Annotated in this window: 34 protein-coding genes, 2 rRNA genes and 1 other RNA gene; 13 read left to right on the forward strand and 24 right to left on the reverse strand. The window is 39.1% G+C overall.

What is annotated here, in order from left to right:
* The 14 genes from K0B81_06115 to K0B81_06180 all read right to left on the reverse strand — a co-directional run.
* A 23S ribosomal RNA gene (locus K0B81_06115) occupies positions 1-2779 on the reverse strand; the annotation flags it as partial.
* Between the two features lie 103 nt (positions 2780-2882).
* Positions 2883-4445 (reverse strand): 16S ribosomal RNA (locus K0B81_06120).
* A 216-nt stretch (positions 4446-4661) separates the two neighbouring features.
* On the reverse strand, positions 4662-8705 hold the full coding sequence (locus tag K0B81_06125; protein ID MBW6516173.1) for a carboxypeptidase regulatory-like domain-containing protein: 4044 nt from the start codon (positions 8703-8705) through the stop codon (positions 4662-4664).
* A 324-nt stretch (positions 8706-9029) separates the two neighbouring features.
* Positions 9030-10103 (reverse strand): hypothetical protein, encoded by a 1074-nt coding sequence (locus K0B81_06130; protein MBW6516174.1) that lies wholly within the window; start codon positions 10101-10103, stop codon positions 9030-9032.
* A 61-nt stretch (positions 10104-10164) separates the two neighbouring features.
* Positions 10165-11595, reverse strand: coding sequence for an oligosaccharide flippase family protein (locus K0B81_06135; GenBank protein MBW6516175.1), 1431 nt, complete (start codon positions 11593-11595; stop codon positions 10165-10167).
* A 41-nt stretch (positions 11596-11636) separates the two neighbouring features.
* On the reverse strand, positions 11637-12587 hold the full coding sequence (locus tag K0B81_06140) for an NAD-dependent epimerase/dehydratase family protein (protein ID MBW6516176.1): 951 nt from the start codon (positions 12585-12587) through the stop codon (positions 11637-11639).
* 57 nt (positions 12588-12644) lie between these two features.
* On the reverse strand, positions 12645-13775 hold the full coding sequence (locus K0B81_06145; protein MBW6516177.1) for a DegT/DnrJ/EryC1/StrS family aminotransferase: 1131 nt from the start codon (positions 13773-13775) through the stop codon (positions 12645-12647).
* Positions 13776-13919: 144 nt separating this feature from the next.
* Positions 13920-14546, reverse strand: a complete 627-nt coding sequence (locus tag K0B81_06150) for an N-acetyltransferase (protein MBW6516178.1) — start codon at positions 14544-14546, stop codon at positions 13920-13922.
* A gap of 62 nt (positions 14547-14608) precedes the next feature.
* Positions 14609-15697 carry a glycosyltransferase gene (locus tag K0B81_06155; GenBank protein ID MBW6516179.1) on the reverse strand — a complete coding sequence of 363 codons (1089 nt, stop codon included), beginning with the start codon at positions 15695-15697 and terminating at the stop codon, positions 14609-14611.
* Between the two features lie 16 nt (positions 15698-15713).
* Positions 15714-16691 carry a GNAT family N-acetyltransferase gene (locus tag K0B81_06160; protein MBW6516180.1) on the reverse strand — a complete coding sequence of 326 codons (978 nt, stop codon included), beginning with the start codon at positions 16689-16691 and terminating at the stop codon, positions 15714-15716.
* A gap of 40 nt (positions 16692-16731) precedes the next feature.
* Positions 16732-17859, reverse strand: coding sequence for a DUF362 domain-containing protein (locus K0B81_06165; protein MBW6516181.1), 1128 nt, complete (start codon positions 17857-17859; stop codon positions 16732-16734).
* Entirely contained in the window at positions 17843-19240 is a 1398-nt protein-coding gene (locus K0B81_06170; GenBank protein ID MBW6516182.1) for a hypothetical protein, read from the reverse strand. Before K0B81_06170 ends, K0B81_06165 begins: the two co-directional genes overlap by 17 nt.
* Positions 19241-19267: 27 nt before the next feature.
* The gene (locus K0B81_06175; GenBank protein MBW6516183.1) at positions 19268-20083 is read right to left on the reverse strand and encodes a hypothetical protein; all 816 of its coding nucleotides are present in this window, start codon (positions 20081-20083) and stop codon (positions 19268-19270) included.
* 818 nt (positions 20084-20901) lie between these two features.
* A complete protein-coding gene (locus tag K0B81_06180; protein ID MBW6516184.1) occupies positions 20902-21471 on the reverse strand; it encodes a hypothetical protein in 570 nt (189 codons plus the stop codon).
* Between the two features lie 366 nt (positions 21472-21837).
* On the opposite strand from K0B81_06180, the gene K0B81_06185 reads away from it, so the two are divergent.
* Positions 21838-22041, forward strand: coding sequence for a hypothetical protein (locus K0B81_06185; protein MBW6516185.1), 204 nt, complete (start codon positions 21838-21840; stop codon positions 22039-22041).
* 22 nt (positions 22042-22063) lie between these two features.
* The gene (locus K0B81_06190) at positions 22064-22540 is read left to right on the forward strand and encodes a flavin reductase family protein (protein MBW6516186.1); all 477 of its coding nucleotides are present in this window, start codon (positions 22064-22066) and stop codon (positions 22538-22540) included.
* Positions 22541-22629: 89 nt separating this feature from the next.
* On the opposite strand, the gene K0B81_06195 is transcribed toward K0B81_06190, so the two are convergent.
* From K0B81_06195 to K0B81_06210, 4 genes are all read right to left on the reverse strand, one after another.
* A complete protein-coding gene (locus K0B81_06195) occupies positions 22630-26691 on the reverse strand; it encodes a T9SS type A sorting domain-containing protein (GenBank protein ID MBW6516187.1) in 4062 nt (1353 codons plus the stop codon).
* Positions 26692-26741: 50 nt separating this feature from the next.
* Positions 26742-30968, reverse strand: coding sequence for a T9SS type A sorting domain-containing protein (locus tag K0B81_06200; protein ID MBW6516188.1), 4227 nt, complete (start codon positions 30966-30968; stop codon positions 26742-26744).
* A gap of 183 nt (positions 30969-31151) precedes the next feature.
* Positions 31152-35441 carry a Gingipain R gene (locus K0B81_06205; GenBank protein ID MBW6516189.1) on the reverse strand — a complete coding sequence of 1430 codons (4290 nt, stop codon included), beginning with the start codon at positions 35439-35441 and terminating at the stop codon, positions 31152-31154.
* Between the two features lie 313 nt (positions 35442-35754).
* The gene (locus K0B81_06210) at positions 35755-38208 is read right to left on the reverse strand and encodes a heavy metal translocating P-type ATPase (GenBank protein ID MBW6516190.1); all 2454 of its coding nucleotides are present in this window, start codon (positions 38206-38208) and stop codon (positions 35755-35757) included.
* 607 nt (positions 38209-38815) lie between these two features.
* On the opposite strand from K0B81_06210, the gene infC reads away from it, so the two are divergent.
* The 11 genes from infC to K0B81_06265 all read left to right on the forward strand — a co-directional run bounded on the left by infC (position 38816) and on the right by K0B81_06265 (position 47853).
* Positions 38816-39424 (forward strand): translation initiation factor IF-3, encoded by a 609-nt coding sequence (gene infC, locus K0B81_06215; protein ID MBW6516191.1) that lies wholly within the window; start codon positions 38816-38818, stop codon positions 39422-39424.
* Positions 39425-39474: 50 nt separating this feature from the next.
* On the forward strand, positions 39475-39669 hold the full coding sequence (gene rpmI / locus K0B81_06220; GenBank protein ID MBW6516192.1) for a 50S ribosomal protein L35: 195 nt from the start codon (positions 39475-39477) through the stop codon (positions 39667-39669).
* 27 nt (positions 39670-39696) lie between these two features.
* On the forward strand, positions 39697-40053 hold the full coding sequence (gene rplT / locus K0B81_06225; GenBank protein ID MBW6516193.1) for a 50S ribosomal protein L20: 357 nt from the start codon (positions 39697-39699) through the stop codon (positions 40051-40053).
* A 14-nt stretch (positions 40054-40067) separates the two neighbouring features.
* The gene (gene pheS / locus K0B81_06230) at positions 40068-41114 is read left to right on the forward strand and encodes a phenylalanine--tRNA ligase subunit alpha (protein ID MBW6516194.1); all 1047 of its coding nucleotides are present in this window, start codon (positions 40068-40070) and stop codon (positions 41112-41114) included.
* Positions 41115-41200: 86 nt separating this feature from the next.
* Entirely contained in the window at positions 41201-43645 is a 2445-nt protein-coding gene (gene pheT, locus K0B81_06235) for a phenylalanine--tRNA ligase subunit beta (GenBank protein MBW6516195.1), read from the forward strand.
* A 3-nt stretch (positions 43646-43648) separates the two neighbouring features.
* On the forward strand, positions 43649-43972 hold the full coding sequence (locus tag K0B81_06240) for a hypothetical protein (protein ID MBW6516196.1): 324 nt from the start codon (positions 43649-43651) through the stop codon (positions 43970-43972).
* 17 nt (positions 43973-43989) lie between these two features.
* On the forward strand, positions 43990-44268 hold the full coding sequence (locus tag K0B81_06245; GenBank protein MBW6516197.1) for a cell division protein ZapA: 279 nt from the start codon (positions 43990-43992) through the stop codon (positions 44266-44268).
* Positions 44268-44445, forward strand: a non-coding RNA gene (gene ssrS / locus K0B81_06250) — 6S RNA. Before K0B81_06245 ends, ssrS begins: the two co-directional genes overlap by 1 nt.
* Positions 44446-44468: 23 nt before the next feature.
* Positions 44469-46040 (forward strand): ribonuclease Y, encoded by a 1572-nt coding sequence (gene rny / locus K0B81_06255; GenBank protein ID MBW6516198.1) that lies wholly within the window; start codon positions 44469-44471, stop codon positions 46038-46040.
* The gene (locus K0B81_06260; GenBank protein ID MBW6516199.1) at positions 46041-46826 is read left to right on the forward strand and encodes a TIGR00282 family metallophosphoesterase; all 786 of its coding nucleotides are present in this window, start codon (positions 46041-46043) and stop codon (positions 46824-46826) included. It begins immediately after the preceding gene.
* A gap of 169 nt (positions 46827-46995) precedes the next feature.
* On the forward strand, positions 46996-47853 hold the full coding sequence (locus tag K0B81_06265; GenBank protein MBW6516200.1) for a bifunctional 5,10-methylenetetrahydrofolate dehydrogenase/5,10-methenyltetrahydrofolate cyclohydrolase: 858 nt from the start codon (positions 46996-46998) through the stop codon (positions 47851-47853).
* Positions 47854-48574: 721 nt separating this feature from the next.
* Here the strand turns inward: K0B81_06265 and K0B81_06270 are convergent.
* The 6 genes from K0B81_06270 to K0B81_06295 form a co-directional block, all read right to left on the reverse strand.
* On the reverse strand, positions 48575-49672 hold the full coding sequence (locus K0B81_06270; GenBank protein ID MBW6516201.1) for a DUF362 domain-containing protein: 1098 nt from the start codon (positions 49670-49672) through the stop codon (positions 48575-48577).
* 71 nt (positions 49673-49743) lie between these two features.
* A complete protein-coding gene (locus K0B81_06275; protein ID MBW6516202.1) occupies positions 49744-49974 on the reverse strand; it encodes a hypothetical protein in 231 nt (76 codons plus the stop codon).
* Between the two features lie 62 nt (positions 49975-50036).
* On the reverse strand, positions 50037-50411 hold the full coding sequence (locus K0B81_06280; protein ID MBW6516203.1) for a hypothetical protein: 375 nt from the start codon (positions 50409-50411) through the stop codon (positions 50037-50039).
* Between the two features lie 36 nt (positions 50412-50447).
* A complete protein-coding gene (locus K0B81_06285; protein MBW6516204.1) occupies positions 50448-51083 on the reverse strand; it encodes a ribonuclease HII in 636 nt (211 codons plus the stop codon).
* A 21-nt stretch (positions 51084-51104) separates the two neighbouring features.
* The gene (gene pdxA / locus K0B81_06290; GenBank protein MBW6516205.1) at positions 51105-52097 is read right to left on the reverse strand and encodes a 4-hydroxythreonine-4-phosphate dehydrogenase PdxA; all 993 of its coding nucleotides are present in this window, start codon (positions 52095-52097) and stop codon (positions 51105-51107) included.
* Between the two features lie 333 nt (positions 52098-52430).
* Positions 52431-52607 carry a hypothetical protein gene (locus K0B81_06295; GenBank protein ID MBW6516206.1) on the reverse strand — a complete coding sequence of 59 codons (177 nt, stop codon included), beginning with the start codon at positions 52605-52607 and terminating at the stop codon, positions 52431-52433.
* Positions 52608-52926 lie beyond the last annotated feature (319 nt).

Consider the following 52926-nt stretch of genomic DNA (forward strand, 5'->3'; position numbering starts at 1 on the left):
AGGGACCGAACTGTCTCACGACGTTCTGAACCCAGCTCGCGTAACTCTTTAATCGGCGAACAGCCGAACCCTTGGGACCTTCTTCAGCCCCAGGATGAGTTGAGCCGACATCGAGGTGCCAAACACCATCGTCGATGTGAACTCTTGGATGGTATTAGCCTGTTATCCCCGGAGTACCTTTTATCCTTTGAGCAACGGCCCTTCCATTCAGAACCGCCGGATCACTAAGACCTGGTTTCCCACCTGCTCGACCCGTCAGTCTCGCAGTCAAGCTCCTTTATACCTTTACGCTCTAAGGTTGGTTACCATACAACCTGAAGGAACCTTTGTAAGCCTCCGTTACTTTTTTGGAGGCGACCGCCCCAGTCAAACTGCCCTCCTGACAATGTCCGAATACCTGTTTAAATACTCGTTAGAAATTCAATACAATAAGGGTGGTATTTCAACGTTGGCTCCCCTGATGCTGGCGCACCAAGTTCATAGCCTCCCACCTATCCTACACATACCGCACCAAATCACAATATCAAGATACAGTAAAGGTTCACGGGGTCTTTCCGTCCTTTCGCGGGTAGGCGGCATCTTCACCGCCACTGCAATTTCACCAAGTCCCTGGTCGAGACAGCGCCCAAGTCGTTACACCATTCGTGCAGGTCGGAACTTACCCGACAAGGAATTTCGCTACCTTAGGACCGTTATAGTTACGGCCGCCGTTTACCGGGGCTTCATCTCAGAGCTTCGCCTTACAGCTAACCCCTCCATTTAACCTTCCGGCACCGGGCAGGTGTCAGTCTATATACTGCGTCTTACGACTTCGCATAGACCTGTGTTTTTGATAAACAGTCGCTTGGGCCTCTTCACTGCGACCCCCTCTCGCTTAGTAAGTAAATTACCTCACGATAACGGGGCACCCCTTCTCCCGAAGTTACGGGGTCATTTTGCCTAGTTCCTTAACCAGAGTTCTCTTGAACACCTGAGGATACTCTCCTCGCCTACCTGAGTCGGTTTGCGGTACGGATTACAACAGATTAACGCTTAGAAGCTATTTCTCGGCAGCTCTCTAATTGGACTTTCGCCCTAAGGGGCTCGTCCCATGCCTCGGCCTTAATGACAACCGGATTTGCCTGATTGTCAGCCTACACACGTTCAACGGGATATCCAACACCCGTCTCCAACGCAAAACTGCGTCACTCCATCACTAGCTGTTGTAAGTACAGGAATATTAACCTGATACCCATCAGATACGCCTTCCGGCCTCTCCTTAGGATCCGACTAACCCTGAGAAGATTAACTTTACTCAGGAAACCTTAGGCTTACGGTGTCAAGGTTTCTCACCTTGATTATCGCTACTCATGCCGGCATGGTCTCTTCCAGCCGCTCCATAATACCTCACAGTACTACTTCTACGCAACTGCAATGCTCTCCTACCATAATGACCATATTAATACAATCACTATCCGCAGCTTCGGTAATATACTTGAGTCCCGCTCATCTTCGGTGCATTACCACTCGACCAGTGAGCTATTACGCACTCTTTAAATGATGGCTGCTTCTAAGCCAACATCCTGGCTGTCTCTGCAATGAAACATCCTTTAGCACTTAGTATATATTTAGGGACCTTAGCTGACGGTCCGGGTTCTTGCCCTCTCGGATACGAAGCTTATCCCTCGCACCCTTTCTCCCAACAAACAAATTAAGGCATTCGGAGTTTGACTGGGTTCGGTAGACGGGTTAGCCCCCTAGCCCAATCAGTGCTCTACCTCCTTAATTCTATGTTGAGGCTCTGCCTAAACAGTTTTCGGAGAGAACCAGCTATCTCCTGGTTTGATTGGCCTTTCACCCCTACCCACACCTCATCCACCGATTTTTCAACATCGGTTGGTGCGGACCTCCAGTACGTGTTACCGTACCTTCATCCTGGACATGGGTAGATCACCAGGTTTCGGGTCCGATCCAATCAACTAAACGCCCTGTTAAGACTCGCTTTCGCTACGGCTACATACCTGTAATACTTAACCTCGCTGATTAAATCGACTCGCCGGCTCATTATGCAAAAGGCACGCCGTCACCCTTCACCATATTGACCATTACTCTATAGTATGATAAATATGGTGAAGGGCTCCGACCGATGATAAGCATGCGGTTTCAGGTTCTATTTCACTCCCCTCCCGGGGTGCTTTTCACCTTTCCCTCACGGTACTAATTCACTATCGGTCACCAGAAGTATTTAGCCTTACGAGATGGTCCTCGCTGATTCACCCAGGATTTCTCGTGCCCCGGGCTACTCGGGTGCTCGCTACATCTTTAACTCTATTTCGGATACGGGACTATCACCCTCTACGGTCATACTTTCCAATATGTTCTCCTATAAAGATAAAGACGATGTCGCAAGTCCCACTACCCCCTTCACCTATCAGTATCTCTTGTAGTAATTATTACGCTAACTACCGAAAGACTGATAGGTGAAGGGTTTAGGCTATTTCCCGTTCGCTCGCCACTACTTAGGAAATCGTTGTTACTTTCTCTTCCTGCGGATACTAAGATGTTTCAGTTCTCCGCGTATGCCTCCCTGACCACTAAAATGCTCACTTAAGTATCTTAAATACTTAATAAACACTTTAGCGGTCAGGGATGTCATAGTTCTAGCTATGACGGGTTGCCCCATTCGGATACCCCCGGATCTAAGCTCGCTTACAGCTAGCCGAGGATTTTCGCAGTTAACCGCGTCCTTCTTCGCCTTCTAGTGCCAAGGCATCCACCACATGCTCTTTCCTCTTCGCACCTTTCTTCTCTTATCTCTTTGCATTTCACTTTTATGTACCTGGTAAAGATCTGTAAAATATTATATAAATCGTAGAGAGTGAAAACAAAGAGTGTTCTCCTTAAAAGGAGGTGATCCAGCCACACCTTCCGGTACGGCTACCTTGTTACGACTTAGTCCCCCTCGCTAAACACACCTTCGAAAGCTGCTCCCTTACGGTTAGCTCACCTCCTTCGGGTGCATTTAACTCGGCTGACTTGACGGGCGGTGTGTACAAGGCCCGGGAACGTATTCACCGCGCCGTTCTGATACGCGATTACTAGCGATTCCAACTTCATGAGGTCGAGTTGCAGACCTCAATCCGAACTGTGATCGGCTTTCGGAGATTAGCTCCACCTTACGATCTCGCTGCCCTCTGTACCGACCATTGTAGCACGTGTGTAGCCCTGGATATAAGGACCATGATGACTTGACGTCGTCCCCACCTTCCTCCGGTTTATTACACCGGCAGTCTGCTTAGAGTCCCCAACTGAATGATGGCAACTAAGCATAGGGGTTGCGCTCGTTGCGGGACTTAACCCAACATCTCACGACACGAGCTGACGACAGCCATGCAGCACCTGTCTCGCGGTTCCTCCGAAGAGGCACAAAAACATCTCTGTCTCTTTCCGCGGATGTCAAACCCAGGTAAGGTTCTTCGCGTTGCATCGAATTAAACCACATGCTCCACCGCTTGTGCGGGCCCCCGTCAATTCCTTTGAGTTTAAACCTTGCGATCGTACTCCCCAGGCGAAACACTTAACGCGTTAGCTACGGCACTGATGACTTTGTACATCTCCAACACCTAGTGTTTATCGTTTACTGTGTGGACTACCAGGGTATCTAATCCTGTTCGATACCCACACCTTCGCAAATCAGCGTCAGTAATGGTATGGAAAACTGCCTGCGCCTTTGGTGTTCTTCCTGATATCTACGCATTCCACCGCTACACCAGGAATTCCGTCTCCCTCCACCTTACTCCAGAAATACAGTATCAAATGCGTCACACCGGTTGAGCCGGTGCCTTTTACATCTGACTTACACTTCCGCCTTATTGCACTTTACGCCTAGTAATTCCGGACAACGCTCGCCACCCCCGTGTTACCGCGGCTGCTGGCACGGAGTTAGCCGTGGCTTATTCCTATGCTAATATCGAACTTAAAAAAATATTCTCCTTCTAAGTCTTGCTCACATAGAAAAGGACTTTACACACCGAAATGCTTCTTCGTCCACGCGGCGTCGCACTATCAGGGTATTACCCCATTGTAGACTATTCTCGACTGCTGCCTCCCGTAGGAGTCTGGGCCGTATCTCAATCCCAGTGTGGGCGACCACCCGTTAAGGCCGCCTACCTATCATCGCCTTGGTAAGCCTTTACCTTACCAACTAACTAATAGGACGCAGGCTCAGCTTCAAGCAGTAGCTTATGTCAGAGGCCACTTTTACCTAATAACTTATGCTATCAGACACATGCGGTATTAATCCCGGTTTCCCGGGGCTATCCCCCACTTAAAGATAGATCACCTACGCGTTACTCACCCGTTCGCCACTCTACTCAGAATACCGAAGTACTCCTTTCGCGTTCGACTTGCATGCCTAATCCACGCCGCCAGCGTTCGTCCTGAGCCAGGATCAAACTCTCCATTATTCTTTCAAAAATATTCTCCTTGCTCACTCTCCACGAATATGTACCTTATTAAGAACTACCTGATTTATCAGGTTCAGCAATATTTTTTAGCTCGGTTTTATTGTCAATAGTTTTTTAAAGATAGTAGATCTTTTATATAAAATATAGCTAAATATTGCTTCAAAGCAAGAAAAAAATACAAAAAAATTTGTTAGAAGACGAAGATATGTTCGGTAATTATTTCATTAGGATCATTTTTCTGATTGAAGAAAAGGAGTTAGTTTTCATCTTATAGAGATATATTCCACTCCCCACATCTCTTCCAAGTTCATCTTTACCGTTCCATGAAATTTGATGATGACCGGCAATTTGATAACTATCGAGCAATGTTATGATATGTTGACCACGGATATTGAACACTTCAATAATTACATCGTCATCTTTATCTATTGAATAGTGAATGACCGTTTCTGGATTAAAGGGGTTTGGATAGTTACTATATAGGGTTGTTATTAACGGATTATTTAGTGTCTCTTCGCCAGTATCTAAAGTCACCACAACTTCTATAGTCAACATGTTAGTAGTTCCGTTAGTATATTCACCGATTACAGAATAACTATATTCACCGGCGGCTAATCCCTCATCATTATAGAAAGTGTTAGTAATACCTTCTGCTATTAGCAAATCATTCCGTATGATCTTGAAACCCAAAAATGCCCGGTTGTTGTTGTTGAATCTATCCTCTTGAGAACTAGTTCTATATGTTTGAATTCTCTTGCTCTTAGAATTACTACCCCACTCCCATGAGAGATATACATCATTACCATCAACATTTGCCTGAAGATTAGTGATCGTAGGAATTGCTTCTTGGTATTCTATTGTATTAGAGAAAGATGCTTCTGACAGAAGATTATTAGAATAAACCGAGCGCACAGCATACAGATAAGAGCCATCAAAAAGATAGGGTAATTCAACATCAATATATGAATTGTATTCATAAGATACTGTACCGATCTCACTCCAGTTATCAATATTTTGTTCATTCCCTGGTTGTAAGCGGTATATAATAAAACCAACCAAAGCTCTGTTGTATTTTCCAGTTGAGGTGTTCTTGAAGTGTTCGTTCCTGATATAATTAATCAATTCTTTATCTGAGTTTCTATTAGATAAACCTGAAGGATGGTTTTGAATATTGTATTGTCCTGACATCTTAAAGAAATGATCTTCATCTTCAGAGTTATCTTGAGTTACTTTTTTTCTTGAATAGATTGATTCTGGAGATATCCACTCTATATGCACTTCTGTATTATCAGATAGTAGTACTGCTGTAACATCCGAAGGTGGAAAAGTTAACTCCAAAATCACTATATCTCCCAAGTCTAAGTCAATATCTTCAACTACTACTTCTTGGGTCAGTTCAGAGTAATCACTCCTTTGCACCGACATTGTATAGATGTAATTTGCATAAACATCAGAAATTGTAAAGATCCCATCATCACCACTGTATGCTTCATAATAGTTATAACCATCGAGTGTGATCAGTGCATTTGCTAAGCCGATATCCGGCTGATCACTACCTACTATCCTACCCGTAACAGTAACCATCAATAAAGGATCCAGAGTTATGTTCACCGTAGTAGTATCATATTCTTCAACTACTATGTTCTCTACAGTACTTTCATTGTAGCCATGATAAGTAGTTGTTAGTGAATATACCCCTTCGCTAATAAAAGGGAAAAGAAAATAACCATCGATATTTGTGAATGCTTCAACGAACAATTCGTTAACAATTACCTTAGCTCCTCTTAAAGATTGATTTTCCTCATTGAAGACATAACCGCCAATAGATCCGATGCCATCTGAAATTAGATAAATACCCGTATTAGGTACACGATTAGTTAGAGTTCCACCAGTAGGTTCAGCGGGATCAAAGTCAATGGTCTGAGATTGCAAATTTCTGGAACGTTGTGGATATTCAGGAGTTAAGGTATAAAAAAAATGATTGAAAGTCGAATAGTTCTCTTGATCCAATTCACGTTTCAGCATGATGACAAGGTTCTGGTTGCCTGAGTAGTAAAAGAGATCATCTAATGGAATGATTATCTCATTTTGTCCTGCCGGTAAATCAATAAATCCATCGAAAACGAGTTGCATTTCTGTTGAGGAAATCCAGCCAGTTGCCAAATTTGTACGGGTCGTTTCTCCAATCCAAATGCGAATATGCTTATCAAAGATGTCTTGTGTAAAATTATTATAGTATCGTAGTTCGGAAATTGTCCCTACCATATTGATCTCATCTGACATATAGATCGTCTGAGTCAAACTGCATCGATAGAAGAAGTTCAATGGTAGCGTATTGGCTGTTAATGTGTCTTCACCGATTTTTTTTAATTGATTAACTCCCGGAGTAACCGACACCGAATTCGAAGGCTCGGATTCCGTTAATGTATATATTGCAGTAACTTGATAAGTATAGGTACTGTCATTTTCCACGGTTAAATCATAAAAGAGTGTATCAATAAGTGGTTCGGAATTGATCATCAGATCATCCCGAAATACATTATAGCCCAATAATGCTCTATTACTACGTGGATTAGGAGTTTGCCAATAGAGAAACACAAGATCATTTCTCGCAATATAAGATAAATTTAGTGGTGGGAACGGAACCTCTTCCAATGTAACACTAATAATTTCAGGATCGTGAATAGCAAAGTTCGATATAGAATAGTCAGCAAATCCCTGTTTTCTGATCTCTAAAATATACGTACCTTTGAGAATATTAGCAAAGCTAACTATAGCAGGATCGTCACCAACAGCAGTTTGAGAATAGAGGGGACTATTACCATCAGGGTCTTGGTTCTGATATCGTAGAAGAGCATTAGCTCCTGTTGCACTGTCCCCTGTATCAGTGTTTATGAAAATAGTCAGATCGGTTATCATATCTTTACCGAGCCAGTTGGAGACAGCCGGTGGTGATAGCACACTACCTGTATAATCAGCTTTGACGGCATAATTATAAAAACCGTATTGTAAATTCCCCCAATCAAGTTCAATGTATGTCGTATCGTTTAGAACAGCTATTTCATCCCAGACAAATTGATTATCAATATCATCACTTTGAAATCTATAGATACGATAATTCTCTAAGATCCTCTGTTCTTGGAAATATGTTTCATCTTTCTCACTCAGTTGATCTAAATCCCCGGAATTATTCCTCACATTATCATATTTTTGTCTAAATGGTGGATAGCTTACTTCAGGACCGATAAAGACATCATCAATATACCATCCTGCATAGTTAATAGTCGTCGAGGCATAATGTTCAAAGATTATTTCTACTTGAGAGAATCCATCATATGCGGACAGATCAATGATCACCTCCTGCCATTCCGTATTCTGATGGTTCCAAGAGGGTCCCCATACTATTTCGCCATCTACCCTTACTTGCCCATAATCGAATGATCCGTATGAATTATTCCAACTTTGAAAACATAATATAGTATCGATAAAACCGCTCAAATCGACTGTCTTGCTCAAGTAACTAAAACCGCCAGAATTTGTATGATTAGTATTAATTTTCGTCCCCCATAATCCGGTGCCGGAATAGGCGTTCGGAGGGGGAGTAGCATTAAAAGACCCTGAATTATACCAGTTATCAACATCATATTCACTTGTCCATTCCCAGTCACCAACCGGGTCCCAATTTGCCGTAGGTAACCATCCCCCATCATTATGATCAAAATTAAAGAAGAGATAGTCAACTACTAAAGGTGAAGACCAGAACAACTCAACGTATTCTTCGTCAGCACTTGGTATAGCAGTTAAACTATGCGGTGGATATAAGATTTCAAAAAGGATAATTATACCCAAATCTATATCGTAATCTTCTGCCATCACCTGTTCATAATAAGGTGCAAACCCTGATACGAAGATAGATAGTTCATAAATTTGGTTAGCAGTAACTCCCTCCAAAGAAAAGTGACCTGCAACATCAGAAACTGTAGAATAACTATCGTCCCCAATCAGTTCTACTTCAGCCCCCTCTATACCAACAGAAGGCATATCATTTCTTACTACCTGACCTGAGATAACTAAATCCTCACGCAGAATTTTTTCTGGACTACCTGCTAAGGATTCTTGAAAAACTAAATATGAATTATCATCATCATTGACTATCTTGACATGACTATGGGTAAAACTCCAAGAATGGTCTTTTTCGCTAAATAGCAGCGTCATAGTCATCAGAAGAAGAATTACTCTGTGCAGGTGTTTTATACTCATAATCTCGTCCCTTATCTAAGAATCATTATATCTTTATTGTATGTCAAGTAAGATTTATGATCTATTTGATTACTCTTAGAATAACTTAAACAACTGAAAAGTAGTTTCACTTGATAATTATTATGAGTTAAGAAATTGATATTTAACCTGCTTAACATATCAATTGATCAACAAAAAAATACTCAGTTTTATCCTATGGGTTAACCTTAGGGACCCTACGAGTCGGCTAGAGCCGACTCGTAGGGTCCCTAAGGATTGACGCAAAGTATTACAATGATCTAAAAGATATCGCAGCATGTCAGATAGTGATTATTTGAGGAAAGATTAAAAGATAATCTGGCAGAGAGGGTGATGAGCGAGTTTAGTGATGATCTCTTCAGCTGAATAGCCGGCTTTTTTCTCACAGGTAAGGATCTCCCCTACTTTGAGACTGGCAGTATGCAATTCAATCAAGGGACGCATGCCTAAGTAATCGAGCGTTTGAGACATTCTTTGCCTATATCCTTTTTTTTCAGGGTAGCAGTAGATATGATTTTCTTGGAGATAGACGTTATCAACTTCACCGACTAAATGAATAATCATGGTGTCGGGAAAATACATATGTAATATCTCGGCACTAATAACTCCTGCTTCGGCAACAAGCGGGTTGTCATAATAAAAGTCTGCAATGATTATTGCTTGATAATTGTGTTCATGCGTTAGCAATTTATGAAAATCTGCAGGACTTTTCAAGTTTACAGAAGAACCGTGAGCTAATAAAGAATCATTGATGACCTTCCCGAACTTATCGGAACTAATAACAAGAAAGCTGTTGTTATAAATCTCTAAGCCGGCTTCCATGATCAATTTCATCGTCAGAAAACCGACATACTGGAATATATTCACATAAGAGGACTCTTCATTGACAGCACCAACCAAGATCCCTCTTCTCCGACATTCTTCAAGATCAATGTCCTCTGCCCTCACTTCCCAATCCTCACACATAGAAGTTATCACTGCCTGTGGGTTCATTCTCCCGATAAATGAGGCATCAAGAGGTCTCAGATGACCGAGATTAGTTACAATATCACTTTTAAATATTAACTCGTCATTTAGATCATAGATTATTTTTATCTCGTTATCTAAAGAAAATTCTTTGATCTTATGAGATACATAATCAGCAACATCATCTTTACTACCGAAGTTAGAATCTCTCGCCAGAGCTAAAACTCGTGCCCCTGATAGTGCTGCAATTACCGGAGTGATATAGTAGTTACCATTTGCTGCCTCGGTCAGGATAGTTAACCCCGATAGATCAAGGTTAAATAAGTGTATGGCTTGATCGATCAAACTCTTGACCTTAGCGTTGGAAACTAATTCTTTTTCATCTGATAACATAGTCTTTCTATTCTCATCCATATAATATTCTACCAACTACTATATCGGATTAGTCAAGATATTAAATATCTTTCAAGTTGCCTCATGGTAGTTTCCTATCTCTGGTCATTAACCGGAAAAAACTCTTTATCGACATCTTACTTAACCTCAGACAATAGATAATGAATAAAATAAGCAATAGTAATCTAACAAAGAATAAATCGCCAAGTGATGCCGCATAGAGAGAGATCAAACAACCGATGATGATCAAAAGGTTCTCTTTACCGAACAGGTTTTCTTTCATCTCCTTGGTAAAGACAAAGTACATATAGAGCGCTGCTGTATAAAAGCCAACCAGTGTAGCTAAAGCAGCACCCATTATTCCGTAGATAGGTATTATCAGGAGGTTTAGTACTATATTTACTGAAAACCCTATCGCGTCAGAGATAATAAAGTGATAGCTTTTCCCAGAAACGTATGGTCCGAGCGAGAAGAAAGCTGCAAAACCGTTGAATACATAAGCCAAGAGAATGAAAGGAACAATAGCTGCAGCTGAAATATAATCAGGATTGAGTAAGAAAAAACCGTTGAATTCGATATGGAAGAGATATCTCAAGAAGAGAGTAACGGCAAGAAAGAGAATTGACATTAACCCGACAAGTTTGATCAGAGTTTGTTTTAATTCCCGGTTATAATTTTCTGTTTTGTTCATGTTCAAAAAATAAGGGAGATATGCTGTTCGGAAAGCTATAACAAAGACATTCATTAAAAGACCTAATTTATAAGCGACCCCATAAACACCCAAATGACTCCGATCAAGAAAGAAGTTGATGATAAATCTATCGGCTACATCCATCATAATGCCAAAAGCTCCGGCAATGACTAAGGGAAGTGAGAACAACATCAGTCTTTTGAGCAAAATCCAGTCAATCAATGCCTGATATAATCCCTTGAAATGTCTGAGACAGAGAAATAGGAGTAAGAGATTAGCTATTCCCTGGGCGAGCAAAATACCCAAAATATTCAAATCCCAAAGAACAAGGAAAATCACATTCAAGAGGAGATTACAAACCGAAGTAATGAGAGAATATGTCACGGCAATCCTGGCAAATTGACGGGTTCTCAGAAAATGTAGTCCGAAGTAAGCCAGAGTATCAAAGAAGATCAGCCAGAAAAGGATCAGAATAAAGGAACTGAGCTCTTGATTTATCTGAAAAAGAGAGATCAAAGGTTTATTCAATAGTGAGAGCAAAACCGCTATAAAAAAACCAAAGAGAATTATTGTGTTTAGAGTTGTAGAAAAAACTCTCTTTGTATCGGCTTGCTCATCATAAAAGAATTTGGTAAACCCCTGAAAAATTCCGGCTTGATAGAGAACATTAAGAATGGCATAGATCGCCATGAGGAGTGTATAACTACCAAATTCGTCTGTTGAAAGAACGTTCGTATATAGCGGTAGGAGAAAGAACCCCACAAAGCGGGTCATGATATTCCCGACAAAATACACGAAGGTATTGCGGTATAATCTCTGCATGGTTAGCTACGCAGCTTAGATTTCATTCTGGTTGTTATCTGCTATTCGTATAAACTTGGATTGTTTATGATATCTTGAACAAGTTCTTCTATCCCCTCTTCCACAGGAATTAGTGGCTGCCAGCCGAGCATTCTTTCAGCTTTGGAATAATCCGCTCTTCTCTCTCTGACGATGCTCTTCTTACCTGTAAACTCTACAGCTATATTCTCTTTGCCACTTGACCTGAGAAGCAGAGAAGCTAATTTGGCTATCGTAGTAGCTCTGTTTGTCCCCAAATTGAATATCTCATTTTTAACTGGTTGCTCTAAAGCCAGAACATTGGCTCTGGCAATATCTTCAACATGGATAAAATCCATGGATTGTTTGCCTTCACCATCTATCAATGGTGACAGATCATTGATGATCCTCTTGAGAAAGAGGATGACTACATTGGTATAATAAGCATCAATATTCTGCCTTGGACCATATACGTTAAAATAGCGAAAACCGATGTAATCAATATCATGATAACGGGCATAATAACCGGCAATTTCTTCACCGGCAAGTTTCCCAATGCAATAAGGGGTTATCGGTTTTATGGGAGCCTCTTCGGTAATGGGAAGTTTATCGGGATCACCGTAAACTGAAGCCGAACTGGCAAAGATAACTTTTTTGATATTACTCAAACGGGCTGCTTCGAAGACATTCGTTGTGCCCATTACATTGATACTAAAAGATTCTGCAGGATTTTGCAGACTCTTATTGATACAATCTGCTGCCTGATGGAAGATTGCTTCCACATCATGACAGGCATCGAGAAGCCGGGACAAAAATCTGATGTCACCTTCTACAAACTCAACTTTCCCTTCTTTGATCCAATTTTCAAGCTTTTTTTTGTCTCCACGAATAAGATTATCAAACACTCTTACAATCCATCCCTTTTCCACTAACTGCTTTGTGATATGATAACCTATAAATCCCGCTCCACCGGTTACTAAAACTCTTTTTGCCATTTATTCCTCTATTTGATAAATTTGCTGATTTCCTTTCACTGGATATCTATATAATGTCTAAGACTTATTTTTAACTTGTTTTTCGATGTGATGGTTTAATCTATCAACCACATAGATTACTTCCTCTTCCTTGAGATCATAGTATAGCGGTAGTGCCAATGAATGATAATAGAGAAAGAGCGAATTCGGACAGGTATCCTCAACATCTTCATAAACCGGTTGAATATGAGAAGCATAGGTGCCGATATTCGTTTGGATATCATCCTCTCTGAGAGCTTTGATCAGAAGATCTCTATCGATCTTACCATCAAGAACTACGGCATAGGTTTGATAAACATGAAAACAATCTTTGCTCTCTATCGGAGTAGTGACATATTTATTAGCTTGTAATGAACTGTTGTAAAGCTCAACCAATTTTCTTTTTCGTTCTATTATCTCTGGATATTTTCGAATTTGTTCGATAATTACAGCAGCATTAAGATCGGCTAATTTATAATTATAGCCAAGATCATCAAATGAGGGGATTGAAAAATCTTCCTGACGAGAATAGGCAGATTGCATTCCAAAACAAGATAGTGATTCGATTTCAGATGCATATTTACCGTTATTAGTAACCACAGCACCACCCTCTCCACAAGTAACATTTTTCCGCCCATGAAAAGAGAAAACGGCAATATCACTCCAGAAACCGGGTTGTTTTTCTTTATATCTAGCTCCTAAAGCACAAGCAGCATCTTCAATGATCTTTAGTCCATGCTCACGGGCAATCTTCATTATCGGCTCCATTTCTGCTATTAATCCGAACTCATGTACTACTATGATCCCCTTTGTTTTACTGTTTATCTTGCCTAAAATAAGTTCAGGTTCCATGTTGTAGGTATTAATCTTTACATCTGTGAATCTCGGTTTTGCTCCACAAAAAAGGACTGCATGTCCGGCTGCTGGAAAAGTGTAATCGGATACTATCACTTCATCACCAGGTTTAATACCCAAAGCAAGTATTGCCAGATGCAAACCTGAAGTACAGTTGCTTACAGGTATAACATGTTTAATATCGAGATAATCTCGTAATAAACCCTTTAATTCTTCTCCTTTAGGTCCTTGTCCGGCAACCCATCCGGAAGCTAAAACCTGCTTGAGTGCCTCGAGTTCTTTTTCATCAAAATATGGTTTAGTAAGATATATCACATTCACTCCGTGATTTAGACTCAGATCAATATAGGGATGTCCAAATAGCGTTCCAGTCTATCCAGTTTTTTTGTGAGGAAAGAGTAATCTCGCATATGAGCATCTAGATCTTTTTGTCTCTTGAGCAGTTTAAACATTTTTTTATTAAGAGTTATTTTTCATTCCTTCATTGACCTGACGATAAAGCTGCAAATCAATTTTTTGCAGTTCACCATTCTTGCTGCAGCGTAACAAAGCATACTCGTCAGTTAGTTCCACCACTTCATCGAGTTTTTGACCTGACTTACAGACAAATCCGGTGATCTGAGCAGGATTACCGACAACCAGACAATAGGGGGGCACATCCTTTGCTACAAGACTACCGGCACCGATCATGGCAAATTCTCCGATAGTTACACCACAAACTATCGTTGAATTTGCTCCTATAGAAGCCCCTTTTCTCACATAAGTAGGATATACCTGAAATTCAAATATCCAAGCTCGGGGATTAAGGTCGTTGGTAAATGCGACATGAGGTCCGACAAAAACATCGTCTTCAATTACCACGCCATGATAAACGGAAACTCCGTTCTGTATTTTAACATTATTTCCGATTATCACATCGATATCTATGTAGACATCTTTGCCGAGATTGCAGTTTATTCCTATCTGTGCCATTTCTCTGATATGGCACTGATTCCAGATAGCTGTACCTTTTCCGATAGTAGCATCTTCAGATACTTCGGCAGTAGGATGAACAAAAACCCCTTTGATCTTACTTATATTTTCCATCAATTAACTCCGGGAACCAATAAATGACTTGTATTATATAACTTTGCATCTAGTTTTCTCTATCAAATAACACCATATTTTTCATAAAGTTCGTATAACCTTTTATTTACGTTGCTGAAACCGTGATACTTGTCAACCCAATATTTACTTTTCGCTCCCAGTTCTTGACGGTATTCATGATTATCGATCAGGGATAGGAGCTGATCATATAACTCATCCTCACTGTTAGCAACAACAAAAGGATTTTCCGGTAACCAGTTTCTATACTCATCCGGCATGGAAGTTACTACTGGTATCCCCATACCCATCATTTCTAAACCGGACTTACCGTATCCATAACCACCCATTTCACCACAGACACATTCAATCCCGATATCACACCCTCTTTTAATTTCCAGAACTTGCTGACGTGGAACATTTTCAAGTAGATAAAAGTCGAAATTTTTCTTTTCTTTCAACCTGTTGATAACTCTTATTATCAGATCAGTTCCTTTGAATTTCCTGTTAGTAGGTGAATGTACTATTCTAACTCTTCCGGAATCATTCTCAATTTTTTCCGGTAGTTCCGAAGTATCATAGGGATAAAACATAAATTCGAGATCGCTCTTTAAAGCTAAATGATCATATTCAGCCGTGATATTTAGATCGGATAACTCTTCCATCTCTTTAATGATCCCTCTGATCCTGAGATCACTGCCATAATAGCAACAAACTATTTTCTTCCCAGCATTTTTCCATTTTTTTGCCTGTGAGGAATTACGGTAGAAATCGAGTCCAAAATCATAATGTATTATTTCAAATTGATCAAGATCGTGTTCTTTTATTGTTTTATTGACTTGCGGTTCTCTGAGTTTATCATTGATAGCAAAGTAGAGCTTCTCGGCATAGTTATGAGGTCGAAAATAATGGGCTTTACGGTCTTTATCTGTACTGATAGTTCTTTCCTTCTTCTTACGCCATAAACTGACTAAACTGCCCTGAGGAACTAGCCAATCCATGCAGATATCTTCCGGGAAGCCAAAAGTATTTTTATAAAAGGTCACTAATCTCGTGAGATCACCATTTCTTCTATGCATTTCACAGAAATCGGAGGGGAAACCGGCATTTACTACTGCGATATGAAGGATCTTTAGTTGTTCTTTGATCGTCATTAAGCAAAAGTCCTGTTTATAACTTTAGATACATTGTGTCGCGAAATACTCCATAGGCAGTGTATTGTTCTTTGAATTTGATCAATCCACGGTTGACTTCCATATTGATCGAACTTGTTCCAAAATCGAGATATTTACTACCTTGCTGGTGAGAGTGATCAGTAAATTCGTAATAGAGACGATTGAGAATCCTATAAGAACTCAATTCCTGTTGATAACAACTATAAAACAATAGCCAGTATCCCGGTTTTACCTCCCAGTTGCAGATACCACCGATGTAATCTTTTCCCAGATATGCACTCCAAAGAGTTATCTGTTCCGGGAAAAGTTCTTTTAATTTCATTAACTCATCATAAGTATGAGTTGGGGTACTAGATTTGACCATAAGATTTGATGATAAGAGTTGATAGAATTTTTCCCAATCATTCGAATTTGGGATTACTTCTACACCTAACCGTTGTGATTTATTAACTGCCTTTCGCCGCAATAAATTATCCGCAGAGTAAGCAGAGAGAGAAGTACTATCATTGGTAAACTTAATAACACTGGTCAGATCCCTCTTCAGATAGGTAAAACCGTTCTTAAACAGATGAAAAGTAAAATAATCGTTAGGGGTTTGTTGATAAATTATTGGAGCTAATCTAATCTCTATACCATTACATTCTTCCTTTTCAGCATTTTTGATTATATTTTGGCATATCTCTTCCGCATCATCATTCATCAAAAGACGCTCCCACACTAAACCACCCCAAGAACTACCGGGATGAGACGAAAAGACCTTTTCTTTTCCTGACAAGATTATGGTTGCCGGTAATAGAGCAATGATCTGATCTTTCTTAAGAAATACTAAAGAATGGTCGGCAAACTTTCTCTGCTGGTGGTAATCTAAGAATTTTCTGCTATGAAATATCGTGCCGTTATTTGCTCTAATTACAAATTTATCCCACTCTTCATTGGTCAAACCGCTATCCTTAAAAGTCAGACAATCAATCACTGTTCTTCGATCTCCTTTTATCTTAAATGATAACTACTAATTACTTCAATAATATCTTTGCCAAGAGAGTTTTTTTAATATACACAGCATTATGCGGGCAGAATTCATGGCAGCACATACATTTGATACATGTTTGATAATCTATTTCTGGCGTCAGGTCTTCCTTTTCAAGTGTAATAGCTTTTACCGGACAACTATCTACACAGATCCGGCAAAGACGACAGTTTTTGTTAAAGGCAGGATAATAATTATACAAACGGTTAAAGAGTTTTTGAATGGATTCTGGTACTTTTTTCATAAAAGAGCTATATAAACTGACTCTGCCTAACCTAACTTTAGGAAACTGAAATTCTTGCCATTTTTCATCCAGCACTATGTCTTCAGGGGATAAATTGTCGGCTTCCATACTCATCCTTACAGTCGGGATTCTCTCACTTCTAAAACTCATCATTTTTGCCGCAGTAAAGTCAAGAGCAGATGCAGATCGAGAAGCCAACATAACTCCGAAATTACGGGGAATTCCTGCCGAAGGTCCTTCACCTTCCATACCCCAAATCCCATCAATTACATTAAGTACAACTTGCTCCTTTAGAACTTGATAAATGGCAACAAGTAGCTCAGCAAACTTTTCCGAATCGGGATAAAGTCGGTGATAATCCGATTTAATCAGACCGGGAACCGAACCAAAGAGATTCTTAACGGCACCGGTAAACATAGTTAAACTGTGTGTCTTATATTTGGCAATATTGATTATAGCCGGAAATTGAAGAACCTGTTTGTCTATCATGAGTTCGAAATCACCGGTTGTGATCTTTTCTATACCTTCTGTACCAAAATTGATTAATTTGATATCTAATTTGGTGGCTACTTCTTTCATTCCTGTTATCTGCCAGACATTTTCGGTTCGAAAAGTTCCTCCGGGACTATCACCCAGGAAGATATTGCTAATGCCATTAACTTTTAGAACACGTACCAAACTCTCAATGACAACTGGATGAGTTGTGACTGCTACTTCGGGAGTATGAGTACCGAGCAGATTAGGTTTGAGGAGTACAGAGTTTTTCGAAGCTAATATCTCCCCCAGTCTTTCTTCTTGAAAAACGTTAGAGAAGTATTGATATAGCTGCTCCGGAGAGTAATCTTCAATTTGTTCAATATAAACTTTCATTGCCACGCTTTCCGTAACTGATTTGCAGATAAAATTCCGGTTTTATGCCTATAAATGAATTCTTGGCTTCTAAAAATGAATAAGAAAATCCAGTCTCAAGTATTATACTCTTCCATTTAGTATATCTATAACAGATCTCTGTCAGCAGGTAGCTATCTGTAAACTCTTCTATTCCAAACTCCCGGCGCCTTTTTATTCTCTCCTGATAGTTGTAGTTAATACCAACAGTAAACTCATTGAAGACATCAAGGATCGCTTTTTGGGTAATACCAGCAACCAATAATGGTTCGAAATCAACTTCTGTTGTTGGTACTAAAGACAAATTGATGTTTGTGTGTTTATAGGATGCTGAATAAGCAAGTTGTAATACCTCATGTCGTTCATCAAATCTATAAATGCTAAATTCATCGTCTAAAAACCAATAGAAATCATATAACTCGTCTGACAAACGATACTCAAAAGCGAATTTATGGAGAATGCCTTTAGTGATAAAGTCAGTTCCTAAAGTTATTTTTTTAACAGGATAGGGCTCGAAGTGCTGCTCATCAACCGACAGCGAACTTTTCCATAAGAATGGTCTTGGAAGAAAGTAGGAATGAAATGGATATGATACAAAATCCTCTTCCAGTTTAAACCTGATTATCAAACGATTATCCAAATTAAATCTCGCAGTGAAAAATAGATATATATTAGTTGAGTTATTGTTGATAATGGATAATCCACTACCTAATAAGAATGATTCCCAGTGCCTATAATAAACTACTGCAGATCTGTTCTTCTCCCATTGATGCTGATAAGGAAAGTTATAAGTAGAGATCAGACCCCATTGAGAAGCAAAGAAGGCAATATCGCCGCTAAAAGAAAAATCTGTTAATTCAGGCATAGCTGAAGAAGAAGATGAATCATACTGATGAAATAGATAACGCAGATTGCTCTTCCAAAGAAGATACATGTCGTTTTCGCTATATAGTCTAAGATTATTAGTTAATACGATATCACCAAACTCTAAGTTAACTTTGTGATCCCAATCATAATAATGAATAGAGATCAGATGTTTTTTGTCATATTCAAGAAACAAGTTTCCTTGATGATATTTTTTCCAATAATAGTTCTGCAGGGAAAGAGAAAATGAAGAACTTTCCCAATCAAGAAAAGAATAGTGATAGTTGCTTAAATTATATCCTTGTTTCCAGGTTAATAAAAAATCTCTCTCTTCTGTCTGTTTCTCTGGAGCTAATAGATAATCATAGCGTAGATCCTTGATCAGAAATTCCTCGTAATCATAAACTGGCTCAGCTCCTTCAATACTGGCAAACATTAATCCATTATCGATAAAAGAAATGGGAAAAATAAGAAGCGTTAGTAGCAAGAATGTTTTCATAATAGAGCCAACACTTCAATCAAGTATTTACATAACTTCCGGTTGTTGTTCTCTATCTCTGTCTTGATCGAACAGACCATATTTATCCATTTGCAGATAATATCTTTCTAATACAGCAATACTGAAAGGTATCGTAATTATCAATCCAACACCCAGAGCAGCTAAACCGATTGCATTTATCATGAACAGATAAACATAAGTGAAAAACTGCTGCCAACGTGTTTCTTTACCTGCTCTATAAACAATCATTACAGCTTTAAAAGGATTTACTTTTTTTCTCAGTAATAAATGAGGTAAGGGGACAATAATTGCCAACCAGTACAAAACCATGATCAATCTTACTAAATTGAGTATCGGATCAACACTATCAGTTATCATCTTTAATAAAAAGAAATAGATGATATTAATGAGGATAAAGATCAATAATCTTGGATAGTACTTTAAGCTTTGCAAATAGTTCAATACTGAGAGTTTTGCTTTGTCAGCAACAATAGGTACGGCAAAAGGGATGAAAAGCAGAGGCAAAGTAAACAGATATATAAGGTTACTTACCAAAGACAATCCTGCTTTGTCTATTGTGATAAAATATCTAGGGAAAAAGTGAAAAAAAACAAGAGGTATAAAGATTGCGAAGATAAAAAAGATAGCAAAAGGATAGTTATCACTCTTTCTATTCTTATATTCAGCCCATGCTTCCCGTAAATTATTTTGCGCTGATAACTCTGCTTTTAATAATTTAGTTGGCTCTCCGCAACCATAGCAATAAAGTTGATCAGGTACTATATCTTTTAAGCACTTTGAACAAACTAATTCCTTTCTGAACTTCTTCTTACTTTTCTTCATTGTTTCATCAAACTCCTTCTGTTTTCTTCGTTAGGTTAATATTTTTTTCAGTTAGAGGTATAAATCTTGTAGGAAATTAATTTGTCAATACAAACTATTATTCTCAAATCCCCCCTTTTTTTACAGCAACTAAGTATTGTCATCTCGACTGAAGCGAAGCGGAACCGAGGAAAACACTTCCTTGTGGCTGCTTCCGATCCTTCGTCAAGCTCAGGACAGGGTTGACGAAGTCAACAAAGGATGGCTAAAACAGACTAGTTTTTGTATCTTCACACCCTTCGATACAATTCATGGTAGGGAAAGCAGGATGCTACTCCAAGAATCACTCAGGGTGACACCAGTCAGTATTATACAATTGTCTGCTAGACTGATCACCTTTCCATTGTCATTTTAACCGAGCACCTTTCTTTGTCATCTCGACTGAACACCCTTCCTTTGTCATCTCGACTGAAGCGAAGCGAAATGGAGAGATCTCAACACCGACTCAAATTAATAAAGCAAAATTATGTATGCTTAGCTAAAATCAGTGATGAGATGACTCAACTTCGCTCGGCATGACAAAGAGAGGAGGAAGTTTCTCTGGGTGAGAATGTACTATTGCTACTCAAAAAAGGAAACTAGTTTTCTGCATGGGTTGTCTTCTTAAGAATTTCACATCTATAAATCGTAATAAACAGTACAGGTAAAGCCATTCCTACATCTTGAATATGAATTTTGGGGGGGGATGTGTGAAACTATTATTCTTTAGATGAACTTTTGATCGAGAAGTTTAGATCATGAAAAGATGTTTGATGCAGTTAGTAAAATAATTCTTTGCTTTAGTTAAGCATATCTATTGTAACTTCTCCTGATTGAAGATTGAATGTGGTTTTATAACAGACTAAACCCTTACTGCCCCGTCTACCACTACCATCAGGGAATAAAAATGTACTGTTACCCCAACTGTGAACGTTTAGATAGCTCTTATCCTTACCACTTACTTGACCGGCAGCATAGATGACTATAAAAGAAGTAGGTTGGTACTCTTCCGAAGATTTTCTATATTCTGTCGTCACCGTAAATACACCATTTTTGGAGCTAAAAAAACTACCAGGATGAGCTGCATAAGTAAAATCATCATACCCCAACCAATCCCCCCAAGAAACATTTTGTGAATCATCATTAGTATCGTCGCATAACTGATTCCAGTAGTTAGAAGCATTATGTTCCATGGCAGTAGTTCGGATCCAATGGACATAAGTTCTTAAATGGATATAGTTCAATTCAGATATAAGAGCATCTCTTTGAGCCGCTTCATAGTGCATTCTAAACATAGAAACACCGTATAAAATGGCTATCAAAACCATTATTATGCTCAAAATTATCAATAATATCTGCTTATATCCCATTAATTACCTCATAACTAATGCTTGCAATAGGCATGCCATTCAGTAGTGAATTGCTCTGAAGCATATTAATTACAGTAAATTATCTTAATTATTATGATATTTATTTTGTCAAGAAATATGACACCATAATATGTCATCCTTAGTAATTGTCACTATTTTATGTCTTATCACTTCGCATGATGATTAAGTGCCTTCACTAATATAAAATACTGCACATATCTTTTTCTTGACACATTTATAGTTTTCTACTCTTTAAAAAGCATTAACGAATGGAGGAGATTTATGCAAGAAAATTACCAATCAGAGTCAAACTATCAACAAAGAGAGACCGGTTTTATTCATACTCCTGTGTCAGTAGGAGAATGGATGGTTACTTTACTTATAATGGCAATCCCCCTTATCAACATTATCATGTTATTTGTATGGGCTTTTTCCGGAAATATCAATATCAGTAAGGCAAATTGGGCAAAGGCATCGTTGATCTGGACTCTTATTATTATCATCTTCTATGCAATAATATTGATCATTTTTGGTAGTCTTATTGCTAGATGTATGAAGATAGGCTATTAGAGAAGCAGTAAAGAATAATATCATGATCAGAACTGAAATACAACAAGTCATAGAATACGTTAAGAATCCCGTAAAAATCGCCTTAGCTGTGGTTAGGGATCCTAATGGGAAAGATAATGCCATTACACTCGAATGGTATATGCGAACGTCTATCACTCCACCTATGTTTGCTATCTCTGTTGGGTTAACCCGTTTTTCTCATTACTGCTTACAGAATTTTCGTTATTTTAACCTCTGTTTTCCCTCACCGGAGCAGATTGAAGCAGTAAAAATCTGTGGTTCAAAATCAGGAAGCGATATAGATAAATTTGCTCTCTGTAATTTTGATATATTCCCCGGCAAATTGGCTAAATTGCCTGTTATTCGTAATGCTGCAGCTAATTTCGAATGTGAGATGATCTCTCAATTAAGGAGTGGAGACCATACAATTTTTACCGGTGAAATAAAATATGCTTGGTATGATAATACCAAAAGAGTCATTACTTATCAGGACTTCTAAACAAGCTGTTAGTTAACTAATCATATAAAAAGAACAGGCAGATAGATATATCTGCCTGTTCTTAATTTTATTACTTATGAAGATGATCGTTATTTCATAAAGATCATCTTTCTCGTTCGATTATAACTATCAGTCTGCATCCTATAGAAATAAACACCACTGGCGGCATAACCTCCAGTTTCATTTTTACCATCCCAAATAACACTGTGTATGCCAGCTTCTTTTTCTTGATTAACCAGAGTCTTTACCTTTTGACCAAGAATATTGTACACCTCTATACTGACATGGCTTCTCTCTTGTAATGAGAAGGATATATTGGTCGATGGATTAAACGGATTGGGATAGTTACTTCTTAATTCGGTAACATAAGGAACATATTCGATATCTTCATCTACCGAAGTAACATATACCTCTTCAATATTTGAGGGAGAAGACTCACCAAGATTATAAACCACCGTTACAAAGTAATGGTATGTTTCATATGTTTCGAAATCTGGATCATGATAAACTTCTTCAGTTACAAGCTCATCATTGATTTGAACATCATCTTTGTATATATTGTATCCCAATATTTCAACGTTTCTATGTCCTGTTGGAAATTCCTTGATATCCACTTTGCCATTATTCCTCTTACTCAGATCAAATTCCGGACTTTCCCAATACAAAATGATATATTCATTAGTCACTTCTCCAGTTAAATTAACAGGGGGAAGCAATATAAATCCATTTGCTACTACATTCATATAGTACTCTGAAATGTTTTCAGCGTCACTGGTTATGAGAATCTCTCCACTGTAATCAATCGCTTCTGTTGGCATGAAAAAGAGATTAAACTGGATATTGCTCAGCGGAGGTACTGCATAATTATACAAGGTTCTACCTGATTCAGAGGGTTCACTTCCTGTAATGATATCTGGCATAACGCTTTCTATTTCAAAACCCTCGTATGTCTCTATAGTTCCTGTCATTTCTTCATTACCGAAGTTTCTTATCCAGAATGGTTTAATAGCTATGTCGTCAACTACTACTACTTCAAAATCAATATGGGCTGGATTAGCTAAGAAAACAGGACCACCTTGAATCTGCCCTGCTGATGGAAATTCAATGAAATCAACCCAAGCACAATCTTGTCCGGCACTAACTATAAAGTCCTTAATATAAGTCCAAGTAAAGGTATTAGTACCTGCAGATACCGGATAAGAAACTTGTGACCAAGCAACTTCACCAGACCATTGTCCAACCATACTTCCATTAATGAAAAATCTGAGGAAGTCATAGTTATTTTCAGAAGAAACTCTGCGATAGAAGCTTATATTACCAGCAGCAGCAACATCTAATGTCAAACTCATAGTTGAAGATTGACTATGACCAATAGTCCCAGATTTAGCGGCATAAGTTCCTTCATAAACAGAATCTGTTACAATTTGCCAAGGCTGATTACCACTAAATTGCCAATTATGTGCTGTAAAATCTCCTGTCTCAAAATCTTCAAGTACTGGTCCAACATTTAAGGCATAAGAGTGTTGGAAGGAATATTCACCTCCGGTTATCAACAATCCCAATGTAAAGATCGAACCTAACTCAATATCTCCTGATGCTGTGACAGTAAATGTCGGATAGAGAGTATCGTCAGCATTGATAACACCAATATCTATTGTCGATTCTGTATCAATCGTGATATAAGGAGAACCGCTGACTAATGTTACTGTCGTTTGAGGACTAATAGCACTACCGATGTTCTGGACAGGAATAGTTAAGACTACTGTTTCCGATGGGTCTAAGTAACCATTATTATTCCCATAGGTAGAGTCATCTATGGTAAACGATCCGGCATCATATTCAGGTGCATTAATCAAAGTATTAAAACTACTATTCCAAGTATTGCCGTTATCATCTGTAATCTCTAAGTTAAAAAATGCTCTGTGTTGATCAGGTATTGCATCACTAATGAGCAAAGAGTAAGCATCTGTTCTCAAAACACTACCATCCGGTTGAATATGTCCAAATGTCTCATAATCATCAAGAATAGTTACATAAGGATCATCATTTGTAAGAGTTGCTGTAACCTCTTCTGCAATCTCAATACCGACATTTCTTAAAGTAACATTTATAGTAGCTTGATCACCGTAAAGCACGGCGTTATTTTCTCCACTTCCCATAATATTGACTTGTTGAATCACTACATAGGGTCCATCACTGGGAATAACGTTTATTGGAGCAATGTAAGTTACTTTGTTGTATCCAGTAACGGTGAGAGTTAACTCCATAGGTTCAACAGGTGGGTTCTCGAAATTCAGAATAACAGAACCGTCCGACTCTGTATAACCCGCAGCTAATATTTCACCTTCATATGTTATTGCTACAAGAAGATCAGGGCTATCTGTATCTACTTCAAAATAATCAAGCCCGATAAATGTTTCATTTAGATGGGTAATTTGCATCTCTTGTGGAGTGTCTGATCTCACTTGTAAGGAAGCATCTCCAAAAATATGCCAGTTTTTGAATTCATTGGGGCCTTGTGAAGGATAATCATCAATCATTTGAAACGAACCGTTAAAAAATAGTCCACCTATAGTATTCTTTTGATCATTTACCAGTAATTGAGCTATTTCTTGTTGTCCGGACATTGGCGGTGCCCAAGACTGGTTTACTGACGAAGCATACATGGCAATAGCACCGGTCGGATTATTTGTTGCATTGTTTGTTGCTCTTAACCAAGCTTCTGCAAAGCAGGTTGTACTGGTAAAATTACCATTAACACAAGCAACTGAAACAATAAAAGGCAACTTATAATCATTGGTTAGAGCATTGACATGAGTATTGGAAAAACCGGTCGTACTCCATGTAGTATTAGATCCATGGCCAGTATAATTAGCAAACCCTCGGCCAGCGTTTACTGCATTTGTAACCATAGCTGCGGTTGCTGTTGGAGCATAAATCTGATCTACGTGAGTATAGGTATATCCTAACAACCAACCTCTGATCAGGTTTAAATGTTGAATATCTGATAAACCGCCATGACCAATACCGGCACCTTCATTAGAAGCAACACCCATTGCTTGATTAAGCCAATTATCATCAGTAGTCATATCTCTTTCGTAGTGAATGGTTCTTTCAACCTGAGTTTGCACTTGAGCTATATTTTCTGCTGAAAATCTGCCGACAAAGATATCGCCGTAAGCATCATTCCCTTCTAACAGAGAATATGAAGGGTCAGAACCACCACCACCAACCATGAAGGTTGGAACTTGAGCAGCATCTCCAACAATCTGTAAAAAAGTGAGACCATCATCGAGATCATATTCTGCCTGAATAAAATTCTTGATGGCAGCAGCTGTCGTTCCAATTGTAGAAACTGGATAGATATCAGTTCTAATACCTTTCTGTATTTTCCAATCCACATACGGCTGCATTGCATCCATAAAAGCATCATAACAGATAACGATCATTCGTCCTTGTTCTTCTAATGGGGTATACCTATAGTGATGAAAATTGATAAATCTGTTTTGATATATTGAAGCATATTCTCTACTATATGTTGTTCTTGGATTCATTTTGACATTAACATGACTTGACCCAACAGTTCTTACCTCGACAATCAGTTTAGTATATACTCTTAAAGTATGGTTTACCGGATTGTATTGGAAGGGGAAAACTCTGACAGTTTGACCACGGAAATCCCTTAAAATATAGGGTTCTTCCAGCTCTGCTAAAGAACCTGGATAAAACTCGTTCTGTTCATATACAGCCGAAAAACTGTAGGGGATCGAATCCGGGTCCTGATTTCTAAAGAGTAATCCCTTAGAGGGTATAACCCTCATCTCTAAATCAACATATTCAGCATCTCTGATGAATACTTCCTTTTCTGCTTGATTTGGTATAACTATACTTCTAGCAAGCAAAGGCAATTCAGGTTCACCTTCTTGAAGTAAGATACCCTCTTTACCAAGATATGTTTTGTAATAATCTTCTCCGTTAATCTCAATAAGATCACGGTTAAAGCTTCCTATGCGATATTCAATTATCGTACTCATCTCATTACTGCTTAAAACATCAATACTGTAATCTCTTTCAGATGACACGAATATCGTTTCAGCTAACAAAAATGAAGCCACAAATAGAATCATCAGGGATAAGTATATTCTTTTCATAAATCCTCCATTGATTTTCCTTTTATCTATATTAACAATAAGTTATAAAATCATTTCAATAAAATCATCTTGCGAGTTTCTACATAATTATCAGTACTCATTCTGTAAAGATATATTCCGCTAGCAAGTGGCTTATTAGCATTACCCATTCCATTCCAAACTACTTGGTGTATGCCTGCATCTAATACTTCATCAACAACTACTCTGACCAGCTGTCCTGAGATGTTATAGATTGCTATCTTAACCGGTTGACGAACATTAAGTGTAAACTCAATTGTTGTATCTGGATTGAATGGATTGGGATAATTTTGATTCAGTTTAGTCACAAAGGGTAATATAGTATCCTCATCAGCAGATAATAGATCAACCTGAACGATATTTGAAGGTTCTGATTCACCTTCATCATAGACAGCTGTTACGTAATATAGATAACTACCCGGTGAAGACAGAGTATCTTCATAAGATGTATCTAAAATAAGTTCCTGATTGATGATCTGATCATCTCGATAGACATTAAACCCTAATAAATCAAGTCTTAGATCCTCTGCTCGCTCTCTACTGCCCGGTTGTATTAATGATTCCCAAGATAGCATTACCAAATTGCCTTGTATTGTTGCTTGTAAATTTATTGGTGAGAGCAAAGCTGAGGTTCCATAAGCCATAACGTCAATCAGCATCTCTTGATGAAGTGGATCATTACTGGTAATATTGATCTGACCACTATAATCAATTTCTTCTTCCGGGACGAAGAGCAGTTGTAGCGTCAGATAGCTCTCTGTTGGAACGCTATAATCGTATTCCATTCGTTGTTTTATAGCGCTTCTGTCATTATCTCTATTTAAATGGTTCTCTCTCTGATTATCAATTCTTAGATCGTTATCCTTCTCAAGTATCTTCCCGTCTATACTTCTCAGGGTATAGTCTTCAATAATAAAACCTTCATAGCTAATTATAGTGCCAGTCAATTGTTCATCACCAAAATTGCTGATTGTTATCTGTTTTGAATCAGATAGACCTACTGGAACTCCACCAAAATCTAATTCTAAGGGATAGGCAGCAAATATAGGACCAGAGGATGCTGTCCCTGCTGCAGGGAAAATAATATAATCAATCCAGGCACAATCAGAACCTGAAGAAACCGAATAGTCTTTTATGTAGGTCCAACGGAAAGTGTTATTCCCTGCTTGTACGGGGAACGAAACCTGTTGCCAAACTACATTTCCTGACCATTCGCCTTGTTGTTGATTATTTATAAAGAATCTCAGAAAATCGTAATTCGCTTCAGAAGACACTCTCAGATAGAAACTAATTTCTCCAGCTGCTGGACTGTTCATTGTTACACTTAAGGAAGTTGATTGATTATGAGTAATGGTACCTGACCTCGCTGAATAGCTTCCTGAATATGACTGTGAAGTATCAATAAACCAATTAGCATTACCTGAAAATTGCCATGGATAAGAAGAGAAATCACCAGTTTCGAAATCTTCTATCAATAAGCCAATCGGTAATACTATAGTTTCTTGTGCTGCATAAGCATCTGAGAATAGATTTACACCTGTTGTAATACTTGTGCCAATGGGTAAACTACTATCAACAGCGATATTGAATTCAGCTTGTAAGGTCATGCCAACACCAATAAAGCCAATATTAACAAATTCATCACTCAATAGTGTCAGATAGGGAGAGCCACTAGTAAATCTAATGATAGTATCCGGAGACATTGCATTTCCATTGTTAGAAATAGGAAATACTAAAGTGGCTGTTTCACCCGGGTCTAATAACCCGTTATTATTTCCACCCGGTGCCGGATCATTTATTGTAGGATACTCTATTACCAAGTCAGGAGCATTAACAACAATATTAAAGTTCGTGGTCCAAACCTCTTCGTTATCTGTAATACTAATAATGAAAAACACACGATGCTGATCAGGAATGTTATTCGCTATTTGTAGTTGGAATGCATCTTCAAAAACTAGTGCTGTTTCGGCATCTATGTCTCCAATAAGTTCGTAACCATCAACGATCGTTATATATGTATCTTCTGTTGACAACTGGGCTGCAACACCAGTAGCTGACTCAACTCCGACGTTTTCGAGAGTAATATGAAGATTGACTGTGTCTCCAAATTGAGGGGTATTGTTTGTACTCCCAACAACATCTATCTCAAAATCACTCATGATAACGTAAGGACCTTCATTGGGGATAACTTGTACTTCGGCAATAATTGGGGCATGGTTTTGCAGAGTGATTACTATATGAGCAATTCCCGGGGTAGTAAAGGGGGTAATCTCTAAAGTCATTTGACCTGATGCATTGATTAATCCTGCTCCATGTAACTCACTATCCATGGAAACACCTACATAAGAATAAGGTGTAGCAGATATCTGGATCTGACTCTGACCTAAAAAGATTTGCTGTGGGAAAATAGCAATATTCTCTAATGGCTCCCGCATATAAGGGGTTAAAGAGGGGTCTCCCATGAGAGAGTAAATTTCCCAGTAATAATTTTTCATTGTGCTGTTAGATTGCTCCACTGCCATGTTGCCGGCATAAATCATAGCTCCACCTGTAGTGTACCAGTTAACAAAATCTTCTCCGTGTGTATGAAACAGCCCGTCAAACATTCCGGGTCCGGTAGAAGCATATGGTAAAGCGTTCCCATGGTTAGGGATATTTGCTATATGTCCAACACCCCACCAGAAATCTTCATTCCAATAAGTGTTGTCCGTTCCACCTACATAACCAATAGCACCTTTATTTGGTGCTCTTAACCATGCTTCACCAAAACACTCATATACATCAAATTTATTGGTGATACAACAGTTACCAACAACAAAAGGATATTTGTTTTCATTCTGTAGACTGTATATATTATTAATCGTAAAGCTCGGATCTGACCAGGAAGTTGGTGAACCATGTGCTGTATAGTTAGCATATCCGACACCATTACTGACGTTGTTGATTATCGCTTGAGAACTGCTTCCTGAAGCAGGATAGAGATACGCATGAGCTAATATTCCGTTAGAAGCATTGAAGTAATGCTCTGTTCCATAATTGATATGCCCGTTACCGTGTGATGTTGCCCACCAAGAGTCAACTCCGGCAATAAGAACTGCTTCTCCTAAATAGGAGGGATCCGGTATGAGCAATTTTTCATAAACCAATGTTTTATCAATCTGTGGTTGTAGTTCATTTAGATTGTTAGCTGAAAACCTACCATAAAACATTTCAGGCAAGAAATCAGTACCCTCTAATCGAACATAATGCAAATCTGTTATGTGTGAACCGGTCTGTCCATTATACGCCGGGATTTGCGCTGTATCTCCTACAAAGAGCACAAAGGATGGTGCCGGATCTTCCGGGGTAGCAGCATCCCAGATACCCTGGATATAGTTTTTGATTGAAGTTGTTGTTGAACCTACTTCCGGACTACCTATAACTCCGACAATTGTTTCGAAACCCTTCATTAACTTCCATTCGATAAAAGGTTCTAAAGCATCTGTAAACATTGAATGAGTAATTATAATATACTTTACCGGATAGCGAGTCAGGTTTTGTCTCTCTGCTATCGGTTCAAAATTCATTATCTGTTCTTGGTATAAAAATTCAAAATACGGTGAATAAGTTCTCTGTCTCAGCTCCTCAGTAGCAGCAAAATCACTTCCGACATAATTTACTTTTACTTCAATATCATTATAAACCTTCAAAGTACCTGCTTGGGGAGCATAATCAACAGGATAGAGTTCAACAGCAAAGAGTCTAACCCCTCTCATTATACCGATCTCTTCTACTAATACTAAAGGATGATCAAAATAGGTTGCTCTGCTATAAGTTTCAGAATTGTATTCAAAAGGTATCGGTTCTGCATCCGGACACTTTGGTACAGGATGCTGGACAGGAATGATAGGGTATTCAATTCCATAATCGGATAACTGGTATTCAGACACCTGATAGTTAACAGTTCGCACTAATACTTCAGCTCCCAATGGAACTGCTATAAAACGACGACTCATAGGGAGTTTCGGTTCACCAATAACGTTGGTATGAGCAAGTTCATTGATAAAAATCTCCGTAAAATTCCCTTGGTCTGTTGCAACAGTAAAAAAATTTAAACGGTCAAATTGATAATACAAAGATACTCCACTTTGGTCACTGGAAAGTACCTCAGTAATTGATTCACGATTCTCAAACTCTATTGCCTGAAAGACTGCATAGTTACATGAAATAAAGACAAACAGCAATATCGTTAAGAATACTGGTTTACTCCTAATAAACATTAATTACCTCTCATTTATGTTTTTTAAATTACCTTCTATCTTTAATATACAATACTATACTTTAATATAGCAATTTGTATGCCATCCTTTTAATTAAATGAAAGCAATGACGTAATTTCCATAAAAATTGAGCGGAGAGTTAACTCACCGCTCAATTAACTTAATACTGATTGTGATGTTAGGTTATTCTCTGCTACCCCTAATTGTTTTGTTTAGATCAGGATATCTTGATACTGGGGGCGTTATAAGAGCTTTTACTCTGTAAAATCTCATCGGGTCTGTTATAGGACTTTCCCAAGTTACAATATTCCCCTCAACGCTGAATATCCCCTCTGGGGTATGAGGAAGAAACTCATCTTCTATCGAATCACTTGACTCGACTAGATAATCCGTAGCACCAATAACTTCTACCCACGATATATAAATATTACCGTTTTCAACATACACATCAATGATTTCCGGGACATCTAAATATGGCGGCTCTGATTCATCAACGAATTGCATTCTTATCTGAGGTTTATAATTCGCTGTGGTTGTTGTAGTAGAATTAGTTTGGTCGGAATTATCATTCCAAACATACCTGAACCCATTTGAAGAATTGAATATCCTCTGCTGACCTGAGGCATTATAGTTAGGTACTAAGCTGAAAGCTGTATCAACTAAAATGTTATCTACTCCATTCCATTCAAATGGTTCTGATAATTCCAGCATATCCCAACCACCGGCATTTGGAGTGTATGAGGCAGTAGTGTAAACTGCCTGATATGGTCCCGGATCATGAGCAGAAGCATTAGTTGCTGTTGTATGCTTCATTCTGATTAAGAAGTTTGGTAAACTATAGAGTGGTGTTTGGGTTACATAAAATCCGAGATGAGTAATTAGACCCGGTCCTTGAAATCCTGCTGAATTGATCTCTGCAGCCGTGTAAACCATCTGACCTCTTAAACTTCTATACCAGATATTTATTGGAGCTGCTGAACTAGTTCCATTAACACTGGTACCTGTACCAATATCTACTATCTGGATAGTATTCGGTATTGCCTGAACTGTATTGGAAGGTCCTGATTCATAGGTCGGATAAACAGCAGTTACATAGTATGTATAGGTAACTCCATTAATAACACTGTTATCTGTATAAGTCAAATTTCCTGTATTATTTACAAGTGAACCATTCTTATATATATTATAAGATGAAGGAACTCCATCAACTGGAGTAGACCAAGATAGGTCTACATATCCATTACCAGCGTGGGCTATTAGATTACGAGGTGAGTCTTGCGGTATAAGAGCCGGAAAGACAATATAATCTACCCAAGCACAATCTGAACCTGAACTTACAGATCCGTCTTTCATATAGGTCCAGCGGAAGGTTCGTTCTCCGGCATTGACAGGATATGATACTTGCGACCAGTCAACTTCTCCCGACCATTGGGCTTGCTGTACTCCATCGATGAAGAAGTAGAGGAAGTCATAATTCGCTTCTGAAGATACTTTGCGATAAAAACTGATCTCACTATTAGCTGCAACATTCAGTGTCACTTCCATTGCTGTGTTTTGATTGTGAGCAATAGTGCCCGATTTGGCTGAGTATAGACCTTCATAAACATTATCTGTGACAATAGTCCAGTCAGCATTTCCGGCAAATTCCCAGGGGAACGAACTGAAATCACCCGTTTCGAAATCTTCTAAGACCAAACCTACCGGTATATAGCGATAATACACAGTAGTATAAGCACCATAATCCATTGTTTTGGTAAACTCAACAACAGTACCCGGATTGATGCTTTCATCAACGGTTACTGTATAGATAGTTTGAATATTAGCACCCGGAGAAATTGCTGTAATATTATAGACAGGTGTTGATATGTCGACAAGAGGATTATTAACCTCTAAAGTTGCAGTACCGGCTTGAGATGCTGCTTGTCCAATATTTTCAACAGTGAACACCATGGAGACTGTTTCACCGGGATCTAATCTACCATTATTATTACCACCTGGTGGTGGATCTTGGATCATTAGATTGCTCACTTCAAGTACAGGAGAATTTACATAGAAGTTGAAATTGGAAGACCATTCATTATCATTATCTGTTATCTGGAGTGTAAAGAAGACCCTGTGCTGGTTAGTAATACTATCAGCAATCAGAATCTGATAAGCATTGTTAACTGTAGTTGTCGATCCTGCATTTATATTCCCAAAAAACTGATAATCGTCAACAATTGTAATATATGTATCTTCTGTTGACAGTTGAGCTGAAACATTAGTCGCTGTCTCGATTCCAAGGTTTTCTAAAGTAACATGGAAATTGACTGTTTCACCATACTGTGGTGTATATTCCATATTACCAACAATTTCATAATCGTTCAGAACGACAAAGGGACCTGCCAATGGTAAAATCTGTAACTCACTGATAATAGGAGCATGGTTTTGAAGCGTTATTACCAGAGTAGCTTCACCAAGAGAAGTAAATGGTGTAAACTCTAATGTTAATTGACCAGCTGCATCTACCAATCCGGCACCGTATAGTTCTCCATCCATAGAAAGTCCAACATAAGAATAGGGCTCAGCAGTGATCTGTATCTCACTTTGTCCCAAAAAGATCTGTTGCGGATAATTAGCAATATTTTCCAGTGGTTCTCGCATATATGGGGTTAATGATGGATCACCCATCAGAGCATAGATCTCCCAATAATAGTTTTTCAGTGAACTGGTCGATTGCTCAACGGCTAAATTACCAGCATAGATCATTGCCCCACCGGTAGTAAACCAATTTGTAAAACTCTCACCATGAGTATGAAAAAGCCGGTCGAACATACCAAGTTGTGCTGAGTTATAAGGTACAGCGTTACCGTGACTCGGAACCGAACCTATATAACCTACTCCCCACCAATAATCTTCATTCCAATAAGTGTTGTTTGTTCCTCCAATATAGCCAATAGCTCCTTTATTGGGTGCTCGAAGCCAAGCTTCACCGAAACACTCAGTTACCTCAAACTTATTTGTTACACAACAATTGCCAACTGCGAAGGTGTATTTACCATCATTTTGCAGATTATATACATTAGATATCGTGAAGCTCGGATCTGACCATGATGTTGATGAACCGTGAGCTGTATAGTTTACGTAACCAACCCCATTACTAACATCATTAATTATTGCTGCTGAGCTGCTACCCGATGCAGGATATAGATATGTATGTGAATAAATGCCGTTTGATGCATTAAAGTAATGTTCTGTGCCATAATTAATATGCCCATTCGCATGAGAAGGTGCCCAACTTGCATCAACACCAGCGATAAGTACCACTTCTCCTAAATAAGAGGGATCAGTTGTTTGTAATTTCTCATAAAATAGAGTTTTATCTATTTGTGGTTGTAATTCAGTAAGATTATTAGCGGAAAACCTGCCATAAAACATCTCTGGTAAATAATCGGTACCCTCTAACCTGACATAATGCAGATCAGATATGTGGTTCCCCACCGTATCACCGCCGCTATAAGCCGGTATTTGTGCTGTATCGCCTACAAACAAGACAAATGAGGGTGCAGGGTCTTGCGGACTGGCAGCATTCCAGATACCCTGAATATAATTCTTGATAGAGGTTGTCGTTGACCCTACTTCAGGACTGCCTATTACACCGACAATTGTTTCAAATCCTTTCATTGTCTTCCAATCAATGAAAGGATCTAAAGCATCAACGAACATTGAATGAGTAATGATGATATATTTCACCGGATAACGAGTCAGATTTTGTCTCTCTGCTACCGTTTCATAGTTCATGATCTGCTCTTCATATAAGAACTCGAAATACGGGGAGTGAGTTCTTTGTCGTAACTCTTCCGTTGCAGCAAAATCTCCACCAATAAAGGTCACTTCTACTTCGACATCGTTATAAACTCTAATTGTTCCTGCCTGAGGGTTATAATCAATCGGATAAAGTTCAACAGCAAATAGTCTAACACCCCGCATAATGCCGACCTCTTCTGCCTTCACTAAAGGTTGACCAGTATAAGAGATACGATTATATGCCTGTTCATTAAACTCAAACGGCGGTGGCTCAATATCTGGACACTTGGGTACTGAATGCTGAGCCGGCATGATCGGATAGGAAATTCCAAAATCAGCTAAAACAAATTCAGCTACCTCATAGTTTAAGGCACGTATAGCTACTTCTGCCCCAAGTGGAACAGCAATAAATCTACGGCTTATAGGTAGTTTCGGCTCTCCGATATCATTTGTCTGACCCATGGAATCGATCAGAATCTCAGTGAATTCTCCCTGTTCGGTTGAAACAGTAAAATGGTTCAAACGATCAAATTGATAAAACAGAGAAAGACCATAAAGATCACTGGAAGTCACTACAGTTCTAGTTTCACGATTTTCGAATTCGATTGACTGAAAAACTGCATAATTAAAGGATATGAAGACTAACAGCAATAACAAAAGGAATAATACTTTTTTGTTGTTTAACATGGCAAACCTCGCACTTTTATTTAGCTTCTTTTAAAAGTTCATAAAGAATCAAAAATCTATAAACAAATCAGCAAATCTTGTGCCAAGAAATACTAATTTTCTTATTTTTTGTAAGATATTTGTAGAAGTAAAATTTGGCAAGTTATTTCTAATATTTAGGTTCTATTGTGATCGTTTAATACTTATGAAATTGTTTGTCTTATAAAAAAAGGACGATCATTGGTCGCCCCTACAAGCTGTGTTTTCTCTTTTTTTTAGACCACTATTTTCAGGACTCCTCATTTGATCCTATCACCTAAAACCTAATTTACGATCATCCCTCTCTTAGCCGGAACTTTTTCAATCTCAGAGAATTGTAAACGACATTCAAGGAACTCATCGACATAGCAGCAGCCCCTATCATGGGATGAAGAAGTCCGAGCATTGCCACTGGAACGGCTATAAGATTATAGAACCATGCCCAGAAGAAATTTTCCTTTATTTTTCTAAATATAGCTTTGGATAGCTTGATAGCATAAACTACATTGACCAATTCACTGCGAATAAGAGTAACGTCAGCCGATTCGATCGCAATATCGGTCCCAGTGCCTAATGCTATCCCCACATTGGCTTGTTTAAGAGCTGGAGCGTCATTTATCCCATCACCAACCATGGCTACGATCCCGAATTCTTTTTGGAGTTTAATGATTTCATTGACTTTCCCTTCCGGTAAGATCTCAGCAGCAATTTTCTTGATTCCGGCTTTCTCAGCTATAGCTTGGGCGGTTTTATAGTTATCCCCGGTCAGCATGATAGTAGTAATACCCATTTCGTTTAATCTGCTAATAGCTGTTACCGAATCCTCTTTTATTTGATCGGCTACTGCTAAGAGCCCAGCCAATTTTTTATTAATAGCAACCAATAACAATGTTTTCGCTTCTGCTTCCAGCTTTTGAATATCGGATTCTGCAATTTGATAAGAAATTTGATGATCTTCCAGCATTCTTCTATTACCGGCAAGCACTTCTTTACCTTCAATCAATCCTTTAATACCTTTACCGGATATGGCACTGACCTCTTTTACAGGCAACAAATCTATCTCATACTCTTTGCTTTTATCTATTATTGCTTGTGCTAAAGGATGTTCAGAACTGTTCTCCAATGAAGCTGCATAGAGCAATAATTCTTGCTCTCCATAATTATTGTAGGTAATTACATCAGTCACTACCGGTTTACCGGAAGTGATCGTTCCTGTTTTATCAAAGGCAACCGCCTTTACCTCTCGAAGTGTCTGGACAGCTTCTCCGCTTCTGATCAAGATCCCGTTTTCTGCTCCCAGTCCGCTACCAACCATAAGAGCTGTCGGGGTTCCTAAGCCGAGAGCGCAGGGACAGGCAATGACCAAAACAGCTGTGGCTGTAATAAAGGCGAGTGTTAAGTTTGTCAGATCGGGATTGACCCAAGGAAGAAAAGTTGCACCCCATTCAATAATGATCCTGTGGAATGAGGGAAAGATATTAAAGGAAAGAAAGGTCAGAAAAGTTAAAACAAGGATTATGGGAACAAAATAACCAGTTACCCTATCTGCAAAATCTTGGATCGGAACTTTCGAACCCTGACATTGTTCGACAAGTTTGATTACCTGGGCGAGAAATGTTTCTTTACCTGTTTTGGTAACTTTTGCTTTTATATAACCCTGCTTATTGATCGTTGCGCCAATAATTTCATCACCCTCTTGCCTGAAGACCGGCATCGATTCCCCGGTTACCATCGACTCATCTATATTCGTATTTCCCTCTATTATTATGCCGTCGATGGGGATCTTTTCACCCGGTCTGATGATCATCAAATCACCTATCACCAACTCTTTAACGGAAACTTCTATCTCCTCATCTCCCCTCTGGATACGGGCTGTCTTAGCTCCCAGCTTGATCAGTTTCTTTATCGCCTCTGAAGTTTTCCCTTTGGCTTTTGTTTCCAAATATTTACCGATCAGATGAAAAGTCATGATCGTTGCCGCCATCTCTATAAAGGTCTGTACTTGCCAAAAGAATCCCGAAAGCCCTATAATAAAAGGGGGCAGAGACCCAAGACTGACCAATACATCCATATTAGCGACTTTGTTTTTGATAGAAAGCCAGCTGGAATGGTGAACTTTACTACCGAGAATGAAAACAACCGGGAAGCCGAGAAGAACAGTTAACAGGTGATATGCAGGGATCTTCACTCCGAACATTCTGATGATCATAAGTGTCATAATCGTACCGGCTAAGATCGCTGCATATAGCATCTTTTTATAAGCTATTTGAATGCTTTTATCTTTCTCTTCCACTACTGTATCATCTTGAACTTCGGCTTCATAACCGACAGAGGCAACGATTTTCTTAATGTCTGCCAATTTAATAACTGTGGGGTCGTAAGTGATAATCCCTTTTTCATTGGCAAAATTGATATCAACCTTCTTGATCCCTTCACTGTTACCGAGAATACTTTCTATATTGGAGACACAACTTGTGCAGGACATCCCCTTGATATTTAATGTTATAGTTTCTAATTCTTCGGCTTGATGTAATGCCGCTTTATAACCTATTTTGGCTACTTGCTTGGCTATCTCATCAGCTGATATCTTTGACTCATCTAGTGTTATATAAGCTTTGGCTGTAGCAAAGTTGACATGAGCTTCGGAAATACCCGGTAACTCATTAAGTCTTTTCTCTATCGTAGCGGCACATCCTGCGCAGGTCATCCCTTCGATATCAAATATCCATTTATCTAAATCCTTGTTCATAATATCTCCACTTAGAAACTTCATATTTAAAAAATATAACTGATTTAACCACTTGAGCAAAAGAGAATCCTTTTCTTGATCTATGATTTACCAATGATTGACCTCAGGGGAGCATACGAATAAGCTATAGCTAATTCGTATGCTCCTTATTGGTTGAAATATAACAGATTTGTTTTCAAAGCAAAGTATTCGTTCTCTGTAGGGGCAATTCACGAATTGCCCTTTTTTTATTTATAATCTCATCTGAATTATTGATGCCCAGTTCTTCTATAAATTAACAAAGAAACCCGCAAATTTCTTTTAGTTTAGTGTGGGCAATTCGTGAATTGCCCCTACACTCAATTTAAGGCGATTTTGTGTAAACATGCATCAGTAACTGCTGATAAATCATAGTTAGATGATTAAAAAAAATGGATTTTATTTAAAAAACTCTTGACTAACTATCCCCACTGAAAAAGCTGTTACTGAAAAATAAGTAGTAGAAATGAAGCTGCCTGCTTCTACCTAACGAGTAAAGATAGCTTGTTAAGGTTGTGGATAAGAAAAAGAAATAGCAAAAGACTATTTTTCTGAAAAGCGGGTGGACTTTGTTCACCCGCTTTTTTTTATGAAAAAGCGTATAAGGAGGTGTTATATAATACGCATAAGAAAAGGTAAGGCAAAATTAAAGATCGAGGTACCTAAGGAGAGGATAAATGAACAGATATCCGCTACTAAGGTACGACTCATTAGTGCCGATGGTAAACAAGTTGGAATTGTAGATCTTGACAGAGCTTTGCAAATGGCAGACGATGCCGAACTTGATTTAGTAGAAATTGCTCCCGGAGCTGATCCTCCGGTGTGCAAGATAATGCGATTCGACAAATATTATTACAACAAAGAGAAGGGTGTTAGAGAAGCTAAAAAACGACAACATGTAGTACAACTAAAAGAGATCAAAATGGGTCCTAATACCGAAGAACATGATTTCGAGTTTAAGAAACGTAATGCCATTAAGTTCTTGAAACAGCAGAACAAGGTAAAATTCACCATCCGTTTTAAAGGACGACAAATTGCTCATAAAGATTTGGGTTATCATCTTTTAGAACGTCTGATCGAAGATTTAAAGGATTATGCTGAGGTAGATACAAAACCGACTGAGGAAGCGAGAACAATATCCATGATCATGGTAGCTCGCAAAGATATTGCTAATGCCGAAGAAGAGTCAACAGCATAGATTGAACGTAATTTTAAATTAAGAATATAGATGATAAAAAGGAGGATTAAATGCCTAAGATGAAATCGAGAAAAGGTGCTGTTAAACGTTTTAAGATGTCAGCCACCGGTAAGATCAAGCGTGAACATGCATATTTAGGGCATATCTTAACAAAGAAAACCAGGAAGCGTAAACGACAATTACGACAAGCCGGTTATGTTGTAGCAGCAGATGTACCCCGTGTTAGAAAAATGATAAGTTCATAAATTTTTGAGAATTAAAAGGAGAAAAAAATGTCACGTGCAGTAAATAATGTAGCAGCTAAAAAACGTAGAAAGAAATATTTAAAAGCAGCCAAAGGATATTTTGGAGCTCGCAGCCGTCAATATCGAGTAGCTCGTCAAGCAGTAGAAAAGGGTTGGCTCTATGCATATCGCGATCGCAAAAATCGAAAACGGGAATTCCGTAAATTATGGATTCTTAGAATCAATGCCGCAGCTCGCTTAAACGGACTTACATATAGTGCCTTTATTAATGGCTTAAATAAAGCTAATGTAGATATTGATCGCAAAGCACTTGCTTTTTTAGCAATGAACGATCCGGATGCTTTTGTTAAATTATGTGATTTAGTGAAATCTAATGCTAATTAATATCAGGTGTAATAGTGGAAAGTGAACTGAGAGAATTACTGGAACAGCTCAAACACGAGATAGCAGCAGCTCAGAATGAATACGAACTAAATAATGCCAAATCGCACGCATTAGGCAAGAAAAGTTTATTAACCGAGTTAATGAAGAAACTCGGTACTCTTCCACCTGAAGAGAGACCACTTTTTGGTAAGGCAATAAATGATGTAAAGCGTGAGATCGAGAGTCTGATAGAGAATAGAGCTCAAGAGATTCTTAATCAGCAATACCAGCAAACTATCCAACAAGATAAGGTTGATCTGACACTCCCGGGGTTTATTCCGGAAAAAGGTAATTTGCATCCATTAACCTTGATCTGGCGTAAAATTGAGGATATTTTCATCAGTTTGGGATTTGATGTTGTAGAAGGTCCGGATATAGATGATGAATATCATAACTTCGACGCCTTAAATACCCCACCGGATCATCCCGCCAGAAATGAGATGGATACCTTTTATCTTAAACAATCTACTGAGAGTACCCCCAATAATAGACTATTGCTACGCAGCCAGACTTCAACGGTTCAAGTGCGCACTATGGATCAACACCGTCCACCATTAAAGGTTATCTCAATTGGCAGATGCTATAGAAATGATAAACCGGATGCTTCTCATTCACCATTTTTTCATCAATGTGAAGGATTGGCAGTAGCTAAAGGTATTACCTTTGGAGACTTACGAAGCATTCTTAATAGCTTTGCGGTTAAGATGTTCGGAAAAGAGATCAAATCACGCTTTCGTCCTCATTTTTTCCCATTTACGGAACCAAGCGCAGAATTTGATCTGATCTGTTTCAACTGTTATGGCAAGGGTTGTAATATCTGTAAGAACAGCGGCTGGTTGGAAATTGGTGGTGCCGGGATGGTAGATCCAAACGTCTTTTCGATGTTGAACATAGACCCTGAGATCTACAGCGGTTACGCCTTTGGCTTGGGTATTGACCGCATAACTATGCTCAAGTATCAACTACCCGACATCAGATTATTGTTTGAGAATGATCTTCGCTTCTTACAGCAATTTTCATAAATTTAGGCGTTAGGTTATAGGTTGTAGAGTATTTCATTAACGTAAGTTAGATATCAACGATCACATTCACAAATAAAGGATAATTTATGATTTTCAGTTATAACTGGCTAAGAGAGTTTGTTGAATTACCGCAAGATCCGTCTGAATTAGCCAAAATAATGACCTTCGGTGGGATCGAAGTAGAAGGTTATCACTCTCCAGCTGAGCAGTTAAAAGAGATTATTATCGTTAAAATAGTTAAAGTTGAGAAACATCCCGATGCAGATAAGCTTCATGTTTGCTTGATTGATACCGGTTCAACAACAAAACAGGTCATTTGTGGTGCCCCTAACTGTCAGCAGGACATGTTAACTGCCTATGCTCCTGTCGGGGTGAAGTTAGGTAACAGAACAATAGAAAGAGTCAACATCCGCAGTGTTGAATCAGAAGGAATGCTCTGTTCAGAGAGCGAGTTAGGTATTTCGGAAGATCATTCAGGGATCTTATCCCTACCCCAAGATGCCCCATTAGGAAAAGATCTGCGTAGTTATTTAGATATTTCTGATACCATTTTCGAAGTGGAGATAACACCTAATCGTCCAGATTTATTGGGTATCTTAGGTTTAGCCAGAGATGTAGCTGCTCTTACAAAAAAGGCACTTCACCTTCCTGATAGATTTCCTACTGATGGATATATATACCCTCCGGGATTTTTATCAACCATAACAGCCGATAATGTTCCCTTTAATCTGACAAATGAAGCGACAAACCTATGCCCACGCTATATCGCTCAAGTGATAACCGGAGTAAAAGTAAAAGAATCTCCTAATTGGCTGAAGAGAAAATTAATGGCAGTAGGGATAACTCCCATCAACAACATAGTTGATATAACGAATTATGTTATGATGGAGTTTGGACATCCTCTGCATGCTTTTGATTATTCACTCTTAGAAGGCAAGCAGATCAGAGTCAGAAGAGCTCAGAAAGGTGAAACTATTTCTGCTCTTGATCATAAAGATTATGTATTGTTAGAAGATGATTTAGTTATAGCTGATGGTACTAAACCGGTAGCCATAGCCGGAATTATCGGCGGTAAGAACAGTGCTATTTCCCCTGCAACACATACAATAGTTTTAGAGGCGGCGAATTTCTCTAATTTATCCATTCGGCATACTGCTGCCCGGTTGAAGATCAACACAGACTCTTCATATCGCTTCGAACGTAATTTATCTGATGAAACTGTAGCTTTGATCAGTCAAAGAGCTGCCGATCTGATTACTGAACTCTGCCAAGGGGAAGTCGTTGTGCTTAGAGATTCTTATCCGTCACCCAACCCGATCACAGAGATCGGATTAAGGGCAAAAAGAGCTAATGAGCTTCTGACTACTGAGTTATCAAATCATGACATTTGGGAGTATCTGAGACCTTTAGGATTAATTGCCAATAACATCTCTAATCAGAAAGATTGCGAGACGATCTCTGAAGAACAAACCATTACTTTCACTATTCCCCCTTATCGAAAGGATTTAGCAAGAGAAATTGATTTGATCGAAGAGATCATTCGTCTTCATGGTTATAACAACATCCCGGAGAAACCGGAAAGAGAGACTATAACCGATCTGGATTGGTTCTATACAAAAAGAGAGATTGCTGATTATCTTGTTCATAATGGGTTTTATGAAGCTATAAATTCTTCTTTTTCAGAACCGGCTATCCTAAAAACTTTGGCATTAGCTGAAGATGATTATCGTACCCCTTATTTTGAGTTGATCAATCCTTTGGGAGCAAGTTTTTCTATAATGAGAACCTCTCTCTTGCCGGGTTTGTTAAAGAATGTGCAGTTCAATCTCTCGAATGGGCAAACCGATATCAAACTCTTTGAACTGGGAAAAGTATTCTTAAAACAAGATGATAAACCTGCAGAGCGATACTTCTTAGCCGGAGCAGTTGTTGGCAATATCAATAAACTTCATTGGAAATACAAGACAGACAGATCAAGCATCTTTGCCGTGAAAGGTTATGTTGAAGGACTTGTATCACTGATAACGGATAATCAGGTAATATTCCAACCTACCGAGATGAAATATTATCAGCAAGAATCTGCTATTGATATATTAGTTAACGGACAGAAAGTTGGTAATCTTGGTAAATTCGATCCTCTATTGGCAAAGAAACTGGAGATCGAAAATGCTCTCTTTCTCTTTGACATTGATATTTCTCAAATCCTACAATGTGGAATAAAAAAATCGCCGGTCTATCAGGAAATAAACAGATATCCTGCAGTAATACGAGATATCTCATTCATTATAGATAAGAAGTTTGAACATCAGAGTATTGATAATACTATAAGATCTGCGGATAGAGATGTAATTAAGAATATTACTCTCATTGATGAATTCACAGGTAAGAATATTCAGGCTGGATACCGTAGTTTAACATACAGTATCATCTTTAACTCAAATCAAGGGACTCTAACCGACGAGTTCGTTAACAACTCGCTGCAAGAGATCAAAAGCAGATTAGAAAAAGAATATAAGATAGAAATGAGGTAAACAATGGAGAAACAACCTATATCTCAGTTGGAAGAAAAGATTCTGCTGCTCATAGAAAACTACAAGTCGCTGAAAAAGGAACATGCAACCCTACTCGATGAAGCGGAAAAGCTAAAAAAACAGAATAGTGACAATAGCGGTACTATAGATACATTACAAAAGAAATTAAGTGAGTTAGAAAAAGATTTAGCGGAAAAATCTAAGTCTCTTGATATAGCAGAGAAAAAATGTGCCGAATACGAAGACAAGATCGCTAATTATGAAAGTGTTACCAAGACGGCATCCACCAGAATTGACGATATCTTGTCTCAGCTAAGCCAATTATAATCTAACCCAGAAGAGATATGCAGACAGTCGAAGTTGTAATACTCGGAAAGAAATACCGCTTAAGGTCAGATGATCCCGATAAATTACATGAATATGCTGAATATCTGAATAACACACTTGATGAGATTATTGCTAAATACGGTTTAGTAGATGCCAAAGATACTTTAACACTTGCAGGAATGATTTTAACAGAGCAACTGTTTCATCTGACTGAAGACAGTGATCATTTAAAGAAAGAAATTGACAAATTACATAGCAAAATTTCTTCTTTTATTAAAGATATCGCTAAGAAATGAAACTCCTGCGGTATGCGTGAATATATTTGTAATTGAGCCAATATATAATCTGGGAATCGATCCACTTGTGGCTTACATGCCCGGCAACAAGACCGGGACTTAAAAAGCAAGAAAGGTAGAAGCCCATCTTGAATTTAGGTTCAAGAAGTACAAATAGCACGGTACCGCAGGTAATATAAATCACAAAAACGAGGTAATAAATGACAGAAAATATACAATATATATACTTGCTTATTGGTGCTGTTTTAGGATTTTTTCTGACCGCATTAATTTTATTTGTTATTAAACGAAAAGCGCTAACCATCATATCAGAAGCAAAGAATGAAGCATCACGACTGATAGAAGAGACACGCCAAAAAACTCAGATAGAAAAGAAAGCTGCCCTCCTTGAGGTAAAAGATGAATGGTATAAAACAAAGAAAGCCCATGAGGAAGAGATAAATCAACGCAAGAAAGAGATCAGAATTCTGGAGAAGAAGTTTAATGAACGGCTCTCTGTTCTTGACAAACGTTTTGAAGGTTTAGATAAAAAAGAGAACCGGGTCAATGAGCTGGAAAATCGCAATAAGATGCGGGAATCAGAGCTGGAGAAGAAGAAACAAGAGTTGGAAGAATTGACAGTCCAACAGCAACAGAAGCTTAGTACGATAGCCCAAATGAGTAGAGAAGAAGCTCTGCAAATGCTCAAGACACAACTACTAAATGAGGCACGTAATTTTGCTGCCAATGATGTCAAACAAACTCTTGAGCAGATCAAGCTCGACGCTAACAAGATCTCAGCCGAGTATCTATCAACAGCTATCCAAAGAATGTCTGTAGATTACGTTTCTGAGAATACTGTATCAGTAGTTACAATTCCGAGTGAAGAGATGAAAGGAAGAATTATTGGTCGTGAAGGAAGAAACATCCGCACGTTTGAAAAAGCATCCGGAGTTGATCTGATCATTGATGATACACCTGAAGCAGTAGTTCTCTCATGTTTCGATCCGGTAAGAAGAGAAATTGCCCGGCTGGCTCTGGAAAAATTGATCGTTGACGGTAGAATTCATCCCGGCAGAATAGAAGATCTGATTGAGAAAACCCGCAAAGATATGGATAAACATTTGATCGAGTTGGGTGAAAAAGCTTGTTTAGATCTCAATGTACATAACGTATCTCCCAATATTATCAAGCTCATTGGTAGATTGAACTACCGTACCAGTTATGGACAGAATGTTCTTCAGCATAGTAAAGAAGCTGCATGGATCTGTGGTATCTTAGCTGCAGAATTGGGACTAAATCAGGAAATAGCACGCCGTGCCGGTTTCTTGCACGACCTGGGAAAAGCTATCGATCATGAATTTGATGGTTCTCATGCTCATTTAGGTGCCAGTTTCGCCCGAAAAAATGGAGAAAGTCCCCTCATTATCAATACTATCGAAGCGCATCACGAAGAAGTTCCTGCTGAATCGGCTTATGCCCCACTTGTGCAAGCTGCAGATGCTATCTCTGGTGCTAGACCGGGAGCAAGACGCGAAGTACTGGAATCGTATATGCAACGTCTGGAGAAACTGGAAGAGATCGCTAATTCTCTGGAAGGGGTCAATAAATGCTATGCGATCCAAGCTGGAAGAGAATTAAGAATAATCGTTGATCCTATTGCCGTGGATGATGCCAAATCGGTTTACATTGCCTCTGACATTGCCCGTAAGATAGAGCAAGAGATGCAATATCCCGGTCAGATCAAAGTCACTGTTATCCGCGAAACGAGATTTCAAGAAGTTGCTAAATAGATGAATATTCTGTTTATTGCCGATGTTTTCGGCAGACCGGGCAGACAGGTAGTAAAAAACCGAGTACCGGAGCTAAGAGCGGAATTGGCAATTGATGTCTGTATCGCTAATTGTGAAAATAGTGCTTCCGGGTTAGGTATAACCGAAAAAACTGCTGACGAGTTGTTTAATGCCGGGATTGATGTCTTGACCGGTGGTAATCATCTCTGGGATAAGAAAGAGGTGCTCAGCTATCTCTCTATAGAAAATAGGATCCTGAAACCGGCTAATTATCCACCTAAAGCTATCGGTAGCAAATATTTCATCAAGAACCTACCAAATAATCAGAAGCTTGCCGTAATTACCCTTTGCGGACAAGCTTTTATGAATCCGACCAACTCTCCATTCTTAGTAATGGAAGAGATGCTTCCTCTCTTGAAGCAACAATCAGATTTCATTTTTGTTGACTTTCATGCCGAAGCTACAGCAGAAAAGAGAGCATTCGGACTCTATTTTGATGGTCAGGTTTCCGCTATTATTGGTACTCACACTCACGTCCAAACGGCTGACGAAGAGATCCTCCCCGGTGGGACTGCTTATATTACAGATGCCGGTATGACAGGTCCTCACTCTTCTGTAATTGGTATGAAAAAGGAGATCATCTTTGAAAAGATGATGACCGGTATGCCGACCAAATATGAAGTTGCCGAGCGAGGCAAGCAATTAAATGCTGTCTTTATCTCCGTTGATGATAATAGTGGCAAAGCAACCAGGATTGAACGCATCCGAGAGAAAATATCTGATTAAGTTATCCACCACTTGATAGACTTGGAATTATTATATATCGCTTAGAAACATTTAGTTAACCGAAGAGTGTCATCCTGAGTGTTCTGCTGATTACTGCTTGCTTAAACTGGCAGCAGAATGTATCGAAGGTTGAAAGAATACAAAAAAAACAACTTATGAGGACAGATATATGGAAAAAGAACTAAGAGCTAAACCACTGGTAAAGTCAATCTATGAAGATTTAACTAATGAAATCTCATCTTTAGAGATCAAACCACAACTGACGATCCTTATGATCGGTGAAGACCCTGCTGCTGAGTTTTACGTCAGTAACATCCAAAAAAACAGCGGTAAAGTCGGCATTTTAGCAGATTTGCAGAAACTCCCCCCTGATCTTTCAGAAGATGATCTGTTAAGAATAATTCATGACCTTAATAATGATAGTCAAGTTCATGCCATAATGGTTCAAAAACCTCTCCCAAAGCACATAAACGATAATCTTGTAGCAGCAACGATTTCACCTTTCAAGGATGCAGATGGTTTTAATCCGGTCAATTTGGGTAATATGCTCCTTGAGGCAGAAGCACTTCTCCCCTCTACACCTGCGGCAGTCATAGAAATGATCCGTTATTATCAGATAAACTTAACCGGTAAACATACTGTACTTTGTGGCAGGAGTCATATCGTTGGTAAACCTTTAGCAAATCTCTTGCTTAACAAGCAAGAACCGGGAAATGCCACCGTCACCGTCTGCCATAGCAAGACAGCAAATTTAGGCGATTATACAAAGCAGGCAGATATTCTCATCACAGCCCTTGGTATTGCACGGTTTATCAAAGGTGATATGATAAAAGATGGTGTTATCATACTTGATGTAGGAACTAATGAAGTAATCGAGAATGGTAACCGTTTCTATACCGGCGATGTTGATTATGAAGATTGTTATCAAAAAGCTGCTGCTATAACACCTGTGCCGGGCGGCATTGGAAGTGTTACTACTGCCATGTTACTCAAAAATGTTTGGAAAGCATATCAGATGCAGAAATAGCTATTAGCTATTAGCTATGTAGCTATTAGTTCTCTAGAAGGTAGAGCAAGTCCATCGGAAGCATAGCTCCGAAGAGATAAATAACCACAGAACCGAGGAAATTGCTTCTTCGTGGCTGCATCCGAGCTCGGCGAAGCCATCCACGGAGAACACAGAGGACACAGAGAAAAAGTGGAAAAGAGATAAATTATGACGCCCCAGCAGCAGTATAGCAAGAAGAAATAAATCTTTTTCATACCCCGAATGGGGTATGATATAAAATAGCATGACACTTCAGTGTCTGGTAAAAGGGCACAAAAAAAATCATGCCCCGCATGGGGTATGAAATATGATAGCCAGACACTTCAGTGTCTGGTATAGATTGGATCGAATCCCACCCGCCACCCAATGGGTCTTCAACCCATTACCAGCGGTTAAAACCGCTGGCTATTATATTGCACCCGTCGCTATGTTTAGGGTGCTGCAAGATGCAAAACAAGTCCATCGGAAGCATAGCTCCGAAGAGATAAATAACCACAGAGACACGGAGAGCACAGAGGACACAGAGAAAAAGTGGAAAAGAGAAAAATGATAACGCCCCAGCAGCAGTAAAGCAGAAGAAATAAATCTTTTTCATGCCCCGAATGGGGTATGTAATATGATAACCAGACACTTCAGTGTCTGGTATAGATTGGATCCATCACCTATCACCTATAACCTAAAACCTATAACCTTTTTTTACTCAGAAACTCAATTTCTCCAGTTCATAAGTCATCGAACCTAACCCAATACTCTCACCATATCTCAGCTGATGTAGAGGATCGACATCTTTGTACATCGTTCGGAAAGGTTCTCCTTCCCTACCCTGCAGCACTGAGTTTTGTAGTTTACTTGATTGACTCACCAGATCGAAGCTTGCTTTATCTATCGCTACTGGGTCAGAAGAGGCTAAGATCCCGATATCTTCAACAATGGCATTATCTGAAACACCGAAACAATCACAATGGGGTGTTATATTTATCAAGAAATTGAAATAGAACAATTTCCTTTTGAGAAACTCCACAGCTCCGAGTGCAGTTTCAGCTAACTTCTCAGACATATTATCCGGAGTCTCATTCCACAGGATCCGTAAAGCTCCCGTTGGGCAATTAGTAATGCATTCAGCGCAACCTATACATATATTTAGATCTAAGAGAAACTTATCTTCTTCCCAGTTAATAGCACTGACAGGGCAAATTTGTGAACAGATCCGACACTTGATACACTTTTTTTCTACATATTCAGGTTTTACGTCGGCATGCATTAACTGCTTCTGCTTACGAGTTCCCAACCCCATTGCCAGATTCTTGATCGCTCCGCCAAATCCTACTGCCAAATGCCCCTTAAAATGTGACATCACTATCATACTATCCATATCACCCAGCGTGCCGGCAAGACTGATCTCTCTAAAATGCTTATGCTTAACAGCAATAGTTCTGCGATACTGATCCTGCAAACCATCAAGAATAACCAATGGTGCTTTTACTACTGAATAATCAAAACCATGTTCAATAGCTAATTCTAAATGAGTCACCCCCTGTTTTCTCCTTCCGGAATAGAGTGTGTTCGTATCTCCAATGAAAGGATAAACCCCTTGTCGTTTGAGATGATCAACCACTTTCCTTATATATAGAGGTGATATAAAAGTAGTATTGCCATCCTCACCAAAATGGGTCTTGATACAAACAGTATCTTTCTCTTTTAAGAAACCAATTTCTACTCTTCCCAACAATTCGATAAACTTATCCATCAAACCCTGATTATTCTCTACCCTCGATGTAATATAATAAACTTTGCTCATCCTTTTCTCCTTATTTTCTGGTCCACCTATTTCAGTACAGTACATTTTTTTCTGATCACTGATTACTCTTTTCATCTTAGCTTGCTATCCCTTCCTTCGCTTTGTTCACGTAACTCGTAACCATTTCGCTTGCTTCCCCTTCCGCAGGTTTTACTAATCACTACATAGCTAATAACTCTTTTTTTTCCTGCTACTCCTACCCATGGACTTGCTATTCCTTCCGCTGGTGCATCATAACATTTTTCTTTTCCCTCTTTTTTCTCCGTAACCTCTGTGTTCTCTGTGCCTCTGTGGTCATACATTTTCTCCCTGCTTCTCTTCCCATGGACTTGCTCTCCCTTCTATAGAACTAATCACTACATATCTAATAGCTATTTTCCCCTTGCTTAGCTCCGGTAGCACCCTTTATGGGTGCCATATGATAGCCTGCGACTTCAGTCGCAGGTAATGGGTCGAAGACCCATTGGGTGGCGGGCGGGAATAGATCCATCCTATACCAGACACTGAAGTGTCTGGCTATCTTATTACATACCCCATTCGGGGCATGAAAAAATCTTCTTTTCTTATGGAGCATCATAATATTTTTCTTTTCCCTCTTTTTTGCTCCGTGTGCTCTGTGCCTCTGTGGTAATACATTTTCTCCTTGCTTCTCTTCCCATGGACTTGCTCTCCCTTCTATAGAACTAATCACTACATATCTAATAGCTATTTCCCCCTTGCTAATCATCCGCTGGAGCATCTGTGTTCATCCTTTTTAATCTGTGTTAATCCGTGGTCAATGCTTGCTTCGCTTCCATTGGACTTTTTCCCTCTCAGCTTCCTTCACCGGCTTATAACTCCGTCGGTGATGTTCAGTTATCCCGTATTCTACCAGAGCTTTGCAATGTTCTCTTGTGGGATACCCTTTATTTTTAAGGAAATTATATGACGGGTATAAGTTATGGATCTCTCTCATTATTCTGTCTCTGGTGACTTTTGCCAAGATAGAGGCAGCAGCAATAGAGGCATATTGACTGTCACCTTTGATGATCGGTAAGGCATCCGGAAGACCAGTTGGTTTTCTATTTCCATCGAGCAATACCAAATCTGGTTTTATTCGCAGACCTTTTACTGCCTCTTCCATCCCCTTCATAGTAGCTCCCAGAATGTTAAGTTGGTCTATCTCATCAACAGAGATGATAATTACTTGATAATCGATAGCAGTGTCTATGATCTGCTCATAGATAGTCTCTCTAATCCTTTCGGATATTTTTTTGGAGTCATTAAGATCGGGAATACTGTATTGCAAGTCCAAAATGCAGGCAGACACAACCAAAGGTCCTGCTAAAGGACCTCTCCCTGCCTCATCAACACCGGCAGTAAGACCAAACTGCTCCCTTAATTCCAGTTCATTAGTATAGAGCAGTTTCATCTATCTTTGTCTTTATTCTGATCATAGAGTTTCTAATATCTGGTTAGTTAAATCCAGAGCACTGATCAAACTCTTCGGCGATGCTATCCCCTTGCCGGCAATGTCATAGGCAGTACCATGATCTACTGAAGCCCGGAAAAAGGGCAACCCTAAAGTAACGTTAACACCCTCTTCACCGGTTATCATCTTAAAGGGTATCAGCCCCTGATCATGATAACAGGCAATAATTTGCCGATATTCCCGAAGCTTGTATTTAAAAAAGGAATCTGCCGGATAGGGACCATCAATGATTATCCCTTCTTTAGCAAGATCATTGACAGCTTTATGCAATACCTCCTCTTCTTGTCCGAATAGCCCCTCTTCCCCACAATGAGGGTTTAGCCCTAAAAGTGCTACTTTCTCCTTTGGATAACGTTGTTGCGCAAAATTATAGACCAACCTCATCTTGGGAACGATTAACTCTTCTTTAATATGACCAGAAATATCTTTTATAGCCACATGAGTAGTTAGAAGAGCTACATCGAATTTGCTGGAAACAAAATTCATGACAAAATTCCGGCAATCAAACTCCCGAGCCAAGAATTCTGTGTGACCAATGAATTCGGGATCAAATTCCTGGATTGATTTTTTAGCCACCGGACCGGTCACCAGTGCATCAATTTTGTATTTTTTGATATCTGCAACTACTCTCTGCAGGATCTGATAACTAGACTTGCCGGATTTTTGATCCGGTTTACTTAAAGTAACACCACTTGCCGGGATCAGTATAGCATAAAGGTGATGTTTTTCTGTAACCTGACCGGGATTATCGATCAGCATGATCTTTGTTCTGTCCCGTGCTGTGCCATCCAGATCTTTGAAAGATCGAATGTAAGTAAAACCAGCCGGTAAAAAAGAGTCCCCATATATTATATAGGCATCACTTTTTTTTATCTGATATTGTCGAAAACACTTTTTAACTACTTCTGGTCCTATTCCCGCAGGATCTCCGGTTGTTACAGCAATAATCTTCATCTCAACTCCTTTCCCATTTTTTCTTTTCTCCTTGCTTTACTTCCGCTGGAGCATCATAATATTTTTCTTTTGCCTCTTTTTTTCTCCGTGTGCTCTGTGCCTTTGTGGTCATACTTTTTTCTCCCTGCTAATCCTTCCCATGGACTTGCTAACCCTTCGATATAATCCGGCAAATGAGCCGGACCACTCAGGGTGACAATTTTTATAAATAGACTTAAGTCTGTTTATTATTTTGCTTCAGAGACCGGCTGAAGCCAGTGATACTGCCAGCTGAAGCCAGCGTTCCGGTAACTTGCTCTTCCTTCCCTTTTTTTTCTGATCACTGATGACTGATTACTGATCACTCTTTTTCCCCTTGCTTCTCTTCCCATGGACTTTTCTTTCACTCGTAACACGTGACCCTTTTTTACTGATCACTATATAGCTAATAACTATTCCCCCCTGCTTCACTTCCGCTGGAGCATCACAATTTTCTCTTTTTCTCCGTGCCCTCTGTGCCTCCGTGGTCATACATTTTCTCCCTGCTTCTCTTCCAATGTACTTGCTCTGCCTACTATAGAACTAATCACTACATAGCTAATATCTAATAGCAATATTCCCCTTGTTTGGCTCCGGTAGCACCCTTTATGGGTGCCATATGATAGCCTGCGACTTCAGTCGCAGGTAATGGGTCAAAGACCCATTGGGTGGCGGGCGGGAATAGATCCATCCTTTTACCAGACACTGAAGTGTCTGGCTATCTTATTACATACCCCATGCGGGGCATGATTGTTTTGATCCATCCTTTTACCAGACACTGAAGTGTCTGGCTATCTTATTACATACCCCA

This window comes from Candidatus Cloacimonadota bacterium (assembly GCA_019429305.1).
GTDB lineage: Bacteria > Cloacimonadota > Cloacimonadia > Cloacimonadales > JAJBBL01 > JAHYIR01.

Bases quoted from the DNA above. Each gene is read 5' to 3' on its own strand.
- rplT (MBW6516193.1), top strand. From the start codon at position 39,697: ATGTCACGTGCAGTAAATAATGTAGCAGCTAAAAAACGTAGAAAGAAA.
- K0B81_06285 (MBW6516204.1), bottom strand. From the start codon at position 51,083: ATGAAACTGCTCTATACTAATGAACTGGAATTAAGGGAGCAGTTTGGT.
- K0B81_06195 (MBW6516187.1), bottom strand. From the start codon at position 26,691: ATGAAAAGAATATACTTATCCCTGATGATTCTATTTGTGGCTTCATTT.
- K0B81_06210 (MBW6516190.1), bottom strand. From the start codon at position 38,208: ATGAACAAGGATTTAGATAAATGGATATTTGATATCGAAGGGATGACC.
- pdxA (MBW6516205.1), bottom strand. From the start codon at position 52,097: ATGAAGATTATTGCTGTAACAACCGGAGATCCTGCGGGAATAGGACCA.
- K0B81_06130 (MBW6516174.1), bottom strand. From the start codon at position 10,103: ATGGATGAGAATAGAAAGACTATGTTATCAGATGAAAAAGAATTAGTT.
- K0B81_06175 (MBW6516183.1), bottom strand. From the start codon at position 20,083: ATGAAGAAAAGTAAGAAGAAGTTCAGAAAGGAATTAGTTTGTTCAAAG.
- K0B81_06165 (MBW6516181.1), bottom strand. From the start codon at position 17,859: ATGAAAGTTTATATTGAACAAATTGAAGATTACTCTCCGGAGCAGCTA.
- K0B81_06135 (MBW6516175.1), bottom strand. From the start codon at position 11,595: ATGCAGAGATTATACCGCAATACCTTCGTGTATTTTGTCGGGAATATC.
- K0B81_06170 (MBW6516182.1), bottom strand. From the start codon at position 19,240: ATGAAAACATTCTTGCTACTAACGCTTCTTATTTTTCCCATTTCTTTT.
- K0B81_06270 (MBW6516201.1), bottom strand. From the start codon at position 49,672: ATGAGCAAAGTTTATTATATTACATCGAGGGTAGAGAATAATCAGGGT.
- K0B81_06140 (MBW6516176.1), bottom strand. From the start codon at position 12,587: ATGGCAAAAAGAGTTTTAGTAACCGGTGGAGCGGGATTTATAGGTTAT.
- pheT (MBW6516195.1), top strand. From the start codon at position 41,201: ATGATTTTCAGTTATAACTGGCTAAGAGAGTTTGTTGAATTACCGCAA.
- K0B81_06205 (MBW6516189.1), bottom strand. From the start codon at position 35,441: ATGTTAAACAACAAAAAAGTATTATTCCTTTTGTTATTGCTGTTAGTC.
- K0B81_06295 (MBW6516206.1), bottom strand. From the start codon at position 52,607: ATGACCACGGAGGCACAGAGGGCACGGAGAAAAAGAGAAAATTGTGAT.
- K0B81_06245 (MBW6516197.1), top strand. From the start codon at position 43,990: ATGCAGACAGTCGAAGTTGTAATACTCGGAAAGAAATACCGCTTAAGG.
- K0B81_06190 (MBW6516186.1), top strand. From the start codon at position 22,064: ATGATCAGAACTGAAATACAACAAGTCATAGAATACGTTAAGAATCCC.
- K0B81_06150 (MBW6516178.1), bottom strand. From the start codon at position 14,546: ATGGAAAATATAAGTAAGATCAAAGGGGTTTTTGTTCATCCTACTGCC.
- K0B81_06185 (MBW6516185.1), top strand. From the start codon at position 21,838: ATGGTTACTTTACTTATAATGGCAATCCCCCTTATCAACATTATCATG.
- K0B81_06260 (MBW6516199.1), top strand. From the start codon at position 46,041: ATGAATATTCTGTTTATTGCCGATGTTTTCGGCAGACCGGGCAGACAG.
- rpmI (MBW6516192.1), top strand. From the start codon at position 39,475: ATGCCTAAGATGAAATCGAGAAAAGGTGCTGTTAAACGTTTTAAGATG.
- K0B81_06155 (MBW6516179.1), bottom strand. From the start codon at position 15,697: ATGACGATCAAAGAACAACTAAAGATCCTTCATATCGCAGTAGTAAAT.
- K0B81_06265 (MBW6516200.1), top strand. From the start codon at position 46,996: ATGGAAAAAGAACTAAGAGCTAAACCACTGGTAAAGTCAATCTATGAA.
- infC (MBW6516191.1), top strand. From the start codon at position 38,816: ATGAAAAAGCGTATAAGGAGGTGTTATATAATACGCATAAGAAAAGGT.
- K0B81_06275 (MBW6516202.1), bottom strand. From the start codon at position 49,974: ATGTATGACCACAGAGGCACAGAGAACACAGAGGTTACGGAGAAAAAA.
- K0B81_06200 (MBW6516188.1), bottom strand. From the start codon at position 30,968: ATGTTTATTAGGAGTAAACCAGTATTCTTAACGATATTGCTGTTTGTC.
- K0B81_06180 (MBW6516184.1), bottom strand. From the start codon at position 21,471: ATGGGATATAAGCAGATATTATTGATAATTTTGAGCATAATAATGGTT.
- K0B81_06125 (MBW6516173.1), bottom strand. From the start codon at position 8,705: ATGAGTATAAAACACCTGCACAGAGTAATTCTTCTTCTGATGACTATG.
- rny (MBW6516198.1), top strand. From the start codon at position 44,469: ATGACAGAAAATATACAATATATATACTTGCTTATTGGTGCTGTTTTA.
- K0B81_06240 (MBW6516196.1), top strand. From the start codon at position 43,649: ATGGAGAAACAACCTATATCTCAGTTGGAAGAAAAGATTCTGCTGCTC.
- K0B81_06280 (MBW6516203.1), bottom strand. From the start codon at position 50,411: ATGCTCCAGCGGATGATTAGCAAGGGGGAAATAGCTATTAGATATGTA.